Below are 56,254 nucleotides of genomic sequence, written 5' to 3'. Positions count from 1 at the left end.
GAGAACGGCAACCGCCGTTATGCTGACAGCGCCTGCCAATTTGAGAACCCGCATCTGGTAAACCCCTCCATGCCTGAATCGAAACGGCGCGCGTCTCGACGATTCGGCAAGCCCCCGTAGAGCTGGCCCGCAACTCGATATAGCTATTGATCTGTGACTCGTTACGCTCCCCGGGCGACGATGAGCGCAACGGTACGCACCCGGTGATTCTATGGCAACCGAAGAACGGTTTTTCTGCCGGTTTCTGGGATTCGACAAAATTCGCCGCTGAAATACCGGCGTGGGCTACTCGGGAACGACGTCCGTCGGCGACTTGTCCGGTCGCAATCCGCGCCAGCTCGGGTGGCGAAGATGGCCGGATTCTGTCGCCTCGTAGTACCGCACTTCTCCGACGAGAACCGGTTCCACCCAAACGGCACCGCGCCTGTCGGCCGTCGGAAGCGTCGTGGAGAAAGGACTCTCCGACGTTTCCAGCGGAGCCAGCGCTGCGGCCAGTGAATCGAGCGCGCGATCGTCGAAACCGGTGCCGACGCGACCGACGTAGCGAAGGCCGTCGCCGTCGGGGATCCCCATCAACAGTGATCCGAATCCGCCGGAACGACGTCCTTGGCCGCGTCGCCAACCGCCGATCACGACTTCTTGCGTGCGCCAGTTCTTGTACTTGATCCAGGTGTGGGCGCGCTTGCCCGGCTGGTAGATCGAATCGGTGCGCTTGGCGACGACTCCCTCCCACCCCCGTTCCCGGCTCTCGGCGATGGCGTCGGCAGCCGAACCCGTCAGCAACGGCGGCACCAGAACCGAGTCGAGGCCGGTGGTGAGCAGTTCCAACAATCGTCTCCGGTCGGAGTACTTCTTGCGCACGAGGGAAGTGCCGTCGAGATGGAGCAGGTCGAAGGCGATGAACCGGATGTCGTCGCGGGCGGCGTTCTGTAGCTTCTCGAAGCTGCTGATGCCGTTGCTGTCGAAGACGACCACTTCACCGTCGATGACGGCGTCGTGATCGGCCAGGTCCTCCGCGAGAGACCGGATGGCTCCGAACTTCTCGGTGTAGTCGTTTCCGCTTCGGGTGCGCAGGGACATCGAACCGTGAGTAAATTCCGCGACGATGCGGAAGCCGTCCCATTTACCCTCGAACGACCACTCGTCCTCGGGTAGATCGAGTATGTCGCCCGCGGTTGCAAGCATCGGTGAGATGTTCTTCAGCACCGGCTTGTCCGTCGGCGGGCTGTCCTTTTTTGTCGAGTGCTCTCCGGGTTGGTCCTTCATCAGGTGCATGAGCCACTGGTTGCCCTTGGTGCGGATGAGGGCGAACCTGCCGCGTGCTTTGGCTCCGTGCAGAACGACGATGACTTCGTCGTCCCTCCACTTCTCGAGCTCGTAGGTTCCGCTGTCCCAGATCGAGACGTCACCACCGCCGTACTCGCCCTTGGGGATTCGTCCGGCGAACGTCGCATATTCCAGCGGGTGGTCCTCTGTGTGGACGGCCAGACGGTTCTGCCCGGTCTCGACCGGGATGTTCTTGGGCACGGCCCACGACACCAGGACTCCGTCGTGTTCGAGTCTGAAGTCGTAGTGCAGGCGTCGGGCATGATGTTCCTGAATCACGAACGTATCGTCGTTACCCTGGGGCTCGGCGGTTTTCGGGATGGGCTCCGGAGTTCGGTCCGCGCTACGCATGCTGCGGTACTTGCCGAGCTTGTCCGTGCCGGAGGTGTCGTGTTCGTCCGCTGCCGGTTTCGGGTCGAGATCGGCGAGTAGGTCGCCGGTGTCGTGGAATCGTTCCAGAACCTCCTCGAATCGAAGTTGTTGCAGCCCTGGTGATTCGAGCTCCTTCCAGGTTCGGGGGGCCGCGACGGTGGGTAGGGAACGGCCCCGAAGTGAGTACGGCGCAACGGTTGTCTTCTTTCCGTTGTTCTGACTCCAGTCGACGAACACTCGACCCGTGCGTTTCGCTTTCGCCATCGTGGCGGTCACCCGATCCGGTGACCGTTCTTCGAGCAGGGTGGCGACGCGTTTGGCGACGGTGGATGCGCCGGACGTCGACAGCGGTTTGTCCAGCGGTACGTACAGGTGAATTCCCTTGCTGCCGCTGGTGACCGGGTGCGCGGTCATGCCGATGTCTGCAATGAGGTCACGTATTTCGCAGGCCACCTCAGCGCATCGGGCGAGGTCGACGTCGTCGCCGGGGTCGAGGTCGAAGACCATGCGGGTGGCAGGGCCGGGTTCGGTGCCGTCGAAACGCCATTGCGGCACGTGCGCTTCGATGGCCGCCTGCTGCCCGAGCCACACCAGATCCGCTGCGGTGGAGAACAACGGGTAGGTGACGACTCGGTCGGAGTGCTGCATGGATCGGCGGTCGAGCCAGTCGGGTGCGGATGCGGCGAGATTCTTCTCGAAGAACGAGGATTGTTCGACGCCGTTCGGCCACCGCTTGCGGGTCACGGCGCGTCCTGCGACGTGCGGCAGCATCGCCGGGGCGATGGCAGCGTAGTACTCGATGATGTCGCTTTTGGTGGTGCTGGTTTCTGGGAACAGCACCTTGTCGAGGTTGGTGACGGAGACCTTTCGGCCTTCGATCTCGAGCGTGGCCATCGTCTCAGGTTAGTGCTCGCCGTCTGAACCTGCGACCAAGTTGTGACAGGCTCGAATGCATGGCAACGATCAGTGTCTCGGTACAGATGCCCGAGAACCCTCAGGGCGCGTGGGACAAGGCTTCCGCCCTCGAGCGGTTCGACGAGTGGATGACCATCCACGGTGGTTGGTGCAGTCCGCCGCCGAACAAGGTCGGCAAGGGCACGAAGGTCGAGTCGCTGGTGAAGGTGAAGGGTTTCAAGAACACGATCAACTGGGAGTTCACCGAGTACGAGGAGCCGAAGCTGATCGAGATGTCGGGCCGCGGCAAAGGTGGAGTGAGGATCTCGCTGACCGTCCACGTGCGTGAGGCCGAGGGCGGTTCGGAGCTGACGCTCGACGCGAAATTCGGTGGGGGCGTGCTGTTCGGTCCGGTGGGTTCGGTGGTCGCCCGTGCACTCGATACCGATGTGAAGCAGTCGGTGGCGAACCTTGCTGCATTGAAGTGACGGCATCTCGGGATTCCTGAAGTAGCTGTCGGACAATCTCTTCCAGCCCCGCACCGTGTTCTCGGTGCGGGGCTGGTGTGCGTTCGAGGGGCCTATGCGATGTGGGGGCCTGCTCGGGCGTGGGATTGTCTCGGTTGTCGGTACGGGTCGACGGATGCCGGGGGTACGAACCAGGGGTGTTGATCGGTGCCGATGAATACTTCCCAATCGGAGTGGTGGATGAGTCGGTGGTGGAATCCGCACAGGAGGACGAGGTTGTTCATGTCGGTGGGTCCGCCGTCGGTCCAGTGCCAGATGTGGTGACCTTCGGTCCAGGCGGCGGGTCTTCCGCAGCCGGGGAACGCGCAGCCGTGATCGCGGGCGGTCAATGCTCGTTTCTGTTTCGCGGTGACGGTGCGCGCGGTGCGGGCGAGGTTGAGTGGGTTGCCGTTCTCGTCCATGACGATGGCGGTGAGAAGACAATCGCAGGCGAGTTGGCGGGACGTCTCGCGGGAGAGCGGGCCCATCCACGGCAGCCACCCGACCGACGTGCCGTCTCCGAACAGGTCCCGATACGCACCGCGATCCTGGCTCGGTCCGACAGCGCTGTCGGTCTCGAGTTCATCCGCCGCGTCCGACTCGGTCGGGTCGGAGTGTATTGGGTCGGTGTGGATCGGGTTGCCGGCGTCGATGTCCACCGGGTTGGCTGGATCGGCGTTGTCGGATTCTGCTGCAGCGCGGGTGGTTTCGTCATCGGTGATGTCGTCGGTGTTCTGACCGCTCAGGCTGTGGAGGTCCTGCAACCGGATGTGCAGGTTGATGTGGGGTCTTTCGCCGCCTTCGGTGGGGCGATCCTTCGAGGCGAGGTAGTGGTCGAGGATGTGTCCGAAGGCGTCGGCGCGTCGCCTCGCAGGACTGCGTTCGTCGGGGGTGCCGTCGGCTGCGGGCCGAGGTTTGGTCAACGGCGAAAGCGCGGTGAGCAGCTTTTCTCCGGTGATCGCATCGAAATCCATCTTCGCCACGAGACGTCCGTTGAGGGTTTTCGAGGCGAAGAGTTCGTTGCGGTCGGTGTCCTCAGGGGGCGGCTTGTCGCTGCCGTAGGTGTCTTCGAGTTTGGTGATCGCTTCACGGATCTTGTCGGTGCGTGCCCCAGGCCCGGTTGCGGCGGTGATCATGGCTTTGCGGGCGATGTCGCGACCCTCTTGCGGGAGGTTCTTCGGGGGTGTTTCGGCGAAGGTGAGAATCAGGGCGGCGTGGTCGACGGACATGACGCCGGTGTTGACGGCGTCGGCGATGTCGGGGAAGTTCTTCAACCCGCGAGCGAGGGCCACGATCTTGTTCGCTTTGCTCGGGGTGAGGAGGGTGGTGGAGGTCAGCCAGCCTGCGGGTCCGGGGAAGCCGAGTTTCTCCCGGCTCACGCGGGTGTCGATGTCGGCGACGAGAGCGATGCGCCGTGCTTCGAGCAGTTGGATCTGGTGGGAGACATCAGCGGCGTCGGCGAGGAGTTCGCTTTCGCTCAGTTGCCAGATCTCCGTTGTCATGGAGATAAGTGTATCGAACGGGTGTTCGATGCGCAATGATGGTGCAATCGAAAACTATTGCCGTGCAAAAGGATTCGGGATACGGAACCTGTCGGTGGCCCGTGATATGGCCGCAACGTCAGTCGAGTGAGGATCGCCCGGGACCGCTGAACTCGAACGGGGCGGCGCGCAGTGGCTTCGATGTAGGGGTCGGACTGCAATGCACGAGATGTAGAGCAGACCTCTACTGCTGGCGTGTCTTTCGCAACCACCACAGTCCTGCGATGGGCAGCACGACCGGGATGAAGACGTAACCGGATCCGAAGTGCGACCACACTGTCGGCTCCGGGAAGTCCTGGGGCTGGATGTAGCTGAGGGTGCCGATGCCGAGGACTCCGACGAGTTCGATGATGCAGGAGACCGTCACCACTCGTCGTGATGCCTCGGTTGCTCGTGCCAGGCCGACCGTCGCGATGATGTAGACCACGGCTGCGAATGCCGAGAGCAGGTACGCGACCGGGGCGTTGTCGAATCGGGTGGTGACTTGCACGATCGATCGAGATGTCGCGGCAACGGCGAACACGGCGTAGACGGCGATGAGGAAGCGTCCGAATCCGGTGCGGGTTGCTTGCTGGAGTTTGTCAGGCATATCCGGCCCAAATCTGGCTCAGTCGCAACACCATGGCTGCGAGGGTGAGGACGGCTACGAGGAGCACTGCGGTGCCGCCACGGGAACGGTCGCCCAGAGACCACCACGTTCCGAGTGGGAGCAGGAACAGCAGTCCGACGAGGTACGACCCGAACGTGAGCCGGTGAATGTCGCGATCGGAGGCGAACATCATCACGAACCCGATCACGGCCTGCAGTGCAACGACGCCTTCGGTAGCCGCGATCGTCCAGAACAGCGCGCGGTCGGCCTTGTTCTTCAACAGAACGGGCCTGTTCGTGGCGAGCTTCACGAGCACCCAGATCCCCACTACCAGGGACAACACGTACAACAAGCCGGTGACGGCGCCGATCATCGAGTTCCTCGTCATGCTGCGGTGGGTGGATGGACTTCCCTTCACAGTAACCGCGTAACACCACGTCAACACTGTGAGGCCCTTGAAACACGACGTTGTTCCGAGCGTGACCAATCGGAAATCGACGAGGCCTGTACTTGTTCCATGGCCGCAGAGGATCTGCCCTCTCGCCGGACATGACGGTTTTCTCGGGTGGACATCGGTGTCCACCGCATCCAGCCCGCTCTGCGAACCTCAGGAGACGCACGTGTCAGATCTCGACCAGTCCATCGCCGAGAACATCAAGAAGTCCCTCGAGGAGATTCCGCATCCCTCACTTCCCAAGGGCAGCAACATCTACGGGTCCACCAAGATCTTCCCCGACTACAAGGCGGAGAACGGCGAAAGCTACTTCACGCTGGTGCACGGCATCGCCCACGAGTCGTCGGTATCGTTCGTCGCGGTGCTGCAGGCCACCCGCGCTCTACGCAAGGGTTTCGAGTCGGCGATGTACTTCTACGGACCCGGTGCCATCAATTGCCTTGCCACACGCGGTTTCCCGACCACCGGAGACTCGGGCTTCCCGGGTGAACAGAACATCAACGACTCCCTCGCGACGTTCATCGCCGAGGGCGGCACCGTGTTCTGCTGCCGCTTCGGACTGGCCCTGCACGGGGGTCGTGAAGAAGACCTCATCGAGGGCGTCATCCCGGCCCACCCCCTGGACGTGCAGGACGCATTGATCCATTACGCGCGCAAGGGTGCCATCATCAATTCGACCTACATGGTCTAGGGGACGGTTATGTCCATCTCTACACGTGTGGATCTGGCGTTGCTCGGGATTCGAGGAGCAACGCCGGTGTCCAGAACTGCCGGTGCCGGCCCGAGTGACGATGGACATGTCCGCATCGATGGTCTCGGCGCAGCAATCCCGCGCAACCCGCTCAGTCCGTACGTACTCGAAGAAGGGCGAGTTCTGTTCGACGGCAACGACATCGGCCTCGATGTTCAGGCCGTCGATCGCCCGAAGTTCTACGACCTCTCCACCGCCGACGGCGTCGCCTACGAGAAGATCGCCAAGCTGCACGGCACCAGTGTTCTGGCCACGACCGTGGTCCAGACGTGCATTCGCTACGACGCCGATCAACGGTGCCGCTTCTGTTCCATCGAAGCGTCTCTGGACGCGGGCGACACCATCGCTGTCAAGACGCCCGCGCAACTTGCGGAGGTGGCGGAGGCCGCTGTCCGGCTGGACGGGGTGACGCAGATGGTCATGACGACGGGCACTTCGGCCGCGAAGGATCGCGGTGCCCGTCATCTGGCCCGGTGCGTACGTGCCATCAAGGCCGTGGTCCCGGAACTGCCGATCCAGGTGCAGTGCGAACCTCCGGGTGACCTGCAGACCATCCAGGACCTGTACGACGCCGGAGCCGAGTCCATCGGTATTCACGTCGAATCGCTCGACGACGACGTGCGCCGCCGATGGATGCCGGGCAAGGCATCGGTCTCGATGGACGAGTACCGCGCGGCATGGAAAGAAGCGGTCCGGGTTTTCGGGCGCAACCAGGTTTCGACGTACATACTGGTCGGTCTCGGCGAGGATCCCGACGAATTGGTCTCGGGTGCAGCGGAACTGATCGAGATGGGTGTGTATCCCTTCGTCGTTCCGTTTCGGCCGCTCGCAGGCACGTTGGCGGTGGATGTCGACCGGGCGACGGCTCCCGCTGCCGACGTCCTCGAAAGCGTCACCCGACGCGTCGCCAAGGAACTTCAGGCAGCGGCGATGCTCGGGTCCGATCAGAAAGCAGGCTGCGCGGCCTGCGGTGCGTGCAGCGTTCTGCAGAACGCGGGAGGGTGATATGTACGGCGTCGTGGGGGGTAACGATCTCGCCGGATTGTCCGGTGCTGCAATCACTGTCGTGCAACCGGAGTTCATCGTTCAGCCGTGCACCGGTACAGCAGAACTGAACGCGTATCGGGCACTGCGGAGAGAGACGTTCGTCGCCGAACAGGGCTTGTTCGCCGGCACCGATCACGACGACGTCGACGACGATCCTCGCTGCGTCGTTCTCGTGGCCACCGGCCGAGACGGCACCGTGCTCGGTGGGGTGCGCCTGGCACCCTGCACGGCAACGGATCTGGGGTGGTGGGCCGGCAGTCGCCTGGTGGTCACCACCTCTGCGCGCACTTCCGGTGTGGGCCCAGCGCTGGTGGGTGCGGCCTGTGCTCATGCCGAAAGTCGCGGCGTGCTGCGCTTCGACGCGACGGTGCAGAAGCGCAACGAGACACTGTTCACCCGTCTCGGCTGGATCAGGCGTGGAGACGTCGAGGTGGCGAATACTCCACACGTGGCGATGTATTGGCCGATCGACAGGATCGAACGGCTGGTGTCGTCGACCAAGGCGATGCTCGCCGTCGTCCTCGCGCCACTGAAGGCGCAGCCACTCGGGCTCGGTGCCAAAGGATTTCGAGGTGACGACGGTGTCCCGGTTCCCGGGAGCGACATGATCGCCGCCTGCGATGCGATCATCCCCTCGATGGTCGACCGCGACCCGGAGTGGGCCGGCTGGTGCGCGGCCCTGGTCAACCTCAACGACCTGTCGGCGATGGGTGCCTACGCAGTCGGCATGCTCGACTCCGTCGGAGCACCGACGCAATCTCGACTGACCCGCATCATCCGCGGCCTCGCCAATGCGTCTGCGGCCTGGCAGGTTCCGGTACTCGGTGGCCACACTCAGGCCGGGGTGCCGTCGTCGCTGTCGGTCACCGCTCTGGGGCGCACGACGAACCCGGTACGGGCCGGCGGGGGAAGCGTCGGCGATCGGTTGACACTGACGGCGGACGTCGAGGGTGGCTGGCGTCGTGGGTATCAGGGCCAGCAATGGGATTCGACGTCACGGCGCAACTCCGCCGAACTGACGACCATGGCATCGTTCGTCGCCCGTACCGCGCCCAAGGCCGCCAAGGACGTCTCGATGGCGGGACTGGCCGGGACCACCGGGATGCTAGCCGAGGCAAGCGGAACCGGTGCGGTATTGGACATCTCCTCGATTCCGAAGCCCGACTCGGCGTCGATGGGCGAATGGATCACGTGTTTTCCCGGGTTCGCGATGATCACCGCGGACCGTCCCGGTGCACCGACTGCACCGTCCGGACCTGCACTGTCCGCAGAATGCGGAGAGCTCACCGATACTCCGGGCGTCGCCTTGCGATGGCCCGACGGAATCACCACGCGCGCGGTCACTTCGACAGTGACCGGATTGGGAGAAGCATGAACGACATCACGATCTCCGTGGCCGCAGCCGAGTTCGGCCGCGACATGGAACAGGGTTACGCCACCATCGCCGCCCTGCTCGAGGAATCGCGTAATCGCGGTAGCCAACTCTTGGTGCTGCCGGAAGCGTGCCTGGGTGGATACCTCCCGAGCCTCGGTGGCGGCGACGAGACCGAAGAAGCGAGACAGCGTCGACTGAAGGCACTACCGCCGGCTCTGGAACTGGACGGTCCCGAGATCAAACGGGTCGTCGACATGGCAGGCGATACCGTCGTCACGTTCGGATTCTGCGAGAAAGACGGCGATACCCGCTACAACGCTGCAGTGACGGTCGACGGCAGCGGCATCCTCGGGTCGTATCGCAAGGTGCACCAGCCACTCGGCGAAAACCTCTGTTACGCAGCGGGAGAGAGCTACTCCGCCTTCGACACTCCGGTCGGCCGGATGGGCATGCAGATCTGCTACGACAAGGGATTCCCCGAGGCGGCTCGCGAACTCGCGCTCGACGGAGCCGAGATCGTCGCGTCCATCTCCGCGTGGCCGACGGCACGTACCGCGACGACCCCGAACATGGAAGAAGATCGGTGGAAGCAACGCTTCGACATCTATGACCGCGCTCGTGCACTGGAGAATCAGATCATCTGGGTCGCAGCGAATCAGGCCGGCACGTTCGGGTCTCTGAGGTTCGTCTGCAGCGCCAAGATCGTCGGGCCCGGCGGTGAGATCCTCGCGGGCACAGGCGTCGAGCCGGGTTTGGCCACAGCCACCGTCGATGTCGAGGCGCTTATCGGCGCGGCACGTGGCGGTGGCATGTACAACCTGCGCGACCGACGGCCCTCGGTCTATCGCACCATCACCAAGGAGACCGTTCATGCCTGAGATGTCGTTCGTGGTGCGGTGGCCCGACGGACGCGAACAGTCCTGCTACTCGCCCTCTTTGGTGATGCACGACTATCTGAGCCCCGGGCAGGAATACCCGGTGGCCGAGTTCGTTCAGCGAACGTCCGAGGCGCTGACCGTGGCGAGCGATCGAGTTCTCGCCAAACTCGGGATGCGGTGCACGTCGGCCGCGCAGCAGATGGAAGAGATTCACGGTGTCAGCGCGTCGTATCGGGCCGGTGCCGTTCGCGTACTGAGCATGTCGGGAGCTGAATTGCTATGACAGAGAACCACAGTGCAACAGAAAACTACTCGGTGATCGTCATCGGCGGCGGGCAGGCCGGACTGTCCATCAGTTGGCATCTGACGCAGCGAGGCATCGACCACGTCGTCCTCGAACGCGACACCATCGCGCACGAATGGAAAGACTCGCGCTGGGACAACTTCACCCTCGTCACCCCCAACTGGCAGTGTGCGCTCCCCGGATACTCCTACGACGGTGACGATCCCGACGGGTTCATGCAGCGTGACGAGGTCTACGCCTTCGTTCGACGCTACGCCGAGAGCTTCGATGCACCGGTCCGAGAGTATGTTTCGGTGAATCAGGCCTTGCAATCCGCGGCAGGCGGCTTCGACCTACAGACCTCCGCCGGCCCCATGCACGCCGATCAGATCGTCGTTGCCGTCGGCGGCTACCACATCCCGACCATTCCCCGCTTCGCCGAGAAGCTGCCCCGCGACATCGTCCAGATCCACTCGTCCGAATACCGCGGCTCGCACCAGTTCCCGAACGGCGACGTACTGGTCGTCGGCACCGGCCAATCCGGAGCGCAGATCGCCGAGGATCTGCACCTCGACGGCCGCCGGGTTCATCTGGTCGCCGGCACCGCACCTCGCGTCGCACGCTTCTATCGGGGGCGAGACTGTGTCGCCTGGCTGCACGACATGGGCGTCTACGATGTCTCCATCGAAGATCAACCCGGTGGCGTCGGCAAACGCGAGAACACGAACCACTACGTCACCGGCCGTGACGGTGGTCGAGACATCGACCTGCGCGCGTTCGCGACCGAGGGCATGCAGCTGTACGGCCGTCTGCTGGGCGTGGAGGACGGCGTCCTGCAGTTCGCCCCGACCCTCGAAGCGTCGATCGACGCTGCCGATCGGGTGGCCGAGAGCATCAAGGACAACATCGACGCATACATCGAGCGCGAGGGCATCACTGCCCCCACCGAGGACCGCTACGTGCCGGTGTGGCGTCCGGAGTCCGAGACGACCGAACTCGATCTCGCCACCACCGACATCACCGCGGTTGTCTGGTCGGTCGGCTTCCGCACCGACTACCGATGGCTGAAGGTCGGGGCGTTCGACGGCGAGGGCCACCCGACGCACAACCGCGGCGTCACATCGGTTCCCGGCCTGTACTTCCTGGGCCTGCCCTGGCAGCACACCTGGGGTTCGGGACGCTTCGCCTCGGTGGCCCGCGACGCCGCATTCCTGGCCGATCAAATCGGCCTCGAAATCAGTGCTGCGCAGTCCCGAAACTCGACGCAGTCCCGAAACCCAGCACAGCCGCAGAGCCAGATGGTCTGATTTCGACGTGGCTCCCATCAAGATCGGTGCATTGGCAGCACATTTCGGTAGAGACGTCGATCGGGCCGTACTGAAGATCACGACGATCATCTCCAGTGCGGCCCGCGAGGGCATCGATCTCTTGGTGCTGCCCGACGCATCCCTCGGGGGTTACATCAACAGCCTGAGCAACCCGGACCCGTCCGAGTTGCCGCCCACTCTCGATCCGGACGGACCGGAGTTGGCCGCGATCATCGCAGCGGCGGGTGCGATGACGGTGTGCATCGGGTACACCGAACTGTCGAAGGGGCTGCGGTACAACGCTGCTGCCTGCCTGACGGGCGACGGGATCCTCGGCAGTCACCGCAAGGTGCATCAGCCGCTCGGGGAATCCTTGGCCTACGCCGCCGGAGATCGGTTCGAGGCCTTCGATACTCCGGTCGGACGGATGGGCATGCTGATCGACTACGACAAGACGTTCCCGGAGTCGGCCCGCACGCTCGCATTGGACGGCGCGAGAATCATTGCGGCGCTGTCGGCGTGGCCGGCCAGCGTCACCGATCGAGCGTCGTCGCTGCCCAACGATCGGCAGTCGCGACTGTTCGATCTGTACGACGCTGCGCGCGCCGCCGAGAACCAGGTGGTGCTCGTCTCGTCCAACCAGACCGGGGTGATGGGATCCCTGCGGTTCCTCGGCCAGGCGAAGATTGTCGGGCCCGGCGGAGACGTGTTGGCCAAGACGTGGTCCAAAGGCGGTTTGGCCGTGCACGAGATCGACGTCGATGCCGAGGTGGATCGGGCCCGGAGAGGTCTGCATCACCTGGCCGAGCGACGCGTCGACGCCTATCCGAACTTGTTGCAGGAGAAGCCGGATCGATGAAGATCGCGCTGTTGACCTATTCGTCCAAACCGCGCGGAGGCGTGGTGCATACGTTGGCTCTGGCCGAAGCGCTGGCACGCGCCGGCCAGGATGTGTCGGTGTGGTCGCTGGGCCGCGGGGGTGACAGTGAGTTCTTCCGCAAGGTCGACCCGGCTGTCACCGTTCGGATGGTCCCGTTTTCCCACCGCGAGAACGAGACCGTCGGCGAGCGGATTCTGCGATCGATAGGCGTTCTGCGGCAGGCTTTCACGCCCGACGAGTACGACATCGTCCATGCTCAGGACTGCATCTCGGCCAACGCCGTCGGCCGGTGCATCAGGACCATCCACCATCTCGACGAGTTCACCACTCCCGAGCTCGCGGCATGTCACGAACGAGCGATCACCGCGCCGTACGCGCGAATCTGTGTGTCCACTGCGGTGGCCGACGACGTCCGACGCGGCTGGGGGTTCGATCCGGTCGTCATTCCCAATGGAGTCGATGCCGGAAGGTTCTCGGCAGCAGCCGAATCGGGCCGATCGCACTGGAGCGGGAAGTTCGGCAGGTACGTGCTCGCCGTCGGCGGCATCGAGCCACGCAAGGGCAGTCTCGATCTACTCGACGCCTTCGCCGGGCTGTCCGATCGCACCGTGCAACTGGTGTTCGCCGGCGGCGAGACCCTGTTCGACTACCGTGACTATCGGTCCGAATTCGACCGTCGAGCAGTAGCACTGGGCATCGAGCCGGTGATACTCGGAACCGTCGACGACGACGAGCTGCCGCATCTCGTGGCGCAGGCTGCGGCGCTGCCGTTCTTCTCCACCAAGGAAGGCTTCGGCCTGGCCGCGATGGAGGCGCTCGCCGCATCGACTCCGGTGGTGGCGCGTGATCTGCCGGTACTGCGAGAGGTGTTCGGAGACAGCGTCACCTACGCATCGTCGGTGGAGACCATGACCAGCGAATTGGACCGTGCGTTGCACGAGCCGCACGATCCGTCACCGGGGCTGGCGCTGGCGCACAGCCTCACCTGGGACGAGGCTGCGCGTCGACACCTGGAGTTCTACTCCTCGCTACGCTGACCGGTTCGCTTGTTGCGTTTGAGCCGGTGAGGCTTGAGCTTGTGGAACCCTTTGACCCGTAGTGAACGGACCGATTTGAGGTAGAACTCCGAGTCGTGACGCAGTTCATCCGTCATGACGGTATCGACCAGGATCGTTCCGGGATTGGCCGAACTGGTCAGGCGCGCAGCGATATTGACCACCGACCCGTACAGGTCGCCGTACCGTGCCAGTACCGGGCCCCACGCCAGCCCGACCCGCAGATCCGGCATGTCCTCCTGCTCGTCGAAGGCGTCCTGGAGGTCGAGGGCGATGTGGGCGGCATCCTCGGGGGTCTGCGCGCTGAACATCACCTCGTCGCCGACGTTCTTGATCACCGAACCGCGCCCTCGCGCAATGATATTGGTGGCCAGTGACTCGAACTCCTCGAGAAGCGTCGTCAACTCGCCGATGTCGAGTCGACGCGTCAGGCTCGTGTAGCCGACCATGTCGGCGAACCCGACGGCCATCGTGGGGCTGTCGGCGGCGTCGTCGGGAGCGGCGATGGATCGACCGGCCGCTGCTGCCAGGTGGCGTCGCCAGGTGTATCCCTGGAGCGCTTCGAGGGTGGGGACGGTTTCGGCGGCGATGGCACGGGCGTTCCGTCGAATCGCGTCGATGTCGTTCGTGTCTTCTTGGCTGTCGATGATGCGTTCGAGTATGTGAGAGTTCACAACGCCCACTTGCCATTCCGCGAGCCGGGACATCGACTGCCCGAGGGTGCGTGCGATCGCAACCTCCATCTCGGGCTTGATCACCTTCTGCGCGGTCAGTGCGGTGATCAGCTTCAGAGCTTCGAGATCGGCGTCGGTGTAGACGAGTGCGTCGGTATCGGTGTGGACGGGGAAGCCCATGCCGATCCACAGGGCGATGACCCGCTCGAGCGGAATCCCGGACTTCTCGACGATGTCGGCGCGGTTGTACTTGGGCTCGCCGCCCAGTAGATTCCGCTCGATCTCCGTCTGTACTACCGAGTTGATCTGATTCTCAGGCATATCCCAACGTTCTGTCGAAATAGGAACGGACGGCGTCCACGTACTCGTCGATCTTGTCGGGATCCCAATCCGTGGTGGGTATGGGCTCGCCGACGGTGACCTTGACCGTACCGGAGTGAACGGTGAAGTCCTTCTTCCACATCACGTCACCGGCGTTGTGAATGACGATCGGAACGATCGGCACGCCGGCCTGCATCGCCAGGTGAAAGCCGCCTTTCTTGAATCGGCCGAGACGGGACGTCGGCATGCGAGTGCCCTCGGGGGCGATGGCGACCGAGATGCCGCTGTGCAGCTTCTCGATCGCGGGCCGCATGGCCTCTCGCGCTTGCGCAGGATCGCCGCGATCGACATAGGCGACGTCGAAAATTCTGCCCAGCAATGCGAAGCGCGGATCGCGTTCGAGTTCCCGCTTGGCGACGGCGGTGATGTCGCGTCGCAGGATGGAAGTGACGATGATCGAGTCGGCGGTGCTCTGATGGTTGAACATGAAGACGGCTGGCCTGGCCGACCAGGCATTTTCGGTTCCGGTGACGTCGAGCTTGACTCCGGCGAGGGTCAGCGCGATGTCCGGGGCGATGGTGCTGGTGATATTGGCACCGGTACGGCGACTGCGGGTGAGCAACCCCAGACCGAGCCCGATCGACGCACTCGCGAGCACCGATCCGAGCGCCGCCGTGCTGCGTACGGCCGACGTGATATCCGTGCCGCGCTTCGGGCTGTCCAGCGTCAGGGCCGGCCAGTTCTTCTTGGCGGCATAGCGCGCGAGATCAGGATCGGGGTTGAGGGCGATGGGACGGCCCACGGCCTCGAGCAGTGGCACGTCCTCACCGCCGTTCGAGTATGCGAAACAGCCTGCCAGAGCGATGCCTTCACGTTCGGCGTAGTCGATCGCCGCCTGTGCTTTGCGGGGTCCCCAGAGCGAATCGCCGACGAGCTCGCCGGTGAGAATTCCGTCGGTGACCACCGGAGTCGTGCACAGCAACTCCTCGAACATCATGTCCTGTTGCACCGGCAGTGCCTGGTACGGCGTGGCCGAGGTGGCCATCACGAGGCGATGCCCTGCGTGCCGGTGAGCCTCGACGAGGGCCCGGGCCTGCGGGTAGATCATCGGCGCGATCTCGTTGCGGAACAGGGTGTATGCCTGTTCCATCAGGTCCTCTTCGCGACGGCCTTCGAGGCCGCGGACGGCCTTGCCCATCAGATTGTCGACGGGAGAGTTACGCATCCGCATCTCGACGACGGCACTGGAGATCTCCCACAGTTCCTTGACCGTGACGTCGAGGGTCTTGAGGCGTTCGAGAAACACTGCGCGAGCTGAGAATCCGTTGATGAGAGTGCCGTCGAGATCGAAGAAGGCGATGGTGTCTCGGCCGGGTGGGGCGGCGGCGATCGCTATCAGTCGATCGTCGAACTCGGTCATGGATTGTTCTCCTCGGGGGCAGAGATCGGTTCCACCTCACGGAGCATTCGGTGCGCCATGTCCCGGATGGTACGTACCTTGCGGGCCCATTCGTCGATCTCCAGCGCGAAGTCCCTGCGGCGGCGGGCAATGCCGTCCGAGCTGGAATCGATCAGGTCGCGGTTTTCGGCCAGTTGCAGTGCAGTGTCGAACAGTTCGCCCGAGATGGACTCACTGTGATCGAGCTGCTGGCGGAGCCGCCTGGCCTGGGCAGCGCCGAGGCATTCCGAGATGAACTTCGGTTTGTCGAATTCTCCGCTCTGCGGCAGCAGCATCAGCTGGTCGGCCACTACCTGATAGGCCTCGAAGATCGGCTGCAGTACGCGGTGCGCCAGGTGCAGATCCTGCGATTCGAGCTGTCGCGCAGCATAATCGGGGTCGCTGATGCTGGTGCGCCAGTCCGGGTCGATGAGATCGACCTCGGATTCGAGACGCTCCCCGAAGTCCTTCTTGTCGCCGAAGAAGAACTCGAACTTGAGTAGATCTCGCAATTGCAGGGCCGACGTCCACAACGATTCCTGAGTCAGCGGCGTCGAGTCACCCTCGGTCGGTAGCACCACCAGCTCGCCGATGGCGCGCATCACGAAGAAGTGAATGGCGTTGTTGCGGAAGAACGCTGCCACCAGATGCTTGTCCTGCGCCAGGTAGAACAGCGGTTCGGGGCCGTCGTCGAAACGCTTGACGACGTTGGCGTTGACCTGTGCGATGACGGCCGAGCGGACGACGTCGACGTCGGCGATGTCCACCCCGCCCGCAGTGGGTAGGTTTCTGCGTTTGATGTAGCCGGCCAACGGCGAGATGATGGCCCACATCTCGTTGACGTTGAGTGCGCGATCCTCGATACCCAACAGCGCCATCGTGACCAGTGCTGCCGGGGTCACCGGCGTCGCATCGTTGATCGCATGGGAGACACCGAGCGCGATCTTCTGCACCGCGACGCGCTTGTCGGTGTTCTCGGCGACGATCGCCGCCACCGACATCGGCTCTCCGAAGTTCAGATAGACGTTGCCGCGCAACGTGCCCTGAGCGCGGATGTACCCGATGGCCATGCGAATGCCCTCGGCTTGCTTCTTCGCCCCGTGCGATTCTTCGGCCATCGCGCCGACCTCGTGCAGTCGGTCGTAGGTGATGGACGTCGGGATCAAATAGACGTCCTCCGCGTCGCTCGACTCGAGGGCGTCGACGAGGTAGGTCAGCAGACCGAACCGCGGCGGTCGGAGCTTTCCGGTGCGGCTGCGTCCGCCCTCGATGTACCACTCGAGGTTGAACCGCTTGCTGAGCAGAAAACTCATGTACTGACGCAGCGTCCATTTGTAGATCGCGTCCGAGAACTTGCGCTGAATGAGCACCACGCCACTGCGTTTGGCTATCGGGCCCAACGGCCAGAAGCCGACATTGATGCCGCCCATGACGTGATTGAGCGGCAGTCCCTCGGCGAGAAGCGCGGGACGCAGCACGAGTGGGTCGAGGTAGGAACGGTGATTGGGCAGGAACACCAACGGATAGTTCTTGTTGAGTTCGCGAACCTTCTGCAGCTGATCGCGATCGACGTCGACCTTGTACGCCCGCGAGAAGTACGCGCCGAGGGTTCCCCACATCTCGACGGCGCGCCTGGTTTCGGTCGCCACCATCTCGCCGAGGATGTCCTGAACCCTCTTGTCGACGGTGTCGCGATCCTGGCCGACGTGGTCTGCGAGCTCGGTGATGCCGTCCCTGAACTTCTTCTGCTCCGTCATGTCCTCGACGACGAAGCGCGGAATCTTGTACTCCGAGCCGATGACTCCGCGTTCGGCCTTGTCCAGTGCGAGACTGGCCTGCCGCAGGATGAACGACGACAACGACGTGCCGCCGCCGCGCTCGAACCGATCCTGGAGATCGCTCAGGGTTGCGGGTTCACCGACCAGCACTGCGGAGTGATCGGGATCGTCGTTGGCCACCCACCGCTGCCACACCCGTGTCGGCTTCGAGCGGCCTCTAGGGGCGAAGATGCGGTGCAGAATGCCGGTGCTGCGATCGGTCAACGTGACCCGCAGCGGAATGAGCAGCGGATCGTCGGCGTACCCGCGGACGGTGTCCGACAGTGATGTCCTGGCCTCACCGGACAGAACGACCGATGGGGGCCGACGTTCTCCGTCCGGGGTGGTGGCGTCGATCCACTGATTCAGGGCCTGAACCTCGAGAGTGCTTCTGGCATCGAGCAAGTACACGTGCGGACCGTCGCTGAGCGATTGCTGGTCCGCGTCGAGGTGGTACATCGAAGCTCCTGTTCCGTACCTGCGCAAGAAGGTACGCCGTCAGGCTACGCGGGAGAATCCCGGCGCGAGGGCGGTTCGGCGAGGTGGTCGACGGCACTCGACGGGCGCTCGGACGGCCTGTCCGTTAGAGTCGTGCCATCGGCCTTCTCTGGCCAAGCCTCTTTAGTGTTAATCGTAGTAACTGTTACTTCTGGTTACGGTTACTCGGGGTCACACATACTTGGGATCGACGTCATCCTCGCGACCGATACTCGATACCGTGCTGCCTGCGCACGTGAATCTGTGCGACAGTATTCGCAAACACTTTCGAGAAAGGCCGGTAGTCGATGCCACCCCGTGGGCGCGCCGTGAACGATTCGCTGACTCCCGAGAACCTGACGACGCTCGCAGCAGCGCTCGCCGAGGGGCGTCGCGCCACCGTGTATCTCCGCGAGCCGAATCCGAGCCTCGGCCTGCCCGACGGTACGTCGGCCAAGGTGGTGTCCATCGACGGCAACACCGTCACCATCAGCCCGAAGGGCGTCAACGACGAACTGCCCTACGAGGCCGAGGAACTGCGCATCACCCGCAACCCGGCGACCCCACCCGCGCCTGCCAAGCGCATCCCCGCGAAGAAGACGGCATCGACTGCGCCGGTATCGAAGCCGGTCGCTGCCTCCGAGCCGGTCGCTGTCTCGAAAACGAGCCCTTCTTCTACATCGGCCACGGCTTCTACATCGGTCACGGCGTCGACATCGAGCGCTGCTCCGAAGTCGGTACCGGCGACCGACGTTGCCGCCAAGCCCGCCGGTGCGGGGTCTGCGTCGACCGGCTCGGCCCCACGTCGTCCGAAGAAGGCGCCGGGCGGAGTGAGCGTGACCATTCATTCCGGTGCCGACAACGATTGGTCGGTCACCGTCACGCAGGGCGCGAAGAGGCCGACCAAGGCGCAGCCGGTGAGTCCGGAAGCGGTCGGTCGGGCCGTTCGTGAATTGGGCGATGTCACTGCACGCGATGCCGTCGAGGCTGTGATCTCCCATGCACGTGAAGAGGCGGCACGCCGCGTGGCCGAACTGAGTCGTCAACTCGACGAAGCTCGGACGACTCTTGCGGCCCTCGAGCAGGACGTATGAGCGACTAGCTCGTGTTACGACACGTTCTGTTGCTAGGGTTCTGCCGACACCGCTGAGAGGGAGTACATGTTCAAGAAATTCATGCTCGTCGTCGTGGGGGCGGCTGCAATCGTAGCCAGCGTCGGCGTGGGGACCGCATCCGCGGCCGCTCCTGCAGCTCTCGGCGGTGGGTCCGGAATCATCGTCGGAGGCCAGGCGGAGTGCACGCTGACGACGATCGGCAACGACCGCAACGGAAATCTCGTGGGCTTCACCGCCGGTCACTGTGGCCAAGCGGGTGCCTCCATCGTCCCGGAGTACGATACCTCCCTCGGTGAGGTGGGCCGCATCGCATTCTCCAACCCGGAGTACGACTACGCCCTCATCGAATTTCAGCGTGACAAGGTTGCCCCGATCAGCCGCGTGGGCAACGTGACCATCTCTCAGGTCGGCCCGCCGACGGCGTTCCCGAACATCGTCTGCAAGGAAGGCCGCACGACCGGCAACACCTGCGGTCTCGCGTACGGAGACGTTCTGCAGTCGCAGGAGACCTGGGCGCAGCTGTGCGTCGTCGAGGGTGACTCGGGTAGCCCGGTCGTCGTCGGCAACACCCTCGTCGGAATGGTCAACGCTTACCTGGGCGTCGCGTGCTTCGGCCCCGAGGTCGGCACCAACTTCGACGCGATCCTTCGCAACGTCGATCAGGGCAACGGACTCGGCGCAGGATTCGTCCCCGCTCCCTGACCCGCACTCGTAGACCGATGTCCCGTCGGCGCAATCACATTGCGCAGGCGGGGCATTCGTCGTTTCAGGGGTGGGCTTCGGCTGGCGCGTTCGCGGCGCGGACACCGATCACGATGCGTTCGGCTTCGTCCGGTGCGATTCCGAGCAGGACCAGACTCGACGTGGTGGCCGCACCTGTGGGGTCGGTGAGCAGCCCGGCATTGGTGGCCTCGAGGATCGACAGCGCGATGGCTTCGATGTTGAGGATCAGCACCTCGGCCGGCAGATAGGTGGAGAACACACCCTCGCGCTGTCCACGTCGAATGACAGCCGCAGCCGACTCCCGCATCGGTCCCAGCAGGTCGTGAAGACCGTTGTGTCCCAGGTCGGTACGCGCGACCGCAAGTAGGAGCCGGTACTGATCTCCGACGCGTGCCAGTGCCAGCGTCTGTCGCACGAACACGGTGACGGCGGATTCGTCGACGGCCGGATCACGTTCGAGCGCGACCGAGATGCGTTCTGCGGCTTCGAGTGCGATGCCGTCGATCAGGGCTTCGCGAGAGGCGAAGTGCGAGTACACCGTTCGTCGGACCACCCCGGCCGCGGATGCGACGTCGTTGATGGTCGCGTCCGGATTGTTCGCCAGTACCCCCTGCGCGACATCGAGAATTCGCGCTCTGTTCGAGCGGGCGTCACTTCGCTGCACGGGCGATCGGTCTGTCCGTGCGCTCGGTCTCGACTCCGTCGTCTTCGGCACACGTCCACTTCTAGCACGATCGCGTCGACGCAGTGTGGTTGCCGCCACAAAAGATTGCCGATCCTAGCGCGAATTTCTTAAGCTGCACAGCACTGTGCAAGGTGTGTCGCACTTTGCCAACGGGGGGAACACATGACACTGCTTGCGATGACACCTGTCCAAGAAATGCACAAACCCTATGCCCGACGATGGTCGGCCTTGGTGGTGTTGTGCCTGAGCCTGCTGATCGTGGTCATGGCAAACACGTCCCTGCTCGTCGCCGCGCCGTCGATGACGATGGATCTGGGCTTGACCAGCAGTGATCTTCAATGGGTGATCGACGGATACACCGTCCCGTACGCGTCGTTGATGCTGTTGTGCGGAGTGATCGGCGACCGGTACAGCCGACGCGGCGCGCTGATCATCGGACTGATCATCTTCGTGGCGGGGTCGGTGGCGGGGGCGCTGACCGATGCCACGCTCGGCGTGATCCTGGCTCGAATCGTCATGGGTGTCGCGGCTGCGATCGTCATGCCTGCGACGTTGTCTCTGCTGGTGGCCACGTTCCCCAAGCGTGAGCGGGCCACAGCCGTCACCGTGTGGGCGGCCACGTCCGGCCTCGCCATCGCCGCCGGGCCGTTGCTGGCCGGGTGGCTTCTCGAGAGCTTCACGTGGAGTTCGACATTTCTGATCAACGTCCCGATTGCGCTGGCCGCCATAGCCGGAGCCGTCGTACTCGTCCCGCCGTCGCGAGCCGTCGATGCCGGTGCGATCGATTGGATCGGCGGGTTGCTGTCGGTTCTGGCCGTCTCGACCATCGTCTACTCCATCATCGAGGGCATGCACTTCGGCTGGACCGTCGGGCCGCTGTACTTCGGCCTCGTCGGACTGCTGTCGGTGCTGGGTTTCGTGGGCTGGGAACTACGACACCCCAATCCGTTGCTGGACGTGCGGATGTTCTCCTCGCGTGTTCTCGGGGGTGCCACCCTTGCGGTACTGGTGTTCTTCCTGGTGACGTTCGGGGCGATCTACCTCGTGGCGCAGTACCTCCAGTTCGCTCTCGGGTACGGCCCGGTCTCCACCGGAGTGCATCTGCTGCCGCTGGCCGGCGCAGTGTTCGTCGGGTCCGGAATCACGATGTGGCTGACCCCCAAGATGGGGCCGCGTGTCACCGTCACCGCAGGGATGATCGTGGGCACGCTGTCGGTCGTATCCCTCGTCGGAATCGATTCGACGGCAACGTATGTCGACTTCCTACCCGTACTGACGCTGCTCGGACTCGCCATCGGGCTGTCCGTCTCGCCCTGCACCGACGCCATCATGGGTGAGTTCCCGGACGACAAGCTCGGTGTCGGCGGCGGACTGAACGACACTGCACTCGAACTGGGCGGGTCTCTCGGCATCGCAGTATTGGGTTCGGTTCTGGCGGCGTCGTATCGACAGGGAATCGAGGGGTTTCTGCAGACCTTCCCCGGAAAGCAACCCAACGGCCAGTACACCGGTCAGGCCGCAGAAGGGCTTGCAGCATCGCAGGATTCGCTGGCCGGTGCGGTGATCGTCTCCGACATCATTCGCGAGCAGAATGCATTTCTGAGCGGCTTCGCAGACAATCTCGAAGCGAATGCCATCTCCGCCTTCGGCAGCGCCGTTGTGCACACCAGTGTCGTTGCGGCCGTGGTGTTCGGAACCGGAACCGTGATCGTGGCGTTCCTCATCCCGGCCAAGAACAAGGCGCTCGCGTCGTCGTCGGACATGATCGCGTTCGAGCCGATCGTGCCCTTCGTTGCGCCGCCGGCCACGCGCGCAGCGGCTGTCCGTGAGGTCGCCGAGCTCGAGCAGCTACTCGAACGGCCGTCGGCAGCCAAGCCCGAACCGAGTACGCCGCGTGTACCGCGAACAGCGAAGCCGCACAACGCTGCCGCGCGGGCACTGGTCGACGCCGAACTCGAACGCCCCAGCATCTATCAGTTGGCGCTCGAACTCGGCGAACTGCCCGTCACACCGACACCGCCGGACGTGGAGCCGACCGAACCGTTGCAGACGTTCTACCAACGAGCCAGCCGACAACACGCGACGTGCACCGAGATGAACGAACGCTCGAGCCCTATCTGGGCGATGCCGTTGTAGACCTCCCGAACGCGTGAATGGACCACTGCACTGCCGCCGGGTTGGGATCAATGCGCCTTTGTTGCAGTCCAACTGACTGAAACCCACATTGATCCCAACCGGGGGGGCTAGGGCCGGGGGCTAGGGCTAGGGCGGGTGGCTAGATCAGCACCGCACCGTTCGATGCCGAACCGACCAGTTTCGAGTATTTGGCGAGCACTCCGCGGGTGTAGCGCGGAGGAAGCGGTGCCCAACCCTCCTGGCGTGCTTGCATTTCGGCTGCGTCGACGAGAACGTCGAGGGTGCCCTTGCCGACGTCGAGTCGGATCTGGTCGCCGTCGCGGACGAAGGCGATGGGTCCGCCGTCGACTGCCTCGGGTGCCACGTGTCCGACGCAGAGGCCGGTGGTTCCGCCGGAGAATCGGCCGTCGGTGAGCAGCAGGACGTCCTTGCCCAGGCCCGCGCCCTTGATGGCTCCGGTGATCGCGAGCATTTCGCGCATTCCGGGTCCGCCCTTGGGTCCCTCGTAGCGGATGACGACGACGTCGCCTGCCGCGATGGTGCCGTCTTCGAGAGCATCCATGGCCGCGCGTTCACGCTCGAAAACTCGTGCGGTACCGACGAATACGTCGGAATCGAAACCGGCGGACTTGACGACGGCTCCGCCCGGGGCGAGTGATCCTTCGAGAATGGTGATGCCGCCGGTCGGGTGGATCGGCTTGTCCAGTGCGCGCAGCACTTTGCCGTCGGGGTCCGGGGGAGCGATGTGAGCGAGGTTCTCCGCCACGGTCTTTCCGGTGACGGTCATGCAGTCGCCGTGCATGAGGCCCGCGTCGAGCAGGGCCTTCATGACCACGGGGACACCGCCGATGGCGTCGACGTCGGTCATGACGTGCTTGCCGAAGGGCTTGACGTCGGCGAGGTGTGGAACTTTCGCTCCGACGCGGGTGAAGTCGGCGAGGGTCAGTTCGACCTGAGCTTCGTGCGCGATGGCCAACAGGTGCAGCACGGCGTTGGTTGATCCACCGAAAGCCATGACGACGGCGATCGCGTTCTCGAAGGCTTCCTTGGTGAGGATGTCGCTGGTGCGGATGCCGCGTCGCAGCAATTCGACGACGGCCTCGCCGCTGGCGTGTGCGAAGCCGTCCCGGCGACGATCCGGTGCCGGCGGAGAAGCGCTGCCGGGCAACGACATTCCCATGGCCTCGGCGGCGCTGGCCATGGTGTTCGCGGTGTACATGCCGCCGCAGGCGCCTTCGCCGGGGCAGATGGCGCGTTCGATGGTGTCGACGTCGGCGCGCGACATCAGTCCACGCGAGCAGGCACCGACGGCCTCGAAGGCGTCGATGATCGTCACCTGGTGCTCGCTGCCGTCGGACAGGGTGGCGAATCCGGGCAGGGTGGATCCGGCGTAGAGGAAGACGCTGGCGAGGTCGAGACGCGCGGCAGCCATCAACATTCCGGGCAGCGACTTGTCGCAGCCGGCGAGCAGCACGGAGCCGTCGAGACGTTCGGCGCTGATGACGGTTTCGACGCTGTCGGCGATGACCTCACGCGAGACCAACGAGAAGTGCATGCCCTCGTGGCCCATCGAGATGCCGTCGGACACCGAGATGGTGCCGAATTCCAACGGATACCCGCCGGCCGCGTGGACGCCCTTCTTGACTTCCTTCGCCAGTCGTTCGAGCGAGAGGTTGCAGGGAGTGATCTCGTTCCACGACGACGCGACGCCGATCTGGGACTTGACCCAGTCGTCGTCGCCCATCCCGACGGCGCGGAGCATGCCGCGGGCGGCAGTCTTCTCCAGCCCGTCGGTGACGTCCCGGCTACGTGGCTTGACGTCGACTTCGGGTGGATTGTGCGGGGTCGTCATGACACTCCTGAACGGTCGGCGATGGTGGCTCCTCGGTCGCGTCCTCAGGTTCCGCCCCGAGTCGCATTCACCGTCAACACTAAACCTGTGGCGCTGCGCTCTTTCGGCATGCACCGGAATGCCCTCCATCGAGTGACGAACGGCCCTGTCGAGCACCGCGACCTCGGGGCGACAGTGGGGGCGGATCCACCGCATCGCGGTGGGAGGTCGAGGAGAGACGATGAGCGATCAGCCGGATACGGCCGTGGTGGAAATGCTGGTGGAGCTCGCGTGCCGCGCGCCGTCGGTGCACAACAGCCAGCCGTGGAGGTGGACCTACTCCGAACACGGACTCGATCTGTACACCGACACCTCCCGCGTGCTGGGGGTGATCGACCCGACCGAACGGCAGATGGTGATGAGCTGCGGGGCCGCGTTGGACCATCTCGAGAAGGCTGCCGCGGCGTTTCGGTGGAAGACCGAGATCGACCTGTTGCCCGCCCCGGGCACGCCGGATCATCTTGCGCGTATCCGCCTCGTGCACGACGCGCATCCTCGGTCGCGTGAGTTCGACATGTTGAGTGCGATCAACCGTAGGCACTCGGATCGGCGGGCGTTCGGACCGGTGCCGACCGATCGCGTTCTGACGCGATATCTCGGTCGGCAGCACTACGGCACCGAGATGACCGTGTTGTCGGCAGAGTCGAAACAGACGTTGGCGAGGGCCTCGACGCTGAGCGCGGGCATCCGGAAGTACGACGCGACGTACCAGGCCGAGATCAGATGGTGGGCCGGGCATTCGTTCCGCTCCGGAGGAATTCCGCCCGAGGCGCTGACGACCCGCGCGGACTCGTCGAGGGTCCAGGTGGGGCGAGCATTCCCCGAACCGCACCGCGTCGGCACGGTGGTTCCGCGGGAGACGGTCGAAGACGAATCCTCGGTGGTGCTGCTCGGCACACCGTCGGACGAACGACTGGATTGGCTGAACTGTGGCCGTGCCATGTCGACGTTTCTGCTGGCAGCGACCGCGGACGGCTTGGCGACGTGCCCGTTGACTCACATGACCGAGCAGGCCGGCAGCAGGCGACTCGTCCAGTCGTTGGCACCGCACATCGGCATGGCACAGGTGCTGATTCGAGTCGGTACACCGATGATCGGCGCCCCGGCGCCTCGAACGCCACGACATGCGGTGGCCTCGGTGCTGTCTGCTCCCGCACGCGCAACGAACAGGAGACGATCGTGATTCTCGCAGCACATCAGAAAATCGTGGTGGGGGTGGATGGTTCGGCCGGCAGTATCGGCGCTGCGCTCTGGGCGGCGACACTGGCAGAAAGGGTGGACTCTCCCCTGCTCATCGCCACTGCAGTACAGCAGCCTGTGATCTACATGGGCGAGCCCGCAGCGGTCGTGCCGAAGGAGGTGTGGGACGAGCAGCGCCGAGCGTCCGAACACATGGTGACCGACGTCGCTGCCGCAGTGCTGGCCCGTCATCCGGACCTTGCCGTCTCCACCTCGGTGGAGGAGGCGACGGCATGCACGATGATGGTCGAACTCTCCTCCACCGCGCGGATGCTCGTCGTCGGCAATTCGGGTTCCGGTCCGATCGTGTCCGCATTGTTCGGCAGTACGGCGCAGGAGACCTCGAACGCGGCCCTGTGCCCGGTGATCGTGTGGCGGGAGGGCGACGCCGGCTTCGACGCGCCGGTCCTCGTCGGTATCGACGGCAGTGCAACGAGTGAGGCGGCCGTCGAGCAGGCCTTCGATCTGGCCTCGTTGTTCGGTGTATCGATGATCGCCGCGCTCGCCTGGAACTCGTGGTCCCACGGTGCGGCGCTCTCCCCGCCGGGGCCGCATGACAGCATCGAGATCGAGCGTGAGCAGCAGATGCTGCTCTCCGAATGTCTGGCCGGGTGGGCCGAGAAATATCCGGATGTCAGTGTCGAACATGTAGTGCGGCAGGGTAATCCAGCGCATCTACTCGTCGATCTGTCCAAGCGAGCCGGCCTCGTGGTGGTCGGCAGTCACGGGCGAGGAGTGGTTGCCCGAGCACTGTTCGGATCGACCAGTAGCAACCTCACCCGCCACGCCCACTGCCCGGTGATGATCTGCAGAGACCGATGACCAACCGCACCGTACCGAATCGTGTGCGCGGAAGTGAGGATCGACGACGAGTTCTGGACTCCAACAAGGCTCATCGGCTTGCGCGACGGGCGACCGTCGCACGGCTGATCGGCCACGACCACTTCGGGCCCACCATCGACCCGGTCTCCATCGTATGGAGCGGTAGTCGGGTGTATTTCTACGCCGAGGGGCGGTCGCGGTTGGGGTGGAGTGCGCTCGATTCCTCGGTCGTCCTGGAAGTGGACGCCGAGGACGACGCTCACCTGACCGTATCGACTGTCGTGATTCACGGAATCGCCCGTGCGGTCGTGGATGCTCGACTCGAAGTCCTCGAACAGCTACTGCCCCGGCCGCATTCGGACGGCCCACCGATGCACCGACTCGTCGAAGTGACCCCGACATCGGTGTCGGGGGTCGAGCTGATGCGTGGACCGACTGCGGGCGAGACGAATTCACGAGGGTGAAGGCCGGGCCTCATGGCGGCAGGATCGGGACTTTCGACCCTGCCGTCGGCATCGAGAATTCGGCAATGTCGGTTCTACCGATTCGTCGACTTCGAGGAGTTCGAGATGAAGCAGCAAGTACACGAAGGACACGACGGGCAGGCCGTGTTGGCCGAGGCCGAAAATGTACTCGCCGAAGTGCTACTGGTGTGTGCCGTCGCCGCGGTAGGCCTTTTCCTGACGTTGCTCGCGTCCGGTGTGACCGGCTGGGCTGCGGTCTGCGGAGGTGCGGCAGCAGCGATGTTCGTGATGGCCGCAGTGAGCCTTCGTGCAGGGCAGCACGCCGCGCAAAGATCGGATGCGCCTTCGGGTTCCGATTCTGTGGCGGGGTCGATGTGACGCCGACTTCCGGCGGACGTGAGCCCGCGAGAGCAGGAACGACGAGGATGACCGACAGTGAAAGGCCGCAGGTGACGGGCTCGATGCGGGTCGATTCCGACTCCTTAGTCGTCGAGATTCCGACGCAATCGATACCGATGGTGTTTCCGGTGACCACTGCATCGATCGACGGTGTCGTCCATTCGGTGGTGATCGCCGAGTATGGGCCGCTCAGCGGGGTCTCGCCCGACGGACACATCCTCAGAACAGCCGTGCTCGAACGGTGGCCGGACGCACGAGTGTTCGAGCGGCGCAGCACGGGTGAGCGAGGTGCAGACCCGCGCGGCTACGAGAGTTTCTACGTCGAATTGGAGCCGAGCGGTTGCCGAACCGACATCGACCTCGACGATGTGTCCGCGCTCTTCGGCCACTGACCGGACGCGAACACGGACTGCCAATTCGACTGCACTGCACATCATCACGTCATGGCGACTGTGCCGTGGCCGTCGACATCGAGACAGGAAGATCACATGAGTAATTCCACCGCCCGCACACTTCCCATCGTCGTGGGTATCGACGGATCGGCCGAGGCCGAGGCTGCAGCCCGATGGGCCGGCACCTACGCGGACAAGGTCCACGCGACCGTACGTCTCGTTCATGCAGTCCCCGTGGGGGATTGGTACGGCTCCGCAGCATTCGTCGACGGTGGCGCGCTGGAGAGGGATCTTCGCGCCATGGGCCGCAAACACCTCGTCCGAGCAGAGGGAGAGGTACACGCCGCCGCACCCGGGGTATCCGTGGACACCGTCAGTGTGGACGGCACCATAGCGTCGTACGTGGCCGACGTGGGAGCAGACATGGTGGTGCTGGGATCCAGGAAGTCGAGCGCGATCCGCGACCTCACCCTCGGTAGCAACACGCTGCGCGTCATGACGCACGCGCAGTGTCCGGTGTTGTTGCTCCGCAACGAAAACGACAAGGCCGACGTGGGCCGCCCGATCGTGGTCGGGATCGACGGCAGCGAACAGTCCGATCGAGCGCTGGGTGCCGCGCTCGAGATGGCCGACAACCTGGGCGCACCCGTGATCGCAGTCAACTACTGGGGGTTCGCGGCTCAGGCCGGCATAGGCATGAGCGCCGGCTACATCGACTGGCAGGCGGTGCAGGAAGACGAGAAGCGTTGGCTGGAAACACATGTGGAGAAGATGCACGAGAAGTATCCGGCTGTGCAGCTCACGACGGTCAGTGCCCAATCGAGCCCGACGCGAGGCTTGCGAGCGCTGTCTGCGTCGGCATCGATGCTCGTGGTCGGGTGCCGAGCTAGAGGTGCCCTCCGCGGTGCGATCCTGGGGTCGGTCAGTCAGAACCTCGTGCACCATGCCGAATGCTCGGTGTTGATCGTGCGGTGAGCAGTCAGTCGACGCTGCGTCTGTCGACCGGTGGGGCACCCAGATCGCAGTGCGGTGGGCAGTCGGAGGTGTCGCCAGTGCTCTTGATCAGCGCCGCCGCGATGACGGCACCGAGTATTAAGAGCCCGGCGCACATCAGCATCGCCGAGTGGAATCCGGCCGAGAACACCTGTGGCGCAGAGTAATCGGACCCGGCAATGCCTGCCAATGCGGGCAGCGCGGCAACGGCGAGCAGTTGACTGGTTCTGGCGACAGCATTGTTGACGCCCGATGCGATTCCGGCGCGGTCGTCCGGTGCCGCGCTCAGGACGGCTCCGGTCAACGGGGCCACCAGAGCGGACAGGCCGAGGCCGAACACGACGACGGCGGGGAGAACATCGGCGACATAGGTGGATCCGGGCCCGATGCGCAGCATCAGCAGCAGCCCCGCCGCCGACAGCAGCGGCCCGACCGTCATCGGAATGCGCGGGCCGATGCGCCCCGCGAGCCGGCCCGCGCGGGCCGACAGTACGAGCATCAGCACGGTGATCGGAATGGTGGCCAATCCGGCTGCGACAGGGGAGAACCCGACTGCGAACTGCAGCTGCAACACCAGGAGGAAGAACACCCCGCCGAGGGCGGCGTACACGGCGAAGGTCACGAGATTGGCTGCCAGGAACACGCGCGAGGCGAACAGTGACGGCGGTACCAGCGGATCGTGGGTGCGGCGCTCGATCACCACGAACATTCCGACCGCGACGATCCCCAACGCGAGCGCAAGAACGTGGGACTCGATCAGGCCGTACGTCAGCAGCCCGAGGGCAGCGGCGACCGTCACCGCGCCGGGGACGTCGAGGCGACCGGCAGCGTGCGGATCACGGCTCTCCGGAACATGTTTCATCGCCACCCACACGACCACCACGGCCAGCGGAACATTGATCAAGAACACCGCGCGCCAGCCGACGGCGTCGACGAGCCAGCCGCCGAGCAGTGGACCGATCGCCGACGCCACTCCGCCCAACCCCGACCACAGCCCGATCGCGGCTCCGCGATCGTCGGATCTGATGGACGCCGAGATCAGCGCGAGCGAACCCGGGGTCAGCAATGCCGCGCCGATGCCTTGGAGCAGCCGCGCGGCGATCAACACCTCGATGCTGGGGGCAAGACCGCACAGGACCGATGCCGCCGTGAACCAGACGGTGCCCCAGACGAACACCCGCCTGCGTCCGAGCCGGTCACCGAGCGAGCCGCCGAGCAGGATCAGCGACGCCAGCGCCAACGTGTAACCGCTGAGCGTCCACTGCAGTCCGGTGACACCCGATCCCAGATCCCGACCGATCGCCGGGAGCGCGATGTTGACCACGGTGGCGTCGAGCATCGCCAGAGACGACCCGAGCACGGTGGCAGCGACGATCCATCGGCCCCGCGCACTCGACAGGGAAATGGCTACATCGGGCCGCTCCGCAGGCTGCTCGGTCACAACTTCTCGACGCAGACGACGAAGTTGCGGGAGTCCTTCTCGAATCCGTACAGCGCGGGGTCGGGGCAGTCGTCGACCGACGTGGTGCCCTGCAGGATGGTCACCACCCGGCGGGTGTCGGCACCCGGGGTGGCGCAGTCGACGCGTTGCGCGAACTCGCCCACCAAGTCCATGCAGCCACCGACGATCCAGTCGATGTCGAGGCACAGGGCCCCTTGCTCGATGTCGAAGTACGTCTCGTAGTAGTACTGATCGGCGTCGGGCGGGCATTCGGCCGAGGTCGGAGTCTTGGCGAACACGACGTAGTTGGACTGTGGGGATCCGCAGGTCGCATTGGCGACGGTGGCGTTCTCGACCGTCCCACCGAGTTCGACGCATTGGCCGATCTCGACGTCGATGTCGACGCTGCCGCCCTCGTCGATGTCGGGGGTCGGGGAACCGGTGGTGGTGCGTGGCGGCGTCGTGGTGGTGGTGGGAATGCTGGCACCGGAGATGGCGACGGCGGTCCCGGATACCTCCGAGGCGCATCCGCTCAGTAGCACCGCCGCGCAGGCGGACAGAGCGGCGACGAAAGCGCGGACCGAACGAGTGGGTGACGCCATGGTGAGTCCTGCTCTCGACGAAAGAAGCGTGCTGGGTGCATCGACCGTATGTGTGTAGAAAATATCGGACTCGGTTGTCGGCCGCATGAGGCAGGATGAAGTGCGTGGATCTTCCTCTCGCCGTTCCGGTTGCGCCGATGCTCGCCAAAGCCGCGAAAGTGGTGCCTCCTCAGCCCGAGGACGGGCCGCCGGTGTGGTCGTACGAGCCCAAATGGGACGGTTTTCGCGCCATCGTGTTCCGCGACGGCGACGAGGTGGTGCTGGGATCGCGCGGCGGCAAGGACCTGGCTCGGTACTTTCCAGAGCTCGTCGAGGCCGTCAAGGCCGAACTACCCGAGAAGATCGTGATCGACGGAGAGATCGTGGTGCCGCGCGAGAAGAACGGTTCCACGCGCCTGGACTGGGAGTCGTTGTCCGAGCGCATCCATCCCGCGGCGAGCCGAGTGACGATGCTGGCGGAGAAGACACCGGCGCAGTTCATCGGCTTCGATCTGTTGGCCGTCGGCGACGAGGATCTGACGGATGAGCCGTTCTCGACGCGGCGGGCGCGATTGCTCGACGCGGTGGGCACGGGCGGGCCGGGTTGCTTCGTGACCTCGGCCACCGACGACGCGGCCGTGGCCGAGGATTGGTTCGAGCGGTTCGAGGGAGCAGGCCTCGACGGCGTCGTAGCGAAGAAGCTCGACGGGCCGTACCTGCCCAACAAGCGCGAGATGATCAAGATCAAGCATGCCCGTACCGCCGACTGCGTGTTGATCGGCTATCGAATTCACAAGTCCGGCAACGGCATCGGATCACTGCTGCTCGGCCTGTACGACGGCGAGGATCTGCGCATGATCGGCGGAGCGTCGGCGTTCACCGACAAGCGGCGGCTGGAGTTGCTCGAAGAACTCGAACCGCTCCGGCTCGGTGACGACGTCACCTACGACGGCGAGGCGACCCGTTGGAATTCGTCCAACGATCGCAATTGGATTCCGGTGCGCATCGAGCGGGTCATCGAAGTGGCCTACGACCAGATGGAAGGCGCGCGGCTGCGGCACGTGGCCAGGTTCCTGCGCTGGCGCCCGGATCGCGACCCCCGCTCGTGCGCCTACGACCAGCTCGAAGTGCCGGTGCGCTACGACGTCGCCGATGTGATTGCTGGAGGGCGATAGACATGGCCGCGAAAACACCACCGGCGTTCGTGCAGGCGGGGGAGCGCGAAGTGCGAGTGTCGAGTCCCGACCGCGTGATCTACGAAACGACCGAACGCACCCCGGAGATCACCAAACTCCAGGTGTGCGAGTACTTCGCCGCGGTGGGCGAACCGCTGATGCGGGCGATCGGCGACCGCCCGACCGCGATGGAGCGGTGGCCCGACGGCTACCGCGAGGGCATGCGATTGGCGCTCGGCCCGCAGGACAAGGAGGGCGACGGTTTCTATCAGAAGCGGTTGCCCAAGGGTGCGCCCGAGTGGATCGAGACCGTGAAGATCGCGTTCCCGAGCAAGCGCACTGCCGAGGAACTGTGTCCCTCCGAAACTGCGTCTCTGGTGTGGGCAGCCCAGATGGGCACGCTGACCTTCCATCCGTGGCCGGTGCGACGACCGGACGTCGACCATCCCGACGAGCTGCGGCTCGATCTCGATCCGCAGCCGGGGACGACGTTCGCGGACGCCCTTCGCGTCGCCGATGTGACGCGAGAGTTGCTGGAGGAGTTGGGCTTACGCGGCTATCCGAAGACCAGTGGCAATCGGGGCATTCACATCTACGTGCGCATCGAGCCCGAGTACACGTTCGAGCAGGTGCGCCATGCGGCCATCGGCCTGGGCCGAGAACTCGAACGTCGCGACGACGGGGTGACCACCAACTGGTGGAAAGAAGAACGCGGAGAACGCATCTTCATCGATTACAACCAGAACAACCGTGACCGCACCATAGCCAGCGCGTGGAGTCTGCGAGCCCGGCCCGGAGCGACGGTGAGTACGCCGATGACGTGGTCGCAGTTGGCAGACGTCACCGATCCGCGTGACTTCAACCTCGTCACCGTGCCGGAACTGGTGCAGGACGGCGACCCGTGGGCCGACATGGACACGAAGGCGTATTCGCTGGAACCGCTTCTGCACCTGTGGGAAACACTGCCGGGTGGTGAGCTGAACTTCCCGCCCGACTACCCCAAGATGCCCGGCGAGCCACCCCGAGTGCAGCCGTCGAAGAAAGTCGCCGAGCACTGGGATGCGGAAGGAAACCGCACCGACAGCTAGATCCGCTCGGCCCACCCTCACATGGATTCGAGTTCCCGGATCAACGTCGCCGCGTCGTACGGCCCCACGTGGCGGGTGAGGTTCTTGTCGCCGCGACCCAGGTAGAACGTCGGAGTGCCGCCCACATCGGAGGACGTGGCGTCGAGTTCGTCGTCCTCGACGCGCACCACGTAGTCACCGGTGCGGATGTCGTCCTCGAATCTGTCCATGTCGAGGCCGAGTTCGCGTGCGTACCCGTCGATGTCGTCGGGTTCGAGGGCGTCGCTGTTGCGGAACAACACGTCGGCCATCTCCCAGAACTTGCCCTGCGCTGCGGCGGCTTCGCTGGCGTACGCGGCGTAGCGGGCATGGGGGTGGTAGTCGTCCAGCGGCAGGTGTCGGTAGACGTACCGGAGGTCGTCGCCGAAGTGCTTGCGTACCTCGGCGACGCTGCCGGTTGCCTTGCTGCAGAAGGGGCATTCGAAGTCGGCGTATTCGACGATCGTCAGCGGAGCGTCGACGGGACCGCGAATGTGATCGCGTTTCACGCTGACCGGACGCAGAATGCGCAGCGACGCTTCGGCTTTCGGCGGGTGGATCTTCGCGTCGATGCGGAAGAGGATCCAGCCGAGCAGGGCAGCGATGACCGAGGCCGCCAGCACGCCGACGCGGGCCTCGTCGGCCAGCAGCGGATCGTCGAGCGCGAGGTCGATGATGAACAGCGAGATCGTGAACCCGATTCCGGACATCGCCGCACCACCCGCGATGTGCGACATGGTCAGTCCGGGAGCCAGAGCCGAGGGTCGCAACTTCGCGAAAATGGCCGAGGCCCCGGTGATTCCGATGAGCTTGCCGAGCACAAGGCCGGCGATGATGCCCCAGGTGAGAGTCGACGTGGAGGCAGCCTTCAGGGTGTCCGAGCTGAGCACCACCCCGGCATTGGCGAGCGCGAAGATCGGCACGATGATGAACGCGGTGTACGGCTGGTACAGGCGCATGAGTCTCTCGTTGACCGAGACAGCTTGATCCAGGCCGAGTCTCGCGGCTCGCGCGTATTCGGGATTCGGTGATTGACGGAAGGCGCGGGTGAGGTCCGATGCTCGTTCCACCTCGGAGCGACGCGGCGGGTACACCGGAAGAATCAGTGCGATCATCACGCCGGCGAGCGTGGGGTGAACTCCCGACTCGTACATCGCGACCCACGTGAACAGTGCGACGACGAAGTACCCGACACCGCGCCACACTTCGAGCCGACGCAACAGGAAGATCAGTCCGAGCCCGATGAACGCCAACACCAACGGAACCACGTCGAGATCGTCGGTGTAGAAGAACGCGATGATCGCCAGCGCGCCCACGTCGTCGGCCACGGCCAGCGTCAACAAGAAGATCCGCAGCCGCGCGGCCTTCTTCGGGCCGAGTACCGCAAGGGCACCGAGCAGGAACGCGGTGTCGGTGGAGATGACCACGCCCCAGGCCTGGGCGGCCGGGCCGGAGGGGTTGAAGGCGAGGAACAGCAGCGCGGGTGCGGCCAGACCGGCGAGTGCAGCCACGATGGGAATCGCTGCGCGCGATCTGTCGGTGAGCTCACCCATCGCGAACTCGCGTTTGACCTCGAGGCCGACGACGAAGAAGAACAGCGCCATCAGCGCGTCGTTGACCCAGTGGGCGAGGTCGAGGGAGATGCCGTGCTCACCCACGGTGATCGACAGTTCGGTGTGCCAGAACGACTGATAGGTGTCACCGAGTGGTGAGTTCGCCCAGATCAGGGCGATCAACGTGGCCGCCAGCAGGAAGCCCGCGGCCAAGGTTTCACTGTTCTTCTCGCCGCGAGCCCGCGAGATCCGTTCGACGAATCGTGCCATCGGCCGGTCCGTCGGCGTGATCTGATCTGCCATCTGCAGCCCGGGTCCTTCCTCGGAGGTGTTGTGAAGCAGTCTGTACCAACACGGCGGTCGACGCTTTACTTCCACGCAGGTCAGTACCCTGGATGGTTCTCTTGCCGGGAAGCGTTGTCGAAGAGATGTGCACGACATATTCGGCGAACGGCATTAGTCCGCCGAGAATCGGGAATACGAGCCCGACTCACCCCTGCCACTAAGGAACATCCATGCGTGATTTCATCTGCCGCAAGTGCGGACAGAAGCTGTCGTTCGAGAACTCACTGTGTCTGAGCTGCTCGAGCGCACTCGGCTTCCATCTGCCGAGCAGAGCCCTCCTGGTGCTCCCGGACAAGGAAGACGGCATCTCCGAGGCCGAGGTGGACGGTGCCATCTGGAAGACGTGCGCCAATCTCAACACCGCACGCTGCAACTGGCTGGTCGACGCATCCGATTCCGACGACCTCTGCCTGTCCTGCCGGCTGACGCGGACTCGCCCGGCCGACGACGACCTGGACGCCATGGCCGCCTACGCGGACGCGGAGACCAACAAGCGTCGCGTCATCCTCGAGCTCACCGAGCTGGGTCTGCCGATCGTCGGCCGGGACGAGGACGCGTCCACGGGTCTGATGTTCGATCTGCTCTCCAGCGCCAACCAGCAGGTGATGACCGGTCACAACAACGGTCTGATCACCCTGGACCTCGCCGAGGGCGACGACGTGCACCGCGAGCAGCTCCGCGTGGAGATGTCGGAGCCCTACCGCACGCTGGTCGGGCACTTCCGTCACGAGATCGGCCATTACTACCAGATGGTGCTGGTCGGAGACGGTGAACACCGCGCGGCGTTCGAGGAACTGTTCGGCGATCCGGATTCGAGCTACCAGGATGCGCTCGATCGCCACTACAGCGAAGGTGCACCGGAGGGCTGGGAGGACACCTACGTCTCGTCCTACGCCACCATGCACCCCGCCGAGGACTGGGCCGAGACCTTCGCCCACTACCTGCACATCCGCGACACCCTCGACACGGCCGCGGCCTTCGGGATGGCACCGGCCGGATCCACCCTCGAGAGCCCGCTGCCCGGCGAGGTCGGCTTCGATCAGATCATCGACTGGTGGCTGCCGTTGTCGTGGGCACTCAACCAGATCAACCGATCGATGGGTCACCAGGACCTGTACCCGTTCGTGCTGCCGGCGACCGTCGTGAAGAAGATCGGCTTCGTGCACTCTCTGGTGGCACCCAGCGCTCTGTGAGCCTCGCTCACGGTCGTTGAGCTCAGCGCCCAGGGGCGTATCCTGTGTTGTCGGCATCCGCCGATACCGGGTACGCCCCCTGCGCATTAGTGGGCAGAGTGCAGTCGCGGGCAGAGTGCAGCAGTAGGACGGGGTGACCACCATCAGCGAGCAGACACTGAACGCGTCGGGTGCCATCCCGCGGGTTACCGACTTCCAGCTGAGTCGCCGGCTGGCCGAGGTGGCCGAGAAGCTGCGGCGTCAGCATTCCGATCCCGATCGCGTCCTGGCCATGATCACCGAGGCCGCGGTCGCTCAGGTCCCCAATGCCGAGTACGCATCCATCACGACGGTCATGCAGGGCAAGTTCGTGCATAGCGCAGCCCTTTCAGGAGAAGTTGCCGGGCACTGCGACAAGATTCAGGAGCAGCTGGGCGAGGGGCCCTGCCTCGAGTCGGCGATCGAACAGACGACCATCCGTATCGACGACATGGACAGCGAGACCCGCTGGCCACAGTTCACCGATGCAGCGTCTGCGCTCGGGGTCAAGAGCATGATCTGCTTTCAGCTCTACGTCGAAGGGTTCAACTTCGGCGCACTCAACCTGCATTCGACGCGAACCGGCGCGTTCTCGGCCGAGGCCGAATCCATCGGTTCGTTGTTCGCTGCGCACGCGGCCATCGCGTTCTCCAGCGCCCGGGAAGAACAGCAGATCAGGGCCGCGCTGACCAGCCGGGATCTGATCGGGCAGGCCAAGGGCATGCTGATGGAACGCTACAATCTCAATTCGCAGGCGGCATTCGCGTTGCTGGCCAAGCTCTCTCAGGACACCAACGTCAAGCTGGCCGATCTCGCCGTGCAGTTGGTCGACGACGCGGCGAAGTCCACCCAATAGCGACCGGGGCCTCGGGCCTCATCGCACGTCGAGTCCGTCGGTGCTGGCGACCGATACGGCGGGAACATCGGTGGCGATGAACACCTCGATCCGCACGTCCTCGTCCAGATAGCGGCTCAGTGCGGCCAGTCCGGTTGTGGCAGCGATGATCTCGTGAACCCGGTCGCCCGAGATGGGATAGTCGTCCACGTCGTGACGCCAATGCGCGGCCACCAGTGTGCCTCCGGCCTCCAGCCGCCCGACGATGCGGCTCATGGCGGCCGCCAGGTCGTCGTCGTCGAGGTAATAGCCCACCTCGCTGACGACGATCAGATCGAACTTCTCGTGGGGATTCGGCAACGCAGATACGTCGTCGGAGAGGGACCACAGTGCGAAATCGACTGCAGCACTCTCGCCTACGCGCGCGCGAGCCGTATCGAGTGCGCTCTGCACCACGTCTGTCGACACCAGATGCTCGCAGCGGGCAGCGAGCTGTTCGGTGAGCACACCGATGGAGCAACCGGGTTCGAGGCCGCGTCGATAGTGCGGCTTGGGCAGCGATGCGAGGGTGAGGGCATACTTGCGACGCTCGTACCACTTGCTGTCGAGCATGAACGGATCCTCGTGCGCGGCATACACATCGCGGAAGTATTCCGGACTCAAGCTCATGCGGACAGCCTACTCATGCGAAGACGACTTCGAACGGACGTCGGAACCGCGTCAGGATGTGCGGTGGCAACACTGCGCGATCTGCCGGGTGATCGGACAGCGGTCGAATCTGAGATTCGAAACGCTCGATCGACGCCCGTTTCGCCTCGACGGCGTGCGCGGGCAGGTCGATGCGGCGACTGCGTGACCACGGCACCGCCCGGTGTTCGGGAGTTGCCCAGTGCCACATCCAGATCGGATATTCCACCACCGGTATCCCCACGACGGCGGCTGCGGTGAGGCAGGCACGCGCCGTGGCTTCGTGATCGGGGTGGCCGTCCCCGCGCCACGGCGTCAGGCACCAGGTACCCGGAGTGGCGTCGAGCAGCGGTACCAGCGCGCGGGCCAGAGCGTCCTCGTGCTTTTCGACCTCGCCGTCGGTGAACTGCAGCCGCGTCGGCGGCTGAACGATGCCCAGTTCGGCGAGGGCACGCTCGGACTCGACGGGCCGCAGGGCGCGCAGGTCCTCGGCCGACACCGTCGGAGATCCCGGATGCGAACCGTCGCCGTCGGTGACCGCGACGACCCGTACGTCGACACCTGCGGCTGCGGCCATCGACAGCAACCCACCGACGCCCAGTACTTCGTCGTCGGGATGGGGTGCCACGACGACCATGGTGACGACATCGCTCCAGTGCAGACCGGGAATCGACCAATCTGCGGACAGCCAGTCCGATTCGGCGGTACCGAGGTCGACGTCGGCGTCGAATGCGTTCTCTACCAAGGGTTGTCTTCCTGTGCGATGTCGTGTCCGAGGGCTTCGAGGTCGCGTTCGGCGTGGCTCTGTCGCAGATAGACGGTGAGGTCGGCGACGCGTCGAGCATGCTCTGCGTCTGCGCACAGCGGGCCGGCACCGAGCGCTCGCCCGACGCGGTCGATGCACTGCGTGGCGGCATCCTCGACGACGGCGCGCACGATGCGAGCACGGATCCGAGCGCGGCCGGAGCGGTCGAACGGATCTGCATCGACCTCGGCTGCCGCGGTGGTCAGGGCACTCGACGCGGCTCCGAGAGCCGATGCGATGGCACCGAGGTGAGCGGCGCGATGTGGGTCGGGACGCGAGCGCACGGTCGAATGAAGGGTGTCGGCCACCGCGCAGGCGCTACCGAACCAGACGGCCGACACTCCGATCGCCCCATGCCAGAAGCCCGGCCGGGTCAGGTAGTCCGTCGGTCCACCGACCACGACAGCGGGGACACGATCGAATGCCACCGAGCCCGAGTCGCTCTCGCGCATTCCGACGGCATGCCACGTGTTCGGCACCGGGGCAGCACCCGGATGAGTCAGGTCCACTGCGAACAATCGCGGCTCGCCGTCGACGCGAGCGGTCACGAGTGCGTGGGTGCAGACGGACGCCCCCGAACACCACGGCTTGGTCCCGGACAGGAGCCACCCCGAATCGCCGCGTACCGCTTCCAGAATCGGAGCCGGGGGTTCCGCAGCCCACACGCCCCAGATCTGGCCACGCTCGGGCGTCGGGCCGTCGAGCTCGTGCAGAATCGCGATCGCATCGGTGTGTGCCTCGGCCCAGCGGCCCAGGACGGTGTCGTGCCGACCCAGCGCAGCCAGCGACTGCCACCGGTGGTCTGTGTTTCCCGAGCCGGGGAGAGCCAGATCCAACCGCCCGTCCGCCTCGAACGCGAGAAACTGCGCGCGTAACGCCGACTCGAGATCGGTGGTGCGATCGGGGGTGTCGACGAATCCGGTGTCGGTCATGCAGAAGGCTCCAGAGAACGAAGGAAGCCGGCCATACCGTCGGGTGCTCTGCCGCGCAGGCGGCCCGAAGTATCGACCGGAATGTCACACACCCTGCGGCACACGGTGCCGCCGAGCTCCAGACGACGGACCAGGTCGTGATCCTCGCCGGTGGCGAGCGGCGCGAACCCGCCGACCGCCCAGTAGTCCGTCGCCCGAACACCCAGATTGGCACCGTGCACGTGGGGATGGCCCGCCTCGTTCACGTACTGAGCGTCGTAGGAGGAGCGCAGTGCTTCGTCGTCGACGATGCGGTCCTCGAACCGCACCGACACCGTCCCGACGACAGCCCTGGCACCCTCGGCGGCGTGCCGCAGATGCCCCACCAGCCACTGCTCGCCCACCGTCGAGTCGGCGTCGGTGGTGGCGTACCACGTGTCGGCGCGGCCCAGACCGCCGTTCAGGTCCGCTGCGAATCCGGCCGCCCGCGCGGCTCCCACGTTGCGATGGGCCACCGTCACGACCGAGACGGACGGGTGACGCGCCGCGACACGCGCCGAACCGTCGGTGCACGCGTCGAGAACGACCGTCGTGGATACCGTCACCGGGGCGACGTCGGCGACGCGACGTGCGGCGTTCGTCAGAGCATCCAAGCAGGCGTCGAGCAGATCCTGTTCGTCGTGTGCGGGCACGACGACGACGATGCGACGGACTGGAGTGCTGGTATCGACAGTCACGAGCCACCCTTTCGGACACCGGACCTCGAGCCCGTTGCGGAACCGCCGGTGGCTGGACGGAGTACGTTGCATGCGACATACCCGTTCGCAGACGATCGACACCTACGGCTCGAAGAAGGGGCTCGGGTGGCGGGAAGCTACTCGTCGTCGTGGATTCCGTCGTCGTTTTCGGCAATATCCGATTAGCAAAAGTCCGGGTGGTATGTGTTAATGGGCGTTGCCCCGCGGCAGCACTGCTACTGGGCATCACGACGCAGTACGAAGGATGGTCGGGTCACATGGCAACTCAGGTTCGCACTCGCAGGTTCGCCCGCATCGGGGCAATTTTCGCAGGTACGGCGCTCGCCGCCTCTGCAGCATTCGGATCTGCCCAGGCGGCTCCGCTGTGGCCGGGTGGCCCCGACGTGTCGATCCCCGGCCTGCCCGGATCCTCGGACCCGGCGGCACCCGCACCCGCCCCACAGCAACGGGTGGCACCGCTGGCCCCGGCGAACTTCGCCGACCCCAGCATCAGCCCGTCCGGCGGCGAGGTCGTCGGAGTGGCGCAACCCATCGCGATCCGCTTCGACGAGGCCATCGGAGATCGCGACGCCGCACTGCGCGCCATCCGCGTTACCACGAACCCGTCCGTGGACGGCCACTTCTACTGGATCAACGACACGCAGGTGCGGTGGCTGCCCAACGAGTTCTACCCGGCGCACACCCAGGTGACGGTCGAAGCAGGCGGAGCGAAAGCCGAGTTCTCCACCGGCGACTCGATCATCACCACGGCCGACGACAACACCAAGCAGATCACCGTCACCCGCAACGGCGAGGTCGTTCGCACGATGCCCACCTCCATGGGCAAGGTCGGCCACGAAACCCCGAACGGCACCTACATCGTCGGCGAGCGCTTCCGCGACATGTACATGGACTCCTCCACCTACGGGGTGCCGGTGGATTCCGAAGAGGGCTACCGCACGTACGTCGAGTACGCCACGCGCATCTCCTACAGCGGCATCTTCGTCCACGCGGCACCGTGGTCCGAGTCGCAGCAGGGCTACTCCAACTCCTCGCACGGCTGCCTCAACGTCAGCACCGAAGACGGCAAGTGGTTCTTCGAGAACGCCCAGAAGGGTGACCCCGTCATCGTCGTCAACACCGACGGCGGCACCCTCAGCGGATCCGACGGCCTCGGAGACTGGAACCGCTAGTGCCTGTGGCAGTGGTGTGGTTATGTGCCCTCCGCGGCACATAACCACACCACTGCGCAGCATTTGGTCTGTGTGACGGCACCAGTTGGGGCCGCGTTCACCATTCGTTAGCCGCGACTGAGCACAGTCCTCGCGGTGAGTGCAACAACCGAACGAGTGCTGCCCACGGCAGGCAAGAAGAGCTTCTTCTCGCGGCCGTGGACCGATTACGCACTGTTCCTGATTCTCGTGGGACCCAACCTGGTTCTGTTGGCGGTCTTCACGTACCGCCCGTTGGTGGAGAACTTCCAGTTCTCGTTCTTCGACTGGAACCTGTCCTCGCCCACGTCCACGTTCGTCGGATTCGAGAACTACCGCGAATGGGCCGCCCGCGACGATACGTGGCAGATCGTCGGCAACACCGTCGTGTTCACCGTGGCCGCCGTCGTCGGCTCGCTGGTGCTCGGTCTGATACTTGCGCTGCTGCTCGATCGTAAACTGCGGGGCCGCAACTTCGTTCGCTCCGCAGTGTTCGCGCCGTACGTGATCTCCGGTGCCGCGATCGGTATCGCATTCCAGTTCGTCTTCGATCCCAACTTCGGACTCGTCCAGGACCTGATGCGCAGATTCGGCCTCGGTGCGGTCCCGGATTTCTATCAGGATCCGAAATGGGCGATGGTCATGATCACCGTCACCTACTTGTGGAAGAACCTGGGCTACACCTTCGTCATCTATCTCGCGGCGCTGCAGGGTGTGCGCAAGGAATTGATGGAAGCGGCCGAGATCGACCAGGCCGGCCGCTGGACCACGTTCCGCAAAGTGCTTCTGCCGCAGCTGCGTCCGACGACGTTCTTCCTCTCGATCACGGTGTTGCTCAACTCCCTTCAGGTCTTCGACATCATCAATGTCATGACGCGCGGTGGCCCACTGGGCACCGGAACCACCACGATGGTCTACCAGGTCTACGAGGAAACGTTCCGCAACTTCCGGGCCGGCTACGGGGCGACCGTCGCGACCATCCTGTTCCTCGTGCTGTTGATCGTCACTCTCGTACAGGTACGAATCATGGATCGGGACGATCAGCGATGACCTTGGTGAGCAAGCCCGATGCTGCAGTCCCGGAAAAGCCTTCGCTCGGTCGGGACCCGCAGCGCACGCGTCGCAGCGCGAATGTCCTCGGCTACGCGGCGATGGTTGCCGTCCTGCTGATGATCGGCCTGCCGCTGTTCTGGATTCTGGTCACCTCGTTCAAGGACCGCCCGGACATCTATGTTCAGCCGGTCACGTGGTGGCCCAGCAGTTTTCATCCGCAGAACTACAACGAGGCGACGACGGAGGTGCCGTTCTTCACGTACCTGCGCAACTCGATCGTCATCACCACGGCGGTCGCGTCGATCAAGTTCGTCCTCGGTGTGCTCAGTGCGTACGGCCTGGTGTTCCTGCGCTTTCCGGGCAAGAACATCGTCTTCCTCGTCATCATTGCCGCGCTGATGGTGCCCAACCAGATCACCGTCATCTCCAACTACTCGCTCATCTCCGAGCTCGGTTGGCGAAATTCGTTTCAGGGCATCATCATTCCGCTGGCAGGCGTTGCATTCGGTACCTTCCTGATGCGTAACCACTTCCTGTCGCTGCCACCGGAGATCATCGAGGCCGCGCGCATGGACGGCGCGGGCCCGGTGCGGTTGATGTTCCGCGTCATCCTGCCGCTGTCGGGTCCGACGATGGTGGCGTTCGCGATCATCACCATCGTCACCGAATGGAACGAATACCTCTGGCCGTTCCTGATGTCCGACGACTCGTCGGTTGCTCCGCTCCCGGTCGGCCTGACGTTGCTGCAGAACAGTGAGGGCTACACCAACTGGGGAGCGGTCATGGCCGCGACAGTGCTCACCATTCTGCCGATTCTTCTCGTCTTCCTCGTCCTGCAGCGCCACATGATCAAGGGCCTCACCTCCGGTGCGGTCAAGGGCTGATCCACCTCACTATCAGGAGTCGAACACCATGGCACACATCATCAATCGGCGTGGCTTCCTCACGCTCACCGGTGCGGCTGCGGCCGCCGCAGCCCTCGCGGCGTGCAGCGGTCCCGGATCGGGCTCGTCCGGCGGCGGCGGTGTCGAAGGCGATGCGAACACCATCAACTTCTGGTCGAACCACCCGGGCAAGTCCCAGGAGTTCGAGAAGGAGCTGATTTCGCGGTTCCAGGCGCAGAACCCCGGTCTGACGGTCAATCTCATCGACGGCGGCAAGAACTACGAGGAGGTGTCGCAGAAGTTCAACGCGGCGCTCTCGGGCAACGATGTGCCCGACGTCGTCGTACTCTCGGATGTCTGGTGGTTCAATTACGCACTGACCGGGGCGATCGAGCCCCTCGACAAGCACTTCTCTGCGGCCGGGGTCGACCAGTCCGATTACGTGGATTCGCTTCTTGCCGATTACAACTGGAACGGGAGCCACTGGGCTCTGCCGTACGCTCGCTCCACTCCGCTGTTCTACTACAACAAGGCCGTCTGGTCGGCAGCCGGCCTGCCCGATCGCGGACCGGCCACGTGGCAGGAATTCGACGAGTGGGGCCCGCGCATCCAGGCCGTCGTCGGAAACGGCAAGCTCGCCCACGGCTGGGGCAACGCCGTCGACTATCTCGGGTGGACGTTCGAGGGACCGATCTGGACGTTCGGCGGATCGTACTCCGATCAGTTCCAGCTGAAGTTCGACGACCCCAATACCATTGCGGCAGGCAAGTTCCTGCAGGACATGATCCACACCAAGAAGTACGCGGCGGTCTCCAACGACATCGCCAACGACTTCGCCGCGGGCATCCTCGCATCCACGATCGCCTCCACCGGAGACCTGTCCACCATCACCAAGGGTGCCGCGTTCGAGTTCGGTACGGCCTTCCTGCCGGCAACCGACGGTGCGCCCGGATGCCCCACCGGCGGCGCGGGTCTGGCCATCCCGGCCAAGATCTCCGACGAGCGAAAGGTGAACGCCCTCAAATTCATCGATTTCGTGACCAACGGTGCCAACACTGCGTACTTCTCGCAGAACACCGGGTACATGCCGGTCCGCAAGTCGGCGCAGCAGGACCCGTCGGAAATCGCGTTCCTCGAGGCCAACCCGAACGCGAAGACAGCCGTCGACCAGTTGGCGCGTACCCGATCCCAGGACGCTGCCCGCGTGTTCGTGCCTGGCGGCGACAAGATCATCGGTAGCGGTCTCGAGCAGATCGCTCTGCAGAATGCAGATGTCGCAACGACATTCGCGTCCATCTCGGACCAATTGCAGCAGATCATCGACCGCCAGATCACCCCGAAGCTGCCGAAGTAATGGCGACCGTTCACTATGCGGGTGTCTCGCACAGGTACCCGGGCGCGGACTCTCTCGCAGTCGACACGCTCGAACTCGACATAGCGGACGGCGAGTTCATCGTGCTGGTGGGACCGTCCGGATGTGGAAAGTCGACGAGTCTGCGGATGTTGGCCGGCCTCGAATCCGTCGAGAGCGGCCACATCGACATCGGCGGAGTGGACGTCACCTCGCTCGCCCCACGGGCAAGGGACGTCGCGATGGTGTTCCAGAACTACGCGCTGTACCCCAACATGACCGTCGGCGACAACATGGGCTTCGCACTGCGAAACGCGGGAATGAGCAAGGTCGACACAGCGGCTCGCGTTCTGGATGCCGCGAGGATGCTCGAACTCGAGCCACTGCTGGGTCGCAAGCCCGGCAAGCTCTCCGGTGGGCAGCGGCAGCGAGTGGCCATGGGGCGAGCAATCGTTCGTCAACCCAAGGTGTTCTGCATGGACGAGCCGCTATCCAACCTCGACGCCAAATTGCGAGTGTCGACGAGGGCCCAGATCGCCGGACTGCAGAAGCGATTGGGTACCACGACCGTGTACGTCACCCATGATCAGGTCGAGGCGATGACAATGGGTGACCGGGTTGCGGTGTTGCGGGACGGCAAGTTACAGCAGATCGCCGCACCGCGGGAGCTGTACGACAACCCCGTCAACACCTTCGTCGCCGGGTTCATCGGGTCTCCCGGCATGAACCTCGTCGACGCTCCCGTGCACGAGGGCGCTGCGGTCCTCGGAGACGTTCGGATCCCTGTTCCGTCGTCGGCGGGCAACCGCGTCGTCGTCGGGGTTCGGCCGGAATCGTGGGAGCTCGTCGGCGAACATGCGGGTGGACTCCGGCTCACCGTCGAATTGATCGAGGAATTGGGTGCGGAGTCGTTCGTGTACGCCTCGGCGCCCAACGCCGACGGTCAGTGGACGACGCCCTCGGGACGTATTTCGGTGAGGGTGGATCGCAAGCTGTCGGTCGCCCTCGCCGAGACCGTCCGGTTGAAGCCGGTGCTCGACGAACTGTTCTTCTTCGACTCCGCTACCGGCCTGCGGTTGTCCTGACGGGTTCACCCAGATCCACCGGAAGTGTTGCCCACCCATGCAATACGCGCGTGTCGCGACGGGTTCCCTCGCCTGCCGAACGCAGGTGGGGGAACCTGTCGAACAACGTCTTCAGACCCACCTCCGACTCTGCCTTCGCCAGCGCTGCGCCCAGGCAGTAGTGGCGTCCGCCGGAGAACGACAGGTGCTTACCCGCGTTGTCGCGGGTGACGTCGAACCGGTCGGGGTCCTCGAACACCAGCGGATCGCGGTTGGCACCGGCCAGCACGAGGACGACCAGTGAGTCCTTCGTGATCGGCACACCCTCGACGACGACGTCGTGCTTGGCCGCCCGAGCTGTCAGCTGAACGGGAGATTCCATCCGCAACATCTCGTCGATCGCGGTGGGCCAGTGCGATGGATCCTGTTGCAGCACAGCCAGTTGATCCGGATGATCGAGCAGGAGTTGGATGCCGCTGCCGAGCAGATTGACGGTTGTCTCGAACCCGGCCGCCAATACCAATCCTGCTGTAGCCCTGAGCTCTTCGTCGTTCAGGCCGATGCCCTCGTCCTCGGCGGCGATCAGTTGGCTCATCAGGTCGTCGCCGGGGTTGAGGCGAAGTTCGGCGATGTGCTGCGAGAGCCACGCGTCGAAACCGATGAGGCCACGCTCCACCTGCTTGAACTGGCTCCACGAGATACCGATGTCGAGGCTGGGTGCCGCCATTTCGCCGAATTCGAGGACGCGCTGATTGTCCTTCTCCGGAACGCCGAGGATGCGGCCGATGACTGCGACGGGAAGGCGAGCGCAGTACCTGTCGACGATGTCGACGACAGGGCTGCCGTCGGACAATTCGTCGAGTAGCGCGTCCGCGGTTTCCTGCACCTGATCTCGCATCTGCGCGACCGCCCGGGCGGTGAAGACCGAGGACACCAGCTTGCGGTAGCGGGTGTGATCGGGCGGCTCGACCGACAGCAGGGACGGCGGGAGGATCGGATGCAGGGCACCGGAGCGGGTGTGGCGTTCCACCCACTTCAGCGGTGCCGGCAACGTGCCGCCCAGCTGGGTGACCCGAAAATCGTCGGACCGCAGCAGCGCGAACGCCACCCGGTGATGCACGGTGATGTTGGAGATCCGAGTCTTCACCAGCGGTGCCGTCGCCCGCAGTTCCTCGTACACCGGCGTCGGATTTGCCCGCGTCGCCGGATCGGCGACCAGCATGGCCTGCCGGTCACCGGCGGCCGCAGCACGCTTGGCCCCGAACCTGATGACCCCGTGCGCCGCGATCCACCGTACGAATTCCCTCATCCGCTGTCCTCCCCTTTGTCCCGCCCTATGTGAGTGGTTTCTCGTAGCAGACTACGAAGTTCCACTCACGTGCTACCAGATCTTGACGCGCTTCCCCGGGTCCAAGTACAGCGCATCACCGGGCTGAACGTCGAACGCTTCGTGAAAACTGTCCAGATTGCGCACGACTCCGTTGCACCGGAACTCCGGCGGCGAGTGCGGATCGACGGCGAGACGACGGATCGCTTCGGCGTCTCGTGCCTTGGTGCGCCATACCTGCGACCAGCCGAAGAACACGCGCTGCAACCCGGTCAGGCCGTCGAGCACCGGTGCGTCCTTGCCCTCGAGCGAGATCTCGTAGGCGGCGACGGCGATGGACAGGCCACCCAGATCGCCGATGTTCTCACCGATGGTGAATTCGCCGTTGACCTTGTGGCCGGGCAGTGCCTTCGGCTCGAATTCGTTGTACTGCTCGATCAGGGCAGTGGTGCGCTTGCCGAATTCGGTGCGGTCGCTGTCGGTCCACCAATCCACCATGTTGCCGTCGCCGTCGTACTTGGCACCCTGGTCGTCGAATCCGTGCCCGATCTCGTGCCCGATGACGGCTCCGATTCCGCCGTAGTTGGCTGCGTCGTCGGCCTCGGCGTCGAAGAACGGCGGCTGCAGAATTGCTGCGGGAAAGACGATTTCGTTCATCCCGGGGTTGTAGTACGCGTTGACGGTCTGCGGCGTCATGAACCATTCGTCGCGATCGACCGGACCGCCGAGCTTGTCGAGATCACGCTGATAGTCGGCCTCGTAACCGCGGCGGTAGTTGCCGAGCAGATCGTCGGCGGTGATGTCGACGCTCGAGTAGTCGCGCCAGCGGTCGGGGTAGCCGATCTTGGGAGTGAACTTGTCCAGCTTGTCCAAGGCCTTGCGGCGCGTCTCCGGGCTCATCCATTCCAGCTCGGAGATGTTGCGGCGGTAGGCCTCGGTGAGGTTGTCGACGAGCACCTGCATGCGTGCCTTCGAGTCCGCCGGGAAGTGGCGTTCGACGTAGAGCTTGCCGACGGCCTCGCCGAGGACGTCCTGTACGAGCGAGACGCCGCGCTTCCAGCGCTCGCGGTTCTCCTCGGTTCCGGTCAGCGTCGTTCCGTAGAACGCGAAGTTCTCGTCGACGAGTGCGCTGGTCAGGAACGGGGCCCGGGCATGGACGACGCGCCACGCGAGCCACGCCTTCCACGTCTCGATGTCCTCCGACGTCCATAGGGACACGAACGTGTTGACGAACGGTGGCTGGCGCACGACGATCTCGGCGAACTGTTCGGTGGTGCCACCGAGGCCGGAAATCCATGCAGTCCAATTGAATCCGGGCTCGTTCTGCACCAGAGTGTCGAACTGGACGAGGTTGTAGCTCTTCTCGGCGTCGCGCCGGGCGACGACGTCCCAGTGGCCCGCGGCGATCTTTCGCTCGAGATCGAACACCGTCTGCGCGTCGTACTCGACGCCGCTGAGCGCGAACATCTTCGCGATGTGCGCGATGTAGCTCGTGCGGATGTCGGCGTATTCGTCCTGGCGGTAGTACGACTCGTCGGGCAAGCCGATTCCGGACTGGCTGAAGTGCACCAGGTAGCGGTCGGATCGCTTGGCGTCGGTGTCGACGTAGTGAGCGATACCGCCGCCGACTCCGGTGCGTTGCAGAGAGCCGAGAACGCCTGCGAGCGTGACCAAGTCGGTCGCATCGGCAACGGCGGCGAGCTCGTCGGCGATCGGGGTGGTGCCGAGCTGTTCGGCCCGGTCGGCGTCCATGAAGCTCGAGAACAGGTCGCCGATCTTCTGTGCGTCGCTACCGGCGGGCGGATTCGCGGCCGCCGATTCTTCGATGATGGTCTGTACATCGACCTCGGCGCGGTCGTACAACGTCCGGAACGCACCGTCGACGGCGCGGTCGGCGGGAATGCTGTAGTCCTCCAGCCATTTGCCGTTGACGTGCACGAAGAGGTCGTCCTGCGCGCGTGTGTTCTCGTCCTGGTAGCTGAGATCGATGCCCGAGTTCACTACTGAAGTCATGTATCCATCTTTACACTCTTGCGCTCGATTGAACGGGTGTTTAATGTGCTGTACATGCGTTCAGCATCGGAGGATCTGACCACTCGCGCGCGTATCCGCGACACCGCGATCGACGTCTTCGGCGTGCAGGGTTTCACCGCCGGTGTGCGGTCCATCGCCGGCGCCGCCGGCGTCTCACCCGGGCTGCTCAACCACCACTTCGGGTCCAAGGACGGACTTCGGGCAGCGTGCGACGAGTACGTCCTGCGCACGATCCGCGAATCGAAGGCCGCCTCGGCCGGTCCTACCGGGGTGATGGAACAGCTTGCTCGCATCGACGAGTACGCACCGCTCGTCGCCTACATCGTGCGGAGCTTCTCCTCGGGCGGAGCGCTGGCCCGAGAGTTGTTCGAGCACATGGTCGACGACGCGGTCCGGTACCTCGACGACGGAGTGCGCGACGGCCGATTCACACCCAGCCGCGACCCCGCGGCGCGCGCCCGGTTCCTGACGCGCCAGAACGTGGGCGGTCTGCTGTTGTACGTGCAGATGGCCGGCCCGGACGTCGATTTCCGTGCGGCTCTCAGCGCGCTCGGTGACGAGGTCATGTTGCCGGCACTCGAGCTGTACACCGATGGATTGTTCACCGATTCCCGAATCTTGGACACCTATCTGGAGGCCGAGCAATGACCGACGCCATCGCAGTCGACGATCTGGTGAAGACGTTCGGTTCGGTCCGGGCCCTCGACGGCCTGAACCTGCACGTCGAGACCGGTGATGTGCACGGCTTTCTCGGCCCCAACGGGTCGGGTAAATCCACCACGATCCGCGTGCTGCTCGGTCTCGTGCGCGCGACGTCGGGGACGGTCCGGTTGCTCGGCGGTGATCCGTGGGCCGACGGCGTCGCACTGCATCGACGGCTGGCCTACGTTCCCGGAGATGTGACGCTGTGGCCGTCGTTGACCGGCGGGGAGGTGATCGATCTGCTCGCCAGGATGCGCGGCGGTATCGATTCCGGCCGCCGGGCCGAGCTGATCGAACGGTTCTCCCTCGACCCAGGAAAGCGGAGTCGCACCTATTCGAAGGGCAATCGCCAGAAGGTCGCTCTGATCTCGGCCCTGGCATCGAACGTGGAGCTGCTGCTCCTCGACGAGCCCACTTCCGGTCTCGATCCCCTGATGGAGCAGCAGTTCGCCGAATGCGTGAAAGATGCTGCGCGACGCGGAGTCACGGTGCTGCTGTCCTCGCACATCCTGTCCGAGGTGGATGCGTTGTGCAGTTCGGTCACCATCGTCCGGGACGGGCGCACGGTGGACACCGGGACCCTGGCGTCGATGCGGCACCTCACCCGCACGACGATGACCATGACTGTGGATCGAGCACCCGGCGATCTCGACAGGCTCTCCGGGGTCAGTGGGGTGACCGTGGACGGGTCCACGATTACCTGCACGGTGGAGAACGAGGCGCTCGCTGCGGTGATGCACGTCCTGGCCGACGCAGGCGTGCAGAGCATGATCAGCTCCGCGCCGACTCTCGAAGAGCTGTTCCTGAGGTACTACGCATGAACAGTCTGAGCGGCACAGCGGCGTTGCTGCGGTTGTATCTACGCCGCGACCGACTCGTGTTGCCGATCTGGGTCGTTCTGCTCGGAGCGCTCCCGCTGCTGTACGCGGTCAGCTTCGAGGGGCTGTATCCGACGGCGGCAGACCGTCGAACGTTCTATCTCGGCACCGAGGCAGTGCCGGCGCAAGCGGCTCTCGTAGGGCCGATCTTCGGTAGCGACCTCGGTGCCCTGGTGTCGTGGCGCGCTGGACTGATGCTGACCCTCGTTCCGTTGGCGGCGATCCTCACCGTCGTTCGGCATACCCGCGGTGAGGAGGACGCGGGTCGTGTCGAGCTGGTCGGGTCGACTGCAGTGGGCAGATTTGCAGGGTTGACAGCGGCCGTGCTCCTGGCGGGCGGCGGTGTGATGGCGACGGGAATGCTGTCGTTCGTCTCGCTGTGGGCATTCGGTCTGCCGGTGGCCGGGAGCGTCGCGTTCGGTGGCTCGATCGTCGTCGTCGGTGCGGTGTTCGTCGGCTGCGCGGGGCTGGCAGCACAGGTGGCGTCCGGGGCTCGCGCGGCTCGCGGATATGCCCTCGGCGTGTTGGCCGCAGCGTTCGTTCTCAGAGCGATCGGCGACATCGGTTCGGGAACCCTGTCGTGGTTCTCGCCGATCGGGTGGTCGGCACAGGTGCGACCGTTCGCCGACGAACGGTGGTGGCCGCTGTTGTTGTCGCTCGCGACCGCTACGGCGTTCGTCGCCGCAGCGTTCGTGGCAGCGAATCGACGCGATCTCGGCAGTGGTCTGCGGGCCGAACGCCGCGGCCGGGTGGCTGCCGTTCCGTCGCTGTCCGGTCCCGTCGCCCTCGCGTGGCGACTCTCGCGCGGAACCACCGTCGTCTGGACCGTCGGCCTCGCCCTGTTCGGTATCGCGATCGGATCGTCCACGGACGGCATCGGCGATCAACTCGGCAGCAGCGCCGCCATCAGCGACGCACTGGGCAAGTTCGGCGGCACCACGATCGAACAGTCGTTCATCGCCGTCGTGCTGAGCATGGTCGGCATCATGGTGGCGGCCTATTCCGCGTCGGCCGTGCTACGTCTGCTCAGCGAGGAAGAGTCGGGTCTGGCCGAGATCGTGCTGGCCACCGGTATCTCGCGCCGTCGGTGGGCGGCGGGGTATCTACTCTTCGCCGTCCTCGGCCCGGTGTGGCTACTGCTGGTCGTCGGCCTCACCATCGGGCTGACGTACGGGTCGGCAACCGGCGACATGTCGCGCGAACTGCCGTCCGCCGTGGTCGGCGCTCTGGCTCAGCTCCCGGCCGTGTGGGTGGTGACGGCCATCGGCGTGGCATTGTTCGGCGCTGTCCCTCGATTCGCAACCGTCGTGTGGGCCGTCCTCGGCGGCTTCGTTGCCCTAGGGCAGATCGGGGCGGTAGTTGGGCTGCCCCAATGGTTGCAAGACATCTCGCCGTTCACCCACCTGCCCAAGCTGCCAGGTGGGGAGTTCTCGGTGGTGCCCTTGCTGTGGCTCGTCGCTGTCGCCGCCGCCGCAGGCGGTGCCGGAAGCATCGCGCTGCGTCGACGGGACGTCCGCGGCTGAATGAGTCGGCCGCGACTCAGTTCGGTGTCGAGTCGTCGTACTGGTTCTCGACGTTCTGCTTGAATTCGTCGGCGCATTGCTGTTGCGCTGCAGTATCGCTGCCTGCGTTGGTCATGCAGTCGGTGAAGTCCTGTCCACCGACTGCGTTGAACAGGCCGACGCCGACGACGACGAGAACGATCGACAAAGCCGCCGCCACGAAACCGAGGATGATCGCGATGAGAGACACGGTGCCGTTGGTGGCGACGCGCTTCTTGTACCTCGACCGACCGATGAAGCCGAGGACGATCGCGATCAGGCCGAGAACAATGCCGCCGACGATCGTCCAGGAGAACAACACGCCGAGAATCGCGAGAACCAGAGCCACTGTGCCGATGGTGTTCTTCGGCGCTACCGGCTGTTGCTCGTATCCACCCTGCTGATATCCGCCCTGCTGGGGGTACTCGCCGGGTGAAGGATAGTTTCCGGGCGGGGGATAGTCATTCGACACGTCTGATACCTCCGTGATCGGCGATCGTGAACGCTCGGAGTGTATGCAGATCTCAGTCGTGCGCGCAGACGCCACGTGCCCCCGTGATCAACTTGTCATCGAGCGTTCCTGTCAGCCGCCCAGTCGCGAGTGCATCTCCCAGATCAGGATCTCGGCTGGTTCCGAGGCCGTAATTCGCTGTCCGCCAGTGGAACTCATGCGTACCGCGTCACCCTCGTACAGTTCTCCGACACCCTCCATCGAGACGGTGCCGCGGACCACGAACACATGCACGAACGGTGCGTCGGGAACGGTCACGGTCGAATCCGGTGTCAGTCGCGCAGCGTGCAACGCGGCCGACTTCTGGCCGATGCCGATGGCCGCCTGACCACGGTGTCGGTTCATTCCCGACGCGACGGTGACGAGTCCGCCCCGCAGCAGTTCGTCGTCGATCTCGAGTTGCTCGTAGCCCGGTGCGGTGCCGGGACTGTCTGGCATCACCCACATCTGTACGAAGCGGACGGGTTCGGTGTGCCGATTGCCGTCGATACTCCAGGAGTCGTTCTTCTCCGAGTGCATGATGCCTTTGCCCGCACTCATCCGTTGCGCCAGTCCGGGATAGATGATGCCGGAGTGCCCGATCGAATCCTGATGCACCAGAGAGCCCTGCACCACCCACGTGATGATCTCCGTGTCGCGGTGCGGATGCGTTGCGAATCCCTGCCCGGCAGTGACGATGTCGTCGTTGTTCACCAACAACAGGCCGTGGTGGGTGTTCTCGGGGTCGTAGTGCTGACCGAAAGAGAACGAGTGCTTCGAGTCGAGCCAGGACACACGGGTTTTCAGTCGATCACCGGCACGATGCACGTCGATGTGGGCGGTCAGTGGAGCGGACATGTCCCCACTGTACGAGCATGTCGATGCACCGGCGTACGACCTGCATAACGTTCGGGTGTCTTTGCCGCCGGGGTGTGACGGCGGCCCCGAGTGGGTAGGTTCGGACACGGCACGGTCACACGCTCTGCAACTCCCCGAAGGCGGCGAGAGATACTCATGGTCGGTTCCAGCTCGAGCGCGGCACACGCTGTTCGACACCTGCTCGAGGACGCACTGGTGTCGTGGTTGCCAGGTCAACGATGGTTCGGCGCAAAGGGTTCGACGGTGGGTGCCGTACGGATCGTCGCTCGCGACGTACTGCACGACGAGCCGCATTTCGCCGCCGAGCACCTGCTCGTCGAGGTGGACCTCGTCCAAGACGGCACGTCGGTGACCCAGACCTATCAGGTGCCCCTCGGTTTCCGCACCGAGGTGCCCGAGGAACTACGCCCGTGGTTGTTGCCGGTACCCGGTGAGGTGGCAGTGTTCGACGGGTTACGTGATCCGGAGATCATCGCCCTGTACGGTGACGCGTTCTCCGATGAGAACCCCACGGGCAGTATCGAATTCAAGGTCGTCGACGGTTCGAGCGTGCCGCAGGGCATGCGCGGTCGGGTTCTGGGTGCAGAGCAGTCCAACACGTCGGTGATCCTCGGTGATCTGCTGCTGCTCAAGCTGTTTCGTCAGGTACCGCCCGGAATCAGTCCGGACGTCGAGTTGCACCGTGCGCTGGCCGAGGCCGGCAGCGTCAACGTGGCACCGCTGCGAGGGTGGCTCGAAGCGCAGGTCGGCGGTGAGACGACCACACTGGGGATGATCCAGGACTTCGCCGCGAATTCTGCCGAGGGATGGACCACTGCGCTGGCCAGCGTGCGCGAGGTGTTCGATTCCCCCGCCACACCGATCGAGGATTTGTCCGCCGATTTCGCTCCCCACGCGTATCGACTCGGCGCTGCCGTCGCGCAGGTACACCACGACCTCGCTTCGGTTTTGGGTACCGCCGAACGTTCCGTGGAATCGACGGCCGTCGAAGAGATCCTCGAGCGCATCTCCGGAGTAGCGCGAGTGGTTCCGGAGATCGCCCAGTACATCCCCGCCGCGACGGCCCTGATCTCACGGGCAGAGACGTCGACCAGTACCACCGTCCAACGCATTCACGGCGATCTGCATCTGGGGCAGGTATTGGGGACCCCCGAACGGTGGCTGCTCATCGATTTCGAGGGAGAGCCGGCCAAGACGCTGGACGAGCGCAGACAAATGGACAGTGCTTTGCGCGACGTCGCGGGAATGCTGCGGTCGTTCGACTATGCCGCCAACCACCTCCTCGTCGACCTGCCGGAGGACCCGGCTCTACGGGAACGCGCCGAGCAGTGGGCTGCGCGGAGCATCACGGCCTTCTTCGACGGGTACGCGTCGGTGGCCGGCCACGATCCACGCGACGAAGCCGATCTGCTGCGCGCGTACGAATTGGACAAAGCGGTCTACGAGGTTCTGTACGAAGCGCGCAATCGACCGACCTGGCTGTCTCTGCCGATGCGCGCGGTCGAACGGTTGGTCAGCTGACTGCCGGGAAACGGGCTGTAGGGGCGGGCGTGGACCGGCCCGTCTACGACAAGTACCGTATTGCCTGACACGGGAGGCAGGACATGAACGGTATTTTGGCAATTTTCGGCATCGCGGTGGTAGTCATCACCATCGTCGTGGTGGTCGTGCTCGTCGCGGTGTTGTTCGTCGCGTCGATCAAGCCCGACAAGCTGAACATCGACCTCGGTCGCAAGAAGCGTGAACGGGAAGAAAGTTCCTCGAAGGTCTGAGACCTCGGTCACCTCTGGCACCGATTCGCGCAGACGCGGAGTTGTATCGATTCGAAGCGTCGGTCGACGCTTCCGGTTCTACAACTGGAGACCTCGTGAGCACAGCACTGTCAGCGCCTACGGAGCCCGACTGCAGGGCGCGCCTGTTCGGTGAGACTGTGCCGGCCCAGTTCGCTCGTTTCGTGATCGTCGGGGTATCGAGCAACGGCGTCTATGCACTGCTGTTCGTCGCTCTCGCGTCGTTCGGGTCTTTCCCCGCCAATCTGGCGGGAGCGTCGGCGAGCACCGTTCTCGCCAATGAGTTGCACCGTCGCCACACCTTCCACGCCGCCGACCGCGTCGGCTGGTTCCAGACCCAGTGGGAAGCGGGAGGACTCGCCCTGATCGGGCTGGGTCTGAGTACCGCCGCGCTGGCCGCAGTCCACCTCCTTGTTCCCGCCGCCGCCACGTACGTGCAAGTTCTGGCTGTGATCGCCGTCAGCGGTCTGGTCGGTGCCGCTCGATTCCTCGCTCTTCGCGGATGGGTATTCCGTTCGCCGAGCCTCCCCGGGATGGAAGCGGCTCATTCGTGATGCTGTGACAGAGCACGACCGGTCTCGAAGAGCGGTTGCTACCTGTAACAGAGTTTCGGCGAGGCTTCGTGATCGTCGCCCGTATAGACCTAGGCTCGTGAGCTGACGTCAATGCGAGGAGGCATGTCGAATGGCCAGGGATCTGACACAGCTCGAGCTTCTGCAGGAGCTGGTGCCCACTGCCGAGGACAACGTGAACCGTCACATTTCGATGGCGCGCGAATGGCATCCCCACGACTACGTGCCGTGGGACGAAGGCCGCAAC

At 64.6% G+C, this 56,254-nt stretch carries 54 protein-coding genes and 1 pseudogene (1 of these 55 cut by a window edge); 34 read left to right on the top strand and 21 right to left on the bottom strand.

Going from position 1 to position 56,254, the window contains the following annotated elements; translation table 11 throughout:
- Positions 1-54: the beginning of a lipase family protein gene (locus CH281_RS05000; protein ID WP_027495232.1), read on the bottom strand. The gene continues 1,161 nt to the left of window position 1, outside the view; only the first 54 of its 1,215 coding nucleotides appear in the window; the start codon lies at positions 52-54; the stop codon falls past the left edge of the window.
- A 231-nt stretch (positions 55-285) separates the two neighbouring features.
- Positions 286-2,592 (bottom strand): ATP-dependent DNA ligase, encoded by a 2,307-nt coding sequence (locus CH281_RS04995; RefSeq protein WP_094693212.1) that lies wholly within the window; start codon positions 2,590-2,592, stop codon positions 286-288.
- Between the two features lie 59 nt (positions 2,593-2,651).
- Between CH281_RS04995 and CH281_RS04990 the strand changes: the two genes are divergently transcribed.
- The gene (locus CH281_RS04990; protein WP_032372543.1) at positions 2,652-3,080 is read left to right on the top strand and encodes a type II toxin-antitoxin system Rv0910 family toxin; all 429 of its coding nucleotides are present in this window, start codon (positions 2,652-2,654) and stop codon (positions 3,078-3,080) included.
- 92 nt (positions 3,081-3,172) lie between these two features.
- Here CH281_RS04990 and CH281_RS04985 read toward each other — a convergent pair whose 3' ends face one another.
- The 3 genes from CH281_RS04985 to CH281_RS04975 all read right to left on the bottom strand — a co-directional run bounded on the left by CH281_RS04985 (position 3,173) and on the right by CH281_RS04975 (position 5,616).
- Positions 3,173-4,600: an HNH endonuclease signature motif containing protein gene (locus CH281_RS04985; RefSeq protein ID WP_094693210.1), complete on the bottom strand. Its 1,428-nt coding sequence runs from the start codon at positions 4,598-4,600 to the stop codon at positions 3,173-3,175.
- A 223-nt stretch (positions 4,601-4,823) separates the two neighbouring features.
- Entirely contained in the window at positions 4,824-5,228 is a 405-nt protein-coding gene (locus CH281_RS04980) for a hypothetical protein (protein WP_094693208.1), read from the bottom strand.
- Positions 5,221-5,616: a hypothetical protein gene (locus CH281_RS04975; protein WP_230074147.1), complete on the bottom strand. Its 396-nt coding sequence runs from the start codon at positions 5,614-5,616 to the stop codon at positions 5,221-5,223. The genes CH281_RS04980 and CH281_RS04975 overlap by 8 nt, the downstream gene beginning before the upstream one ends.
- A 232-nt stretch (positions 5,617-5,848) precedes the next feature.
- On the opposite strand from CH281_RS04975, the gene CH281_RS04970 reads away from it, so the two are divergent.
- Genes CH281_RS04970 through CH281_RS04935 form a run of 8 tightly spaced genes read left to right on the top strand, consistent with a single transcriptional unit; the run spans position 5,849 to position 13,240 of the window.
- Positions 5,849-6,373 carry an MSMEG_0572/Sll0783 family nitrogen starvation response protein gene (locus CH281_RS04970; RefSeq protein WP_027495238.1) on the top strand — a complete coding sequence of 175 codons (525 nt, stop codon included), beginning with the start codon at positions 5,849-5,851 and terminating at the stop codon, positions 6,371-6,373.
- A gap of 9 nt (positions 6,374-6,382) precedes the next feature.
- Positions 6,383-7,438 carry an MSMEG_0568 family radical SAM protein gene (locus CH281_RS04965; RefSeq protein ID WP_032369567.1) on the top strand — a complete coding sequence of 352 codons (1,056 nt, stop codon included), beginning with the start codon at positions 6,383-6,385 and terminating at the stop codon, positions 7,436-7,438.
- 1 nt (position 7,439) lies between these two features.
- Complete coding sequence (locus CH281_RS04960) at positions 7,440-8,855, top strand: MSMEG_0567/sll0787 family protein (RefSeq protein WP_094693206.1); 1,416 nt, start codon at positions 7,440-7,442, stop codon at positions 8,853-8,855.
- On the top strand, positions 8,852-9,733 hold the full coding sequence (locus CH281_RS04955; RefSeq protein WP_094693204.1) for a carbon-nitrogen hydrolase family protein: 882 nt from the start codon (positions 8,852-8,854) through the stop codon (positions 9,731-9,733). The genes CH281_RS04960 and CH281_RS04955 overlap by 4 nt, the downstream gene beginning before the upstream one ends.
- Positions 9,726-10,016 (top strand): MSMEG_0570 family nitrogen starvation response protein, encoded by a 291-nt coding sequence (locus tag CH281_RS04950; RefSeq protein WP_094693202.1) that lies wholly within the window; start codon positions 9,726-9,728, stop codon positions 10,014-10,016. Before CH281_RS04955 ends, CH281_RS04950 begins: the two co-directional genes overlap by 8 nt.
- Complete coding sequence (locus CH281_RS04945; RefSeq protein WP_094693200.1) at positions 10,013-11,323, top strand: MSMEG_0569 family flavin-dependent oxidoreductase; 1,311 nt, start codon at positions 10,013-10,015, stop codon at positions 11,321-11,323. The genes CH281_RS04950 and CH281_RS04945 overlap by 4 nt, the downstream gene beginning before the upstream one ends.
- A gap of 7 nt (positions 11,324-11,330) precedes the next feature.
- Complete coding sequence (locus tag CH281_RS04940; RefSeq protein WP_027495243.1) at positions 11,331-12,182, top strand: carbon-nitrogen hydrolase family protein; 852 nt, start codon at positions 11,331-11,333, stop codon at positions 12,180-12,182.
- Positions 12,179-13,240, top strand: a complete 1,062-nt coding sequence (locus tag CH281_RS04935) for an MSMEG_0565 family glycosyltransferase (protein ID WP_094693198.1) — start codon at positions 12,179-12,181, stop codon at positions 13,238-13,240. The genes CH281_RS04940 and CH281_RS04935 overlap by 4 nt, the downstream gene beginning before the upstream one ends.
- Here CH281_RS04935 and CH281_RS04930 read toward each other — a convergent pair.
- The 3 genes from CH281_RS04930 to CH281_RS04920 are packed head-to-tail and all read right to left on the bottom strand — an operon-like array spanning position 13,222 to position 17,967.
- The gene (locus CH281_RS04930) at positions 13,222-14,253 is read right to left on the bottom strand and encodes an adenylate/guanylate cyclase domain-containing protein (protein WP_027495245.1); all 1,032 of its coding nucleotides are present in this window, start codon (positions 14,251-14,253) and stop codon (positions 13,222-13,224) included. The genes CH281_RS04935 and CH281_RS04930 overlap by 19 nt on opposite strands.
- Positions 14,246-15,673 (bottom strand): HAD-IB family hydrolase, encoded by a 1,428-nt coding sequence (locus CH281_RS04925; RefSeq protein WP_057474468.1) that lies wholly within the window; start codon positions 15,671-15,673, stop codon positions 14,246-14,248. Before CH281_RS04925 ends, CH281_RS04930 begins: the two co-directional genes overlap by 8 nt.
- Positions 15,670-17,967 carry a glycerol-3-phosphate 1-O-acyltransferase gene (locus CH281_RS04920; RefSeq protein ID WP_032367917.1) on the bottom strand — a complete coding sequence of 766 codons (2,298 nt, stop codon included), beginning with the start codon at positions 17,965-17,967 and terminating at the stop codon, positions 15,670-15,672. The genes CH281_RS04925 and CH281_RS04920 overlap by 4 nt, the downstream gene beginning before the upstream one ends.
- A 326-nt stretch (positions 17,968-18,293) precedes the next feature.
- Here CH281_RS04920 and CH281_RS04915 point away from each other — a divergent pair, with 326 nt between their 5' ends.
- Positions 18,294-19,079, top strand: a complete 786-nt coding sequence (locus tag CH281_RS04915; protein WP_032369564.1) for a DUF6319 family protein — start codon at positions 18,294-18,296, stop codon at positions 19,077-19,079.
- Positions 19,080-19,145: 66 nt separating this feature from the next.
- Positions 19,146-19,802 carry a hypothetical protein gene (locus CH281_RS04910; RefSeq protein ID WP_027495249.1) on the top strand — a complete coding sequence of 219 codons (657 nt, stop codon included), beginning with the start codon at positions 19,146-19,148 and terminating at the stop codon, positions 19,800-19,802.
- Between the two features lie 64 nt (positions 19,803-19,866).
- Here the strand turns inward: CH281_RS04910 and CH281_RS04905 are convergent, their stop codons facing one another.
- Positions 19,867-20,487 carry a TetR/AcrR family transcriptional regulator gene (locus CH281_RS04905; RefSeq protein ID WP_179274118.1) on the bottom strand — a complete coding sequence of 207 codons (621 nt, stop codon included), beginning with the start codon at positions 20,485-20,487 and terminating at the stop codon, positions 19,867-19,869.
- A 183-nt stretch (positions 20,488-20,670) separates the two neighbouring features.
- Here CH281_RS04905 and CH281_RS04900 point away from each other — a divergent pair, with 183 nt between their 5' ends.
- Positions 20,671-22,644 (top strand): MFS transporter, encoded by a 1,974-nt coding sequence (locus CH281_RS04900; protein WP_027495251.1) that lies wholly within the window; start codon positions 20,671-20,673, stop codon positions 22,642-22,644.
- Between the two features lie 139 nt (positions 22,645-22,783).
- Here CH281_RS04900 and ilvD read toward each other — a convergent pair whose 3' ends face one another.
- A complete protein-coding gene (ilvD, locus tag CH281_RS04895) occupies positions 22,784-24,496 on the bottom strand; it encodes a dihydroxy-acid dehydratase (protein WP_027495252.1) in 1,713 nt (570 codons plus the stop codon).
- A 220-nt stretch (positions 24,497-24,716) separates the two neighbouring features.
- On the opposite strand from ilvD, the gene CH281_RS04890 reads away from it, so the two are divergent.
- The 6 genes from CH281_RS04890 to CH281_RS04865 all read left to right on the top strand — a co-directional run bounded on the left by CH281_RS04890 (position 24,717) and on the right by CH281_RS04865 (position 28,826).
- Positions 24,717-25,718 carry an Acg family FMN-binding oxidoreductase gene (locus CH281_RS04890; protein WP_094693194.1) on the top strand — a complete coding sequence of 334 codons (1,002 nt, stop codon included), beginning with the start codon at positions 24,717-24,719 and terminating at the stop codon, positions 25,716-25,718.
- Complete coding sequence (locus CH281_RS04885; protein WP_032392485.1) at positions 25,715-26,596, top strand: universal stress protein; 882 nt, start codon at positions 25,715-25,717, stop codon at positions 26,594-26,596. Before CH281_RS04890 ends, CH281_RS04885 begins: the two co-directional genes overlap by 4 nt.
- Positions 26,593-27,060 (top strand): pyridoxamine 5'-phosphate oxidase family protein, encoded by a 468-nt coding sequence (locus CH281_RS04880; RefSeq protein WP_032392484.1) that lies wholly within the window; start codon positions 26,593-26,595, stop codon positions 27,058-27,060. The genes CH281_RS04885 and CH281_RS04880 overlap by 4 nt, the downstream gene beginning before the upstream one ends.
- 105 nt (positions 27,061-27,165) lie before the next feature.
- Complete coding sequence (locus tag CH281_RS04875) at positions 27,166-27,438, top strand: hypothetical protein (RefSeq protein WP_143544760.1); 273 nt, start codon at positions 27,166-27,168, stop codon at positions 27,436-27,438.
- Positions 27,439-27,485: 47 nt separating this feature from the next.
- Positions 27,486-27,851: a hypothetical protein gene (locus CH281_RS04870; protein ID WP_032392482.1), complete on the top strand. Its 366-nt coding sequence runs from the start codon at positions 27,486-27,488 to the stop codon at positions 27,849-27,851.
- A gap of 96 nt (positions 27,852-27,947) precedes the next feature.
- A complete protein-coding gene (locus CH281_RS04865; protein WP_179274117.1) occupies positions 27,948-28,826 on the top strand; it encodes a universal stress protein in 879 nt (292 codons plus the stop codon).
- A 4-nt stretch (positions 28,827-28,830) separates the two neighbouring features.
- On the opposite strand, the gene CH281_RS04860 is transcribed toward CH281_RS04865, so the two are convergent.
- Both CH281_RS04860 and lppU read right to left on the bottom strand, forming a co-directional pair.
- Positions 28,831-30,183 carry an MFS transporter gene (locus tag CH281_RS04860; protein WP_231578237.1) on the bottom strand — a complete coding sequence of 451 codons (1,353 nt, stop codon included), beginning with the start codon at positions 30,181-30,183 and terminating at the stop codon, positions 28,831-28,833.
- Between the two features lie 98 nt (positions 30,184-30,281).
- Positions 30,282-30,887: an LppU family putative lipoprotein gene (gene lppU / locus CH281_RS04855; protein ID WP_027495259.1), complete on the bottom strand. Its 606-nt coding sequence runs from the start codon at positions 30,885-30,887 to the stop codon at positions 30,282-30,284.
- Between the two features lie 104 nt (positions 30,888-30,991).
- Between lppU and CH281_RS04850 the strand changes: the two genes are divergently transcribed.
- Together CH281_RS04850 and CH281_RS04845 are read left to right on the top strand one after the other, a co-directional pair.
- The gene (locus tag CH281_RS04850) at positions 30,992-32,041 is read left to right on the top strand and encodes an ATP-dependent DNA ligase (RefSeq protein WP_094693236.1); all 1,050 of its coding nucleotides are present in this window, start codon (positions 30,992-30,994) and stop codon (positions 32,039-32,041) included.
- 2 nt (positions 32,042-32,043) lie between these two features.
- Positions 32,044-33,129: a DNA polymerase domain-containing protein gene (locus CH281_RS04845; RefSeq protein WP_094693186.1), complete on the top strand. Its 1,086-nt coding sequence runs from the start codon at positions 32,044-32,046 to the stop codon at positions 33,127-33,129.
- A gap of 17 nt (positions 33,130-33,146) precedes the next feature.
- Here the strand turns inward: CH281_RS04845 and nhaA are convergent, their stop codons facing one another.
- Positions 33,147-35,003 (bottom strand): Na+/H+ antiporter NhaA, encoded by a 1,857-nt coding sequence (gene nhaA, locus CH281_RS04840; RefSeq protein WP_094693184.1) that lies wholly within the window; start codon positions 35,001-35,003, stop codon positions 33,147-33,149.
- A 212-nt stretch (positions 35,004-35,215) separates the two neighbouring features.
- Between nhaA and CH281_RS04835 the strand changes: the two genes are divergently transcribed.
- Both CH281_RS04835 and CH281_RS04830 read left to right on the top strand, forming a co-directional pair.
- Positions 35,216-36,238, top strand: a complete 1,023-nt coding sequence (locus tag CH281_RS04835; protein WP_027495263.1) for a zinc-binding metallopeptidase family protein — start codon at positions 35,216-35,218, stop codon at positions 36,236-36,238.
- 133 nt (positions 36,239-36,371) lie between these two features.
- A complete protein-coding gene (locus tag CH281_RS04830; protein WP_082519366.1) occupies positions 36,372-37,112 on the top strand; it encodes a GAF and ANTAR domain-containing protein in 741 nt (246 codons plus the stop codon).
- Positions 37,113-37,130: 18 nt separating this feature from the next.
- Here the strand turns inward: CH281_RS04830 and CH281_RS04825 are convergent, their stop codons facing one another.
- The 4 genes from CH281_RS04825 to CH281_RS04810 are packed head-to-tail and all read right to left on the bottom strand — an operon-like array spanning position 37,131 to position 40,231.
- Positions 37,131-37,760 carry a class I SAM-dependent DNA methyltransferase gene (locus CH281_RS04825; RefSeq protein ID WP_032367156.1) on the bottom strand — a complete coding sequence of 210 codons (630 nt, stop codon included), beginning with the start codon at positions 37,758-37,760 and terminating at the stop codon, positions 37,131-37,133.
- Positions 37,761-37,773: 13 nt separating this feature from the next.
- Entirely contained in the window at positions 37,774-38,523 is a 750-nt protein-coding gene (locus tag CH281_RS04820) for a PIG-L deacetylase family protein (RefSeq protein WP_179274116.1), read from the bottom strand.
- Entirely contained in the window at positions 38,517-39,515 is a 999-nt protein-coding gene (locus CH281_RS04815) for an acyl-CoA dehydrogenase family protein (RefSeq protein WP_057474453.1), read from the bottom strand. The genes CH281_RS04820 and CH281_RS04815 overlap by 7 nt, the downstream gene beginning before the upstream one ends.
- Positions 39,512-40,231: a glycosyltransferase gene (locus tag CH281_RS04810; protein ID WP_057474632.1), complete on the bottom strand. Its 720-nt coding sequence runs from the start codon at positions 40,229-40,231 to the stop codon at positions 39,512-39,514. Before CH281_RS04810 ends, CH281_RS04815 begins: the two co-directional genes overlap by 4 nt.
- A 278-nt stretch (positions 40,232-40,509) precedes the next feature.
- Between CH281_RS04810 and CH281_RS04805 the strand changes: the two genes are divergently transcribed.
- The 5 genes from CH281_RS04805 to CH281_RS04785 all read left to right on the top strand — a co-directional run bounded on the left by CH281_RS04805 (position 40,510) and on the right by CH281_RS04785 (position 45,815).
- On the top strand, positions 40,510-41,424 hold the full coding sequence (locus tag CH281_RS04805) for a L,D-transpeptidase (protein WP_032369549.1): 915 nt from the start codon (positions 40,510-40,512) through the stop codon (positions 41,422-41,424).
- Between the two features lie 135 nt (positions 41,425-41,559).
- The gene (locus CH281_RS04800) at positions 41,560-42,492 is read left to right on the top strand and encodes a carbohydrate ABC transporter permease (protein WP_174557223.1); all 933 of its coding nucleotides are present in this window, start codon (positions 41,560-41,562) and stop codon (positions 42,490-42,492) included.
- The gene (locus tag CH281_RS04795) at positions 42,489-43,379 is read left to right on the top strand and encodes a carbohydrate ABC transporter permease (protein ID WP_027495271.1); all 891 of its coding nucleotides are present in this window, start codon (positions 42,489-42,491) and stop codon (positions 43,377-43,379) included. Before CH281_RS04800 ends, CH281_RS04795 begins: the two co-directional genes overlap by 4 nt.
- 28 nt (positions 43,380-43,407) lie before the next feature.
- The gene (locus tag CH281_RS04790; protein WP_094693182.1) at positions 43,408-44,733 is read left to right on the top strand and encodes an ABC transporter substrate-binding protein; all 1,326 of its coding nucleotides are present in this window, start codon (positions 43,408-43,410) and stop codon (positions 44,731-44,733) included.
- On the top strand, positions 44,733-45,815 hold the full coding sequence (locus tag CH281_RS04785) for an ABC transporter ATP-binding protein (RefSeq protein WP_094621809.1): 1,083 nt from the start codon (positions 44,733-44,735) through the stop codon (positions 45,813-45,815). The genes CH281_RS04790 and CH281_RS04785 overlap by 1 nt, the downstream gene beginning before the upstream one ends.
- Here CH281_RS04785 and CH281_RS04780 read toward each other — a convergent pair.
- Both CH281_RS04780 and CH281_RS04775 read right to left on the bottom strand, forming a co-directional pair.
- A complete protein-coding gene (locus CH281_RS04780; RefSeq protein ID WP_027495274.1) occupies positions 45,793-47,103 on the bottom strand; it encodes a cytochrome P450 in 1,311 nt (436 codons plus the stop codon). The genes CH281_RS04785 and CH281_RS04780 overlap by 23 nt on opposite strands.
- Before the next feature lie 72 nt (positions 47,104-47,175).
- Positions 47,176-49,134, bottom strand: a complete 1,959-nt coding sequence (locus tag CH281_RS04775; RefSeq protein WP_094693180.1) for a M13 family metallopeptidase — start codon at positions 49,132-49,134, stop codon at positions 47,176-47,178.
- A gap of 54 nt (positions 49,135-49,188) precedes the next feature.
- Here CH281_RS04775 and CH281_RS04770 point away from each other — a divergent pair, with 54 nt between their 5' ends.
- From CH281_RS04770 to CH281_RS04760, 3 genes are read left to right on the top strand one after another with little or no spacing between them, the layout of a single operon-like run.
- A complete protein-coding gene (locus CH281_RS04770; RefSeq protein ID WP_032375045.1) occupies positions 49,189-49,803 on the top strand; it encodes a TetR/AcrR family transcriptional regulator in 615 nt (204 codons plus the stop codon).
- On the top strand, positions 49,800-50,678 hold the full coding sequence (locus CH281_RS04765; RefSeq protein ID WP_094693178.1) for an ABC transporter ATP-binding protein: 879 nt from the start codon (positions 49,800-49,802) through the stop codon (positions 50,676-50,678). The genes CH281_RS04770 and CH281_RS04765 overlap by 4 nt, the downstream gene beginning before the upstream one ends.
- Positions 50,675-52,258 (top strand): ABC transporter permease, encoded by a 1,584-nt coding sequence (locus tag CH281_RS04760; protein ID WP_230073224.1) that lies wholly within the window; start codon positions 50,675-50,677, stop codon positions 52,256-52,258. Before CH281_RS04765 ends, CH281_RS04760 begins: the two co-directional genes overlap by 4 nt.
- A gap of 16 nt (positions 52,259-52,274) precedes the next feature.
- Here the strand turns inward: CH281_RS04760 and CH281_RS04755 are convergent, their stop codons facing one another.
- Together CH281_RS04755 and CH281_RS04750 are read right to left on the bottom strand one after the other, a co-directional pair.
- Positions 52,275-52,748: a DUF4190 domain-containing protein gene (locus tag CH281_RS04755; RefSeq protein ID WP_230073223.1), complete on the bottom strand. Its 474-nt coding sequence runs from the start codon at positions 52,746-52,748 to the stop codon at positions 52,275-52,277.
- 111 nt (positions 52,749-52,859) lie between these two features.
- On the bottom strand, positions 52,860-53,624 hold the full coding sequence (locus CH281_RS04750) for a pirin family protein (RefSeq protein WP_094693176.1): 765 nt from the start codon (positions 53,622-53,624) through the stop codon (positions 52,860-52,862).
- A 156-nt stretch (positions 53,625-53,780) separates the two neighbouring features.
- Here CH281_RS04750 and CH281_RS04745 point away from each other — a divergent pair, with 156 nt between their 5' ends.
- From CH281_RS04745 to CH281_RS04735, 4 genes and pseudogenes are all read left to right on the top strand, one after another.
- On the top strand, positions 53,781-55,166 hold the full coding sequence (locus CH281_RS04745; protein ID WP_094621812.1) for a maltokinase N-terminal cap-like domain-containing protein: 1,386 nt from the start codon (positions 53,781-53,783) through the stop codon (positions 55,164-55,166).
- Between the two features lie 83 nt (positions 55,167-55,249).
- Positions 55,250-55,417 carry a hypothetical protein gene (locus tag CH281_RS26745; RefSeq protein ID WP_167326956.1) on the top strand — a complete coding sequence of 56 codons (168 nt, stop codon included), beginning with the start codon at positions 55,250-55,252 and terminating at the stop codon, positions 55,415-55,417.
- 95 nt (positions 55,418-55,512) lie between these two features.
- The gene (locus tag CH281_RS04740) at positions 55,513-55,989 is read left to right on the top strand and encodes a GtrA family protein (RefSeq protein WP_045841001.1); all 477 of its coding nucleotides are present in this window, start codon (positions 55,513-55,515) and stop codon (positions 55,987-55,989) included.
- Positions 55,990-56,119: 130 nt separating this feature from the next.
- Positions 56,120-56,254: pseudogene (locus tag CH281_RS04735) on the top strand (acyl-ACP desaturase); the annotation flags it as partial.

This window comes from Rhodococcus sp. 06-221-2 (assembly GCF_002258365.1).
Classification (GTDB): domain Bacteria; phylum Actinomycetota; class Actinomycetes; order Mycobacteriales; family Mycobacteriaceae; genus Rhodococcoides; species Rhodococcoides fascians.
Note: the sequence above shows the minus strand (reverse complement) of the source record. Positions and strands in the feature narration are given on the sequence as shown.

Excerpts from the sequence above, each read along its gene's own strand:
- CH281_RS04750 (WP_094693176.1), bottom strand. The coding sequence starts at position 53,624 with ATGTCCGCTCCACTGACCGCCCACATCGACGTGCATCGTGCCGGTGAT.
- CH281_RS04995 (WP_094693212.1), bottom strand. The coding sequence starts at position 2,592 with ATGGCCACGCTCGAGATCGAAGGCCGAAAGGTCTCCGTCACCAACCTC.
- CH281_RS04805 (WP_032369549.1), top strand. The coding sequence starts at position 40,510 with ATGGCAACTCAGGTTCGCACTCGCAGGTTCGCCCGCATCGGGGCAATT.
- CH281_RS04910 (WP_027495249.1), top strand. The coding sequence starts at position 19,146 with ATGTTCAAGAAATTCATGCTCGTCGTCGTGGGGGCGGCTGCAATCGTA.
- CH281_RS04775 (WP_094693180.1), bottom strand. The coding sequence starts at position 49,134 with ATGACTTCAGTAGTGAACTCGGGCATCGATCTCAGCTACCAGGACGAG.
- CH281_RS04950 (WP_094693202.1), top strand. The coding sequence starts at position 9,726 with ATGCCTGAGATGTCGTTCGTGGTGCGGTGGCCCGACGGACGCGAACAG.
- CH281_RS04815 (WP_057474453.1), bottom strand. The coding sequence starts at position 39,515 with ATGACCGACACCGGATTCGTCGACACCCCCGATCGCACCACCGATCTC.
- CH281_RS04925 (WP_057474468.1), bottom strand. The coding sequence starts at position 15,673 with ATGACCGAGTTCGACGATCGACTGATAGCGATCGCCGCCGCCCCACCC.
- CH281_RS04875 (WP_143544760.1), top strand. The coding sequence starts at position 27,166 with ATGAAGCAGCAAGTACACGAAGGACACGACGGGCAGGCCGTGTTGGCC.
- CH281_RS26745 (WP_167326956.1), top strand. The coding sequence starts at position 55,250 with ATGAACGGTATTTTGGCAATTTTCGGCATCGCGGTGGTAGTCATCACC.
- CH281_RS04990 (WP_032372543.1), top strand. The coding sequence starts at position 2,652 with ATGGCAACGATCAGTGTCTCGGTACAGATGCCCGAGAACCCTCAGGGC.
- CH281_RS04790 (WP_094693182.1), top strand. The coding sequence starts at position 43,408 with ATGGCACACATCATCAATCGGCGTGGCTTCCTCACGCTCACCGGTGCG.
- ilvD (WP_027495252.1), bottom strand. The coding sequence starts at position 24,496 with ATGACGACCCCGCACAATCCACCCGAAGTCGACGTCAAGCCACGTAGC.
- nhaA (WP_094693184.1), bottom strand. The coding sequence starts at position 35,003 with ATGGCAGATCAGATCACGCCGACGGACCGGCCGATGGCACGATTCGTC.
- CH281_RS04980 (WP_094693208.1), bottom strand. The coding sequence starts at position 5,228 with ATGCCTGACAAACTCCAGCAAGCAACCCGCACCGGATTCGGACGCTTC.
- CH281_RS04985 (WP_094693210.1), bottom strand. The coding sequence starts at position 4,600 with ATGACAACGGAGATCTGGCAACTGAGCGAAAGCGAACTCCTCGCCGAC.
- CH281_RS04915 (WP_032369564.1), top strand. The coding sequence starts at position 18,294 with ATGCCACCCCGTGGGCGCGCCGTGAACGATTCGCTGACTCCCGAGAAC.
- CH281_RS04870 (WP_032392482.1), top strand. The coding sequence starts at position 27,486 with ATGACCGACAGTGAAAGGCCGCAGGTGACGGGCTCGATGCGGGTCGAT.
- CH281_RS04935 (WP_094693198.1), top strand. The coding sequence starts at position 12,179 with ATGAAGATCGCGCTGTTGACCTATTCGTCCAAACCGCGCGGAGGCGTG.
- lppU (WP_027495259.1), bottom strand. The coding sequence starts at position 30,887 with ATGGCGTCACCCACTCGTTCGGTCCGCGCTTTCGTCGCCGCTCTGTCC.
- CH281_RS04890 (WP_094693194.1), top strand. The coding sequence starts at position 24,717 with ATGAGCGATCAGCCGGATACGGCCGTGGTGGAAATGCTGGTGGAGCTC.
- CH281_RS04765 (WP_094693178.1), top strand. The coding sequence starts at position 49,800 with ATGACCGACGCCATCGCAGTCGACGATCTGGTGAAGACGTTCGGTTCG.
- CH281_RS04760 (WP_230073224.1), top strand. The coding sequence starts at position 50,675 with ATGAACAGTCTGAGCGGCACAGCGGCGTTGCTGCGGTTGTATCTACGC.
- CH281_RS04955 (WP_094693204.1), top strand. The coding sequence starts at position 8,852 with ATGAACGACATCACGATCTCCGTGGCCGCAGCCGAGTTCGGCCGCGAC.
- CH281_RS04835 (WP_027495263.1), top strand. The coding sequence starts at position 35,216 with ATGCGTGATTTCATCTGCCGCAAGTGCGGACAGAAGCTGTCGTTCGAG.
- CH281_RS04795 (WP_027495271.1), top strand. The coding sequence starts at position 42,489 with ATGACCTTGGTGAGCAAGCCCGATGCTGCAGTCCCGGAAAAGCCTTCG.
- CH281_RS04920 (WP_032367917.1), bottom strand. The coding sequence starts at position 17,967 with ATGTACCACCTCGACGCGGACCAGCAATCGCTCAGCGACGGTCCGCAC.
- CH281_RS04880 (WP_032392484.1), top strand. The coding sequence starts at position 26,593 with ATGACCAACCGCACCGTACCGAATCGTGTGCGCGGAAGTGAGGATCGA.
- CH281_RS04945 (WP_094693200.1), top strand. The coding sequence starts at position 10,013 with ATGACAGAGAACCACAGTGCAACAGAAAACTACTCGGTGATCGTCATC.
- CH281_RS04900 (WP_027495251.1), top strand. The coding sequence starts at position 20,671 with ATGACACTGCTTGCGATGACACCTGTCCAAGAAATGCACAAACCCTAT.
- CH281_RS04770 (WP_032375045.1), top strand. The coding sequence starts at position 49,189 with ATGCGTTCAGCATCGGAGGATCTGACCACTCGCGCGCGTATCCGCGAC.
- CH281_RS04745 (WP_094621812.1), top strand. The coding sequence starts at position 53,781 with ATGGTCGGTTCCAGCTCGAGCGCGGCACACGCTGTTCGACACCTGCTC.
- CH281_RS04785 (WP_094621809.1), top strand. The coding sequence starts at position 44,733 with ATGGCGACCGTTCACTATGCGGGTGTCTCGCACAGGTACCCGGGCGCG.
- CH281_RS04975 (WP_230074147.1), bottom strand. The coding sequence starts at position 5,616 with ATGACGAGGAACTCGATGATCGGCGCCGTCACCGGCTTGTTGTACGTG.
- CH281_RS04865 (WP_179274117.1), top strand. The coding sequence starts at position 27,948 with ATGAGTAATTCCACCGCCCGCACACTTCCCATCGTCGTGGGTATCGAC.
- CH281_RS04965 (WP_032369567.1), top strand. The coding sequence starts at position 6,383 with ATGTCCATCTCTACACGTGTGGATCTGGCGTTGCTCGGGATTCGAGGA.
- CH281_RS04825 (WP_032367156.1), bottom strand. The coding sequence starts at position 37,760 with ATGAGCTTGAGTCCGGAATACTTCCGCGATGTGTATGCCGCGCACGAG.
- CH281_RS04845 (WP_094693186.1), top strand. The coding sequence starts at position 32,044 with ATGGCCGCGAAAACACCACCGGCGTTCGTGCAGGCGGGGGAGCGCGAA.
- CH281_RS04960 (WP_094693206.1), top strand. The coding sequence starts at position 7,440 with ATGTACGGCGTCGTGGGGGGTAACGATCTCGCCGGATTGTCCGGTGCT.
- CH281_RS04860 (WP_231578237.1), bottom strand. The coding sequence starts at position 30,183 with ATGCTCGACGCCACCGTGGTCAACATCGCGCTCCCGGCGATCGGTCGG.
- CH281_RS04780 (WP_027495274.1), bottom strand. The coding sequence starts at position 47,103 with ATGAGGGAATTCGTACGGTGGATCGCGGCGCACGGGGTCATCAGGTTC.
- CH281_RS04930 (WP_027495245.1), bottom strand. The coding sequence starts at position 14,253 with ATGCCTGAGAATCAGATCAACTCGGTAGTACAGACGGAGATCGAGCGG.